The following is a 56,570-nucleotide window of genomic DNA, read 5'->3' on the forward strand; positions in this document are numbered from 1 at the left end:
GATCGGAAAACTGATCGACCTCGTCGAGCCTCAAGAGGCCCGCAACTTCTTCACATCATGCGGATACGATCCAACATGAAAGGGAAACGCTCTAGCGTCTTGCGAAGGCGGTCTGCAGCAGATCGATCTGGGCGATGACCTGGTTGTTGGCCGGTTCCGGCTGAACGTGGCCGCGCATCAGGCTTTCATCGAGTTTGCGAATGCGGGTTTCAAGCCGTGTGGCATGGTCTGCCAGATCGCGGAAACCCGGCGGCAGTTCCCGCCAGGCCGAAAGGCCCTCTTCGTCTCCGCCGCCGCCCAGACGCAGCTTGTTGCGCTCCTGGATCACCTGCTCACGGCTCATCTCGCCGGAATTCAGCGATCGCTGCAGCAGCAGCCACGATGCCAGTTGCATCAGGCGCGTGGTGAGCCGGATCGATTCCGCCGAGTAAAGTGCGGCCGCTCTTGCACTGAGCAATTTCGAGGCAGCCCGGCCGGGACCGTCCAGATAGGCGGCTGTCTCCTCGACAAGCGTCATGCCTTCGGCATAAAGGGCATCGAACTGCGGTGAGTTGGCGGCCCGTCCCGCAAAACTGATCGGATGTGCCCCGGTACTGGTCATTTGCATACTCTTGCTACGCCGATTGCCGCGATACGCTTGGTGCGGCAAGTCTTCAACAACGTTGACAACAAATATACCTGTAACGCATTTCCGCAACCCGTTTCTTAACGAAGGGTTAATACCCACTGCCGAATGCCGGGTTGTGCAAAAAAAAGAGCCGCAAAGAGCGGCCCGTAAGTCAAAGGGTGATGATCGGAATAAAGACAGAGATCCCGACTCCGCCAAGCGGATGACCTATAACAACTTGGAAAGGTTAATATCGCGTTAAAGGCCGGCTGCAGCGGAGCGGACTATTTCTTCTTGAAGAAACTTTCGGCCTTTTCGCGCTCGCTGCCCTTCCTGCCGATGGCAGCCTCGAGGCGTTCGATCTCGCGACGCAGCTCCTCGACGAAACCGTTCAGCGCCTCGACCGAATGTTCTTCCAGATCGGCGCCAATGATGTACTGGTTCCTTGCCGGTTTCTTGTCGTCGTTGTCGTCATCAAGCGGCATGATCTTCGCTCCTTTCTTCTTCGTCGTAAACGGAGGTTTCGCGGTTCGGGTTCTTCAGCGCAACCCCTTCGGTGGTGGAAACCGGCGTTGCCGCATCCGGCATGGCCGTGAAGGCCTCGCGGTCGGTGACGGGCACGGCGGCGCGAATGCGGGAACGGACGATGGCATAGGCAAGGATCAGGACATGCGCTGTGGCGGTGACGATGAACAGCGCATAGGGGCCGAAGTTCGACATCACGGGGCCGCCGACAGTCGGGCCGATGATGGTGCCGATGCCGAACAGGAACAGAAGGCCGCTTGCAATCTTGACGTAATCTTCCGGTCGGGCAAAGTCGTTCGCATGCGAGGCCGTGATCGGGTAAAGCACGTTGGCCGTGGCGCCGTAGGTGGCGATCAGGACGATCAACGTGGTGCTGCCGGGCTTGAAGATCACGACGGTGATCGCCGCCGCTGCCGCGATTGCCGCAAGGCCCGCGATCACATAGCGCCGGTCCATCCGGTCGGAAAGCCGGCCGACGGGCACCTGGGCAAGCGCGCCGGCCAGAATGGCGCCGGTTACCAGAAAGGCGACCTGATTGTCGGGAAGCCCGGCGCGGGCGGCAAAGACGGCCACCAGCGTGCCGAAGGCGCCATTGGCAATGCCGGTCAGCAGCACTCCGAAAAAGGCAACGGGCGAGTTGCGGTAAAGCAGTTTGAGGTCGATGCGGACGGCCTGGAGCGGGCGCGGGGAGGCCGCATTCGACACCGTCGTCGGCAGCATGGCGATGCAGTAGACGATGCCGGCAACCATGAACAGGATCGGCGTATTGGGATTGCCGAAGCCGACGGCCAGCTGTCCGCCGACGACGCCGAAAAGCGTGATGCCGGTGTAGAAGGTGAAGACCGTGCCGCGGCTTGAATTGTCGACGCGCTCATTGAGCCAACTCTCGATGATCATCTGGGTGCCCGCCATCGCAAAGCCGGTTGCCGCACGCAGCGCGATCCAGCCGAACTGGTTGACGAATACACCGGTGATCAGCGCCACCATGCAGATGAGGGCGATAAAGCCGGAAAAGGCGCGCACATGCCCGATCCGCATGATCAGCTTCGGCGCCAGCAGACAGCCAAGCACGAAGCCCGATGCCCATGACGTGCCGATAAAGCCGAGCGCTGTATCGCTGTAACCTTCCGCCGTACCGCGCAATGGCAGGAGAAGACTGTGGAGACCATTACCGAAAAAAAGAAAAAGTGTGCCGAGAAGCAGCGCAAAAACAGGAAAAAGATTACGTTTCATCAAGTCGCCCGGATAAATGAAAGACATAAAAAAGGTGAAGGTTCAACGCGGCAACGTCTGCACTTGTTCCCGGATATTACCACCACCCATCCGGAATGCACTGAGGAATTCGGTCCGATGCGGGTGACGCACCGGTTTTCGCGCGCTATGACAAGGGGCGATTGACAACAAACCGCTCGAGGTCGGGCGGGCAGGGACATCCATGGCCAAGCTGATATCGTTGCTTCTCATCGCCGCCATGGCGGTTCAGATCATCAAACCGCTGGGGCTTCCGGGGCTGAAGAAGCGGATGGACTTCTGGAAAATCGCGCCCTTTGCGCTTGCGATGATGGTGCTCGTGCTGATGATCCGCCCGTCCTGAGATTGAAAGAAAAAGGCGGCCACGCGGGCCGCCTCAGACTGTTGATCGCAACTCCAACGATTGGTGTCATCCTCGTGCTCGACACGAGGATCCATCTAGTCCTCGACACGTGGCGCACGTTGTCGGCTTGATGCCCTGATTTATAAACAAAATTCAATCGTTTTCGTGCCGCAACCGCAACTGGATCCTCGTGTCGAGCACGAGGATGACGCCTGAGGCGCGTGGCAGACGCCTTGGCCCGAACAGCCGGTATGTCCTCATGCCAGTCACAAGGTTTACGCGACGTGTGGTCGGTTTTCGAAAACGGGCGGCTCTAAGGCCGCCCTTGTATCCGATCTCTGTAAAGCCGTTACTTCTTCAGAATATCGACGCCCGGAAGGACCTTGCCTTCCATCCATTCCAGAAATGCGCCACCGGCGGTGGAGACATAGCTGAATTTGTCCTTCACGCCGGCATGGTTGAGTGCCGAGACCGTATCGCCGCCGCCGGCGACCGAGGTGAGCTTGCCGGCCTTGGTCTGTTCGGCGGCGAATTTTGCGGCCGAGACCGTGGCGGCATCGAAAGGCTCGATTTCGAACGCGCCGAGCGGGCCGTTCCAGACCAGCGTTTCGGCCTTGCCGATCCATTCATTGACGGCTTTGACCGATTCCGGTCCGACATCGAGCATCATCGCATCGGCCGGAATGGCGTCAATCGCGACCGTCTCGTTTGCAGCATTGGCCTTGAACTCACGGGCAACAACGCCGTCGACCGGCAGAACAATGGCGCAACCGGTCTTTTCGGCCTTTGCCATGATGGTGCGCGCCGTGTCGGCCAGATCATGCTCGCAGAGCGACTTGCCGACATCGATGCCCTTGGCGGCAACGAAGGTGTTGGCCATGCCGCCGCCGATCACCAGCGCATCGACCTTGTCGATCAGGTTTTCCAGCAGGTCGATCTTGGTCGAGACCTTGGCCCCGCCGACGATGGCGACAACCGGGCGCTTGGGATCGCCGAGGCCCTTTTCCAGGGCTTCAAGTTCGGCCTGCATGGTGCGGCCGGCATAGGCGGGCATGTGGTGGCCGAGGCCCTCGGTCGAGGCGTGGGCGCGGTGAGCGGCGGAAAATGCGTCATTGACGTAGATGTCGCCGTTCCTGGCCAGTTCAGCCACGAAATCGGGATCGTTCTTTTCCTCGCCCTTGTGGAACCGGGTGTTTTCCAGCAGCAGGATATCGCCGTCCTGCATGGCGGCGATGGCGGCTTCCGCGTCCGGGCCGACGCAGTTGTCCGCGAATTTCACAGCGTGATCCAGCACGCTTTCGACAGCCGGAACGATCAGCTTCAGCGACATATCGGCAACGACCTGGCCCTTCGGACGGCCGAAATGGGCCATCAGAATGACCTTTGCGCCCTTGTTCGAAAGTTCGAGGATGGTGGGGGCAACCCGTTCGATGCGGGTCGTGTCGGTGACCTTGCCTTCGCTGACAGGCACGTTCAGGTCGACTCGGACCAGAACGCGCTTGCCGGTCAGGTCGGAAAGGTCGTCGAGTGTTTTGAAGGCAGGCATGGATGTCTTCCTCTTTCGGTTGGAAGTGCCGGGAGGCCGGCGCTTCTGGATTGGCTTGCCGGCAGCGGGCTTTTCGAGGCTCCGGCGTGCCGGTCTTGTTATCGGGTGCGGAGCGCACCGCCAAAAACATCTTGGGCGCAACGATTTCTATTCAAAAACAGGGCAAGCGGCAATGACAGAGGTCAGAAAAGCACGTCGGCGTGAATGGTCTTTACGAGGATTGCCGCTCTAGCGCCTGAACTTGAGAAAAAGCCGGGCAAAGCGTGCCCGAATTGCACGGAAAACAAGCGGTGTATTGTCGTCTTCCGGTTCGCGCCAGACACCGATGGACATGACATTATGCGCCTCATCGGCCTCGCGCACGATCAGCGAGAGCGGCCCCAGATGCAACCTGTCGGCGATATGTGGCTTGCCGCCCAGACGTTCCTTGATGAAATCGGCAATCCGCGTTTCCTCCGATCCGGCAGGAATGGCGACGGTCGGTTCGATGGCGCGCAATTCGCCAAGCGGCCGGTCCGGCATCAGGACTTCCGTGCCCAGCAGCGATTCCTCACCGCTGCCGTCGATCGTATCGGGATCTGCGAAAAGCCGGTCCAGCAGATAGGACATGCCCGGCACCACGAAGAGGTAGAGATAGTCTCCTGCCTTCAGATCGCCGGCATAGAAATAGCGCATCGATAATCCGTCGCGAACCACGAGCGAGGGGATGGCCCAGCGCGGAATGAGTGCGCCTTCGAGGACCGGAGCACCTTCGGCAAGGCGATAAACCAGAAGCTCGTGCTTGGCGTTGCCGGGCAGGTCGACCTCCACCGTTTCCAGCGCGCCGCTTGCCCTGGGCCGCACCAGATCCAGAAACCGGGCGACCGGCGCCAGCATCCAGCCCTGCAGGATAAGCGACACCAGCACCATGACGAAGACGATGTTGAAGAACAGTCCGGCATTTTCCAGCCCGTAGATTGCCGGCAGAATGGCCAGCAGGATCGAGGCGGCACCACGCAGGCCGATCCAGGCGATGAAATTCGTTTCGCGCGGACGGTAATCGAAAAGGAACAGGCAAAGCCAGACGGCGACAGGCCGGGCAACGAACACCAGAAACAGCGCCAGCGCCAATGCCGGCAGAAAGATTTCGGGAAATCTGTGCGGTGTGGCCAGAAGGCCGAGCAGCAGGAACATGATGATCTGGGCAAGCCAGGTCATGCCTTCCTGAAACCGCCTGATGGCCCCTGAAAAGCGTACTCGTCTGTTGCCCGCGATCAGGCCGGCGATGTAGACGGCCATGAACCCGCTTCCGCCCGCAGCCCCCGTCGCCGAAAACACCAGAAGGGCAACCGTGAGCACGAGGATCGGCGCAAGCCCCCGGTTCAGCCCGAAGGAGTTTGCGATCAGGATCGTCAACATGCCGCCACCAATACCGAACAGCAGCCCGAACCCGATTTCGCGCAGGAAATGGAGGACCATGTCCAGCGTTTCCTCCGCCCCCGACCCCTGAACGGAGAGCATGGAGACCAGCGTCATGGTGAGGAAGATCGCCATCGGATCATTGATGCCGGATTCGACTTCAAGCGTCGAACTGACCTTGTCGACGACGTGAATGCCGCCGATCCGCATCAGGAAGAACACGGCGGCCGCATCCGTGGAGGCGACGATTGCGCCGAGCAGAAAACCTTCAAGCAGGGAGAAGTCGAGAATGACCGCTGCGGCCACGGCGACAAGCGCTGCGGTGATGAGAACACCCGCGGTGGCAAGAAGCACAGCCGGCGCCGCGATGCGTCTGAATGTCTTGAACGCAGTGCCGAAACCGCTGTCGAACAGGATGACCGCAAGCGCCAGAGAGCCGACATAAAAGGTCAGTGCATCATTGCTGAATTCGATGCCGAAGCCATCGGTGCCGGCCAGCAGGCCGACGCCAAGAAACAGCAACAGCAAGGGGGCCCCGAAACGAAACGCCAGAGCGCTCGAAAGCGCGGCGAGCAGGACGAGTGCGGAGAAAATCATCACCGCGAGGTAAAAAGTCGTCAATCGTCTTCCCTTCCATCCGGCGGTATTGGTCCCACCGGCCCCGCACCCGTCCAAATCTTTTGATTTTCTGGGCTAGGTAGTGCGTGGGCGCAGCCATTTAAAGTCTCCACTATTGGAAGGCTGTGTGTCTGTACATGCATGGCTGCATGAGAATGTTTTTGTTTTGTTCACTTTTCTCTGGAAGCCTGACGACAAGGCAGATAGGGTAATTGCATGGAAAAGACGATTCGTATTCTCGGTATTGATCCGGGCCTCAGACGCACCGGCTGGGGCGTGATCGAGACGCTCGGCAATTCTCTGAAGTTCATCGCCTCAGGCACGGTTACCACGGATGGCCAGATGGATCTTGCCTCGCGTCTCAGGCAGCTGCATGACGGGCTTACGGAGGTCGTGCATGGCTACACGCCGGATGAATCGGCCGTCGAGCAGACCTTCGTGAACAAGGATGCGGTGGCCACGCTGAAGCTTGGTCAGGCGCGCGGCATCGCGCTTCTGGTGCCCTCGCTTGCCGGTCTTCATGTTGCCGAATATGCGCCGAATGCGGTGAAAAAGGCGGTCATCGGTGTCGGCCACGGCGACAAGGAACAGATCCACATGATGCTGAAGGTGCTGATGCCGAAGGTTCAGTTCAAGGGCAGCGACGCGGCCGACGCGCTGGCGATCGCCATCTGCCATGCGCATAATCGTGGCGCAAACCGGATGATGAAGGCGGCTCTGGCCGGATAAGGAACACTCTGCATGATCGGCAAGTTGAAGGGCGTGATTGACGAGATCGGCGACGACCATGTGCTCGTCGATGTCCATGGCGTCTGCTATGTGGCGTTCTGTTCGACGCGCACGCTTTCGCGCATTGGCTCGCCCGGCGAGGCGGTGACACTGGTGATCGAAACCTTCGTGCGCGAGGACCAACTGAAGCTTTACGGTTTCATCAGTGCGGAGGAACGCGGCTGGTTCAACCTGCTGCAAAGCGTGCAGGGGGTCGGGGCCCGTGTGGCGCTTGCTATCCTGTCAACGCTGTCGGCAGGCGAGATTGCCAACGCGGTGGCGCTTGGCGACAAGGCGGCGGTTTCGCGCGCGCCGGGCGTCGGGCCGAAGGTCGCCACCCGGATCGTCACGGAGCTGAAGAACAAGGTTCCTGCCGGGCTTTCGATGGGCGACAGCGAAGGCGTCGCCTTCCGTCAGGAGGTCGGCGAGGGGGCGGCGCCTGCCGCAGTCAGCGACGCGATTTCGGCATTGTCCAATCTCGGCTATTCACGCGATCAGGCCGCCGGCGCGGTCTCTGCCGCGCTGAAAAACGCGGGCGAGGGCGCCGACAGCGCCGTCCTTATCCGTCTGGGCCTGAAAGAATTGGCGACTTGATACCTGTTCTCTATGCTGGTGCGGGACAAGCTGGAAAATTTGGCAGTATGACGAATTATGAATGATGACAATCGCCTGATATCGCCCGAGTCCCGTGCCGAGGACATCGATGCTGCCATGCGGCCGCAGACGCTGGATGATTTTACCGGCCAGGCGGAGGCGCGGGCCAATCTGAAAATCTTCATCGAGGCAGCCAAACGGCGCGGTGAGGCGCTGGACCATGTTCTGTTCGTCGGCCCGCCAGGGCTGGGCAAGACCACGCTGGCGCAGATCATGGCCAAGGAACTCGGCGTCAATTTCCGCGCCACATCCGGCCCGGTGATCGCCAAGGCCGGTGATCTGGCCGCACTCTTGACCAATCTGGAAGAGCGCGATGTTCTGTTTATCGACGAAATCCACCGGCTGAACCCGGCCGTGGAGGAAATCCTCTATCCGGCGATGGAGGATTTTCAGCTCGACCTGATCATCGGCGAGGGGCCGGCGGCGCGATCGGTCAAGATCGATCTGTCTAAGTTCACGCTCGTGGCTGCCACCACCCGGCTCGGCCTGTTGACGACCCCGCTGAGGGACCGGTTCGGCATTCCCGTGCGGCTGAATTTTTACACGGTGGAGGAGCTGGAATCGATCATTCGCCGCGGCGCGCGGCTGATGGGCCTTGGCATGAGCGATGACGGTGCGCGCGAGATTGCCCGGCGCGCCCGCGGCACGCCGCGGATCGCCGGCAGGCTGCTGCGCCGTGTGCGCGATTTCGCCGAGGTTGCGGATGCAAACGAGGTATCTCGGGCCATCGCCGATGAAGCGTTGACGCGGCTTGAGGTCGACCATATGGGCTTCGACCAGCTCGACCGGCGCTACCTGACCATGATCTGCCAGCATTTCGGCGGCGGCCCGGTCGGCATCGAAACCATCGCGGCAGGGCTTTCGGAGCCGCGCGATGCGATCGAGGATATTATAGAACCCTATATGATCCAGCAGGGTTTCATTCAGCGCACCCCGCGCGGCCGGGTGATGACGGCGACCGCCTGGAAACATCTCGGCCTCAACCCGCCGAAGGAAATCGACCAGTTCCGGCTGTTCGACGAGGGCGAGTGAACCTTTCGTCCCGGCGCTGCGGCGTTTTTAAGCTTTAACGCGGGCGTGCGGTCGTCAGCGCCTGAAACCGTCCGGGCGTCATGCCGTAGGTCTTTCTGAAATGCCGGGTCATGTGGCTCTGGTCCGCAAAGCCGGCGGAAAGCGCGGCCTCCGCCAGCGTCTCGCCGCTGGCAATCAACGCCTTTGCCCGTTGCAGCCGCCGTTGCACCAGAAAACGGTGCGGACTGGTGCCGAAAGCCGCGCGGAACTGGCGCGAAAGCGAAAACCGGTCGAGGCCGCAAAGGGCTTCGAGCGTTTCCGAGCCGATATTGGTCTCAACACTTTCGGCAAGATAGTCCCGGCAGCGCAGAAGCGCCTTTCGCGCAAGCGGCCCGCCTGTGCCTTGCGCACCGGCATCGCCAAGGCGCAGCAGGTGACCGGCGATTTCCGCCGTGAGGTCGTCACACTTCAATTCGCCCATTTCGGTATCGAGTTCGCCAAGCGCTTCCGTCAGGCTTGAACACAGGCCGGGATCATCCACCACAGGCGCCTGCACGAAAGGCAGGCTGCGAAACCGCGACATGTTTTCAAGCGCGGCGCTGATCCTGTCCGGGCTGATATAAAGCATCCGGTAGACGAGCCCGTCCTCTCCGCCGGCGCCGCCGTCATGCAGTTCGTCCGGCGACAGGATGATCAACCGGCCGGGCGTCGAAAACCGCGCCGCGCCGCGATACGAAAATGTCTGGACCCCGGCGATCGTCAGTCCGAGCGCATAGGTGTCGTGGCGGTGTGGTGAGAAAACATTGCCGGAAAACCGGGCCTCGATCCGCTCGATCCCGTCTTCGGCCGGTGCGGTGACAATCGCGTCGCGTCTGCACGAACGTTCAAGATCGCCCTCCGCCTGCCGCGCTAGGGTGGCGGTCGATCCATCAAATCCCATTCCGGAGTTTGCATTCATGTTCGACACCAAATTCGTCATCATCGTGCGCGACGATCTTGCCGTCTGGCAAAAGCTCAACGTCACGGCCTTCCTGTCTTCCGGCATTGCCGCGTCTCAGGAGGGACTGATGGGAGAAGACTACAGGGATCGCGACGGCAATGTCTATTTTCCCCTCTGCGTGCAGCCGATCATCGTGCTTGGCGGTGATCAGGCAACGCTTTCAAAGGCGCTGAAGCGTTCGCTCGAGCGGGAAGTGCCGGCCGCACTTTACCTGGAAGAGATGTTCGCAACCGGCCATGATGCCGAAAACCGTGCTGTTTTCGCCAAATTCGCACCCGACGATGCCAAGGTTGTCGGCATTGCCTTTCGCGCGGACAAGAAGATCGCCGACAAGATTTCCAAAGGTGCGAAAATGCACCCCTGATGTTCTCAGACGTCGATCATCTCCACCTTCTTGTCGACAAAGCGCAGCGCGACCTCGCCTTTCAGCAATTGCAGCGCCGGTTCGCCGTAAAGCTTGCGGCGCCAGCCCTTCATCGCTTCCACATCGGCGTCTTCGCCTTCGGCGGCAATCCGGTCGAGATCGTCGGATGAGGCGATCACCCGGGCGGCGACCTGGTTCTGCTCGGCAACGATCTTGAGCAGAACCTTCAACAGTTCGGCGGCAGCGGCTGCGCCATCGGGCAGTTGTGGCTGGCGGGGAATACGCGGAAGGTCGGCTTTCGGGATCTGCAGCGCCGTCTCGACGGCCTCCAGCAGGCCGGCGGCGGCATGCGAGCGTTCCCACCCCTTCGGGATCATCCGCAGTTTTGCAAGCGCTTCCGGCTCCGTCGGGTGCTGCTGGGCAATTTCGTAGACCGCGTCGTCCTTCAGCACGCGGCGGCGGGGCACGTTGCGTTCCCGGGCGGTGTGTTCGCGCCAGGTAGCGACGGCCTGCATCACGGCGAAATCGAGCGGTTTCTTGACCCTCAGCTTCAGCCGCGTCCAGGCCTGTTCGGGCGGCAGGTCATAGGTGGCCGGCGTCTCCAGGATCGCCATTTCCTCGTCGACCCAGTCGGTGCGGCCCTCGCGCGAAAGTTCGTCTCTCAGTTTCAGGTAGACGTCGCGGAGATGGGTTACGTCAGCCAGCGCATAGGAAAGCTGCTTGTCGTTGAGCGGGCGGGCGCGCCAGTCGGTAAAGCGCGAGGACTTGTCGATATGGGCGCCGGTCAGCCGCGAGACCAGCTGGTCGTAGGAAATCGAATCGCCGAAGCCGCAGACCATCGCGGCCACCTGCGTGTCGAACAGCGGCGCGGGCAAAAGCCCGCCCATGTGGTAGACGATTTCCAGATCCTGGCGGGCGGCGTGAAACACCTTGACCACGGACGGGTCGGCCATCAGGTCGAAAAACGGCTTCAGGTCGATGCCTTTTGCCAGCGGATCCACGAGCACTTCAACATCGGGACTTGCCATCTGGATCAGGCAGAGTTCCGGCCAGAACGTGCTTTCGCGAATGAATTCCGTATCGACGGTGACAAATTCGGATTTGGCGAGCTTGGCGCAGGCCTCTTCAAGAGCGGAAGTGGTTTCGATCATAAGGTCATATCGGTCGTTTGGTTTCGACATCTTTCCTTGGCCTTTGGGGCGGTGATGTCAAGGCGCGGAAGAAAAACCGGCAGGGAAAAGCCTGTTCGGAGGGATCGCAATGGCGGTAAAGCTTGCTGTTGATCGCCTGATGTGGTTTAGCAGCCTGCAAACGGGCTTTGCCTTGACAAAGAGGGCCTGCCATGCGCTTTTCCGCCGGAATTCACCGCGAAGTCCGGCGCGGATATCCGCCTGCCTGCCTTCCAAACCCTTTTACGGATAAGAATATGCATCGCTACCGCAGCCATTCCTGTGCCGCCCTCAACAAGTCCGACGTTGGCCAGACTGTCCGCCTTTCCGGCTGGGTCCACCGCGTACGCGACCACGGCGGCCTGCTCTTCATCGACCTGCGCGACCATTACGGCATGACCCAGGTTGTTGCCGACCCGGACTCCAATGCCTTCTCCACTGCGGAAAAGGTTCGCGGCGAATGGGTGATTCGCGTCGACGGCAAGGTGCGTGCGCGCACCGATGAGACGGTGAACCCGAACATGGCAACCGGCGAGATCGAACTCTACGCCGAGGAGATCGAGGTTCTGTCTGCAGCCAAGGAACTGCCGCTGCCGGTGTTCGGCGAACCGGAATATCCCGAAGACCTGCGTCTGAAATACCGCTTCCTCGATCTGCGCCGCGAAACGCTGCACGCCAATATCGTCAAGCGCACGCAGATCATTGCCGAAATGCGCAAGCAGATGGCCGACGCCGGCTTTACCGAATATTCGACCCCGATCCTGACGGCCTCCTCGCCGGAAGGCGCGCGCGACTTTCTGGTGCCGAGCCGCATCCATCAGGGCAAGTTCTACGCCCTGCCGCAGGCGCCGCAGCAGTACAAGCAATTGCTGATGGCCTCCGGTTTCGACCGCTATTTCCAGATCGCCCCGTGCTTCCGCGACGAGGACCCGCGCGCCGACCGCCTGCCGGGCGAATTCTACCAGCTCGACCTGGAAATGAGCTTTGTCGAACAGAACGACATTCTCTCGACCATGGAGCCAGTGCTGCGCGACGTCTTCAAGGCGTTTGCGGACGGCAAGCCGGTGACCGAGGAATTCCCGCGCATTCCTTACGATGTGGCGATGCGCAAATATGGCTCCGACAAGCCGGATCTGAGAAACCCGATCGAGATGGAGGCCGTGACCGAGCATTTCGACGGCTCGGGTTTCAAGGTGTTTGCCGGCATGATCGCCAAGGACCCCAAGGTCGAAGTCTGGGCCATTCCGGCCAAGACCGGCGGTTCGCGCGCCTTCTGCGACCGGATGAATTCCTGGGCGCAGGGTCAGGGCCAACCCGGCCTCGGTTACATCTTCTGGCGCAAGGAAGGCGAGGACCTCACCGGCGCCGGTCCGCTGGCCAAGAATATCGGCCCCGAGCGCACCGACGCGATCCGTCAGCAGCTTGGGCTTGACGAGGGCGACGCCTGCTTCTTCGTTGCCGGCCGCCCGGACCAGTTCGCCCGCTTTGCCGGCGAAGCCCGCACCCGTGTGGGCGATGAACTCGGCCTGACCGACAAGGACCGTTACGCGCTGTGCTGGATTGTCGATTTCCCGTTCTACGAATGGAACGAGGATGAAAAGAAGATCGACTTTGCCCATAACCCCTTCTCCATGCCGCAGGGCGGTATGGATGCACTGAAGGCGGCCGATGGCGATGAAGGCCTGCTGGCGCTGAAAGCCTATCAGTACGACATGGTCTGCAACGGCTTTGAAATCGCTTCCGGCGGTATCCGTAACCATATACCGGAAACCATGGTGGAAGCCTTCGGCCATGTCGGCCTTGGCGCGGAAGTGGTCGAGGAACGCTTCGGCGGCCTTTACCGCGCCTTCCAGTACGGCGTTCCGCCCCATGGCGGCATGGCGGCCGGTATCGACCGTATCGTGATGCTGCTCGTCGGTGCGAAGAACCTGCGCGAGGTCACGCTGTTCCCGATGAACCAGCAGGCCCAGGACCTGCTGATGTCGGCGCCTGCCGAAGCCGGCGCGGCGCAGCTGCGCGAGCTTGGCCTGCGCATCCTGCCGCAGAAGAAAGACTGAGGCATTTGTTCCGTTCATTGAAAAGCCCCGGCGAACAGGATCGCCGGGGCTTTTTTTGTCAATGAAAGTGGAGGGGCGAACCGCGCCGGGAAGGGCGCTTATTCGTTCGCCGTGACCTGCAGGTTCAAAAGCTGCGGGATCGACTGCGGGGCAGCCGCACCGGCCATGATAACCGCGAGAACCGGCATCTGCATTTGCGGTTTGATGCTGATCTTGAAGGTCTGTGGGTCGGCGAAATAGGTGCCGACGGCCGTTGTCACCATGTCTGCAAGGCCGGGAACGTTCATCGCATTCAGGCTCGTGCCTAGGTCGACTTCGATCTTGTCTGCCATCTCTTCGGCAATCATGCCTTCCTGTTCGGCCGCATATTGCAGCACCCGCGTGGTGATGGAATCGTCTGCAAAGCTGATCGCGAATTCGGAGATGCCGATCTTCTGGCCAATCTCGAGAAGCTGCGCCTGATAGGGATTTACGGCTTCTTCCTCGCCTTCGCTTGCTTTCATCGCATCCGTATCGGGCATTTCGGCGGAAAGCTGCCGCAGGGTCTCGACGGTATCGAGCGTCAGGCCGGTCATGGTGAAATTGATGGCCAGCGTGCCGACATCCTCGACTGCAATATCATAGGTCAGAATATCCAGATCGCCGGACTGGGAATCCCATACGCCGCTGAAGGTTGCGCTGGAATGCGTTTCCATCAGATCAAGCGCTGTCAGGGCATCGCGCACATCGTCTTCCATGTCGTCGATGCTCGAAAGGTCGAGCGTGACGCCGGAGACATCGCCACGGAAGCTTGCCGTGCCGTTGTCTTCGTCGAAGCGCTGCGTGCCGGTTGCGTTGTCGATGGCCAGTACCTGATGGCCCTCGGTTGTCACCGTGATGTCGCCGACCTCGGTGTTGCCGGCATAGCTCCAGCCGGCGAAAGCGCTCGCATCCGGCGTTGCCGGCACTGCGATATCGCTCTGGACCAGCGAGCCGACATTGATTTCCAGATCCTCACCGGTAAAGACCATGTCTGCGGCGGAAACCCGGTCGATCGAATAGCTGCCGTCCTCGTTTTCCGTCACCCCTTCGAAGTCGAGCGTCATCGGTTCGGCCTGCTTCAGTCCGCCGAGTGCGTCATCGGCTTCGGGCGCGATGCTGTAGACCACGCCGGTGACCGTGAGATCGCCGTTGTCGCCCTCCTCGACATCGTCATAGGTGAAGGTGACGTCGCCCTGCGCCTTTGACGCGGCGTTGAGCTTTGCAAGCATATCCTGCGCATCGAGGGCGAAGGCGGGCGCGGACGTTGCTGCCAGAAAGCTGCCGGCGAGAAGAAGGTGGCGGAAAGGCGCTTTGCGCATAAGGGGCTCCCGGTATCTGTTCCGATTCTGGTTCAAGTTATTCGGCATATAAGACAGAATTGCAATCTTGCCACCATGACGTTGGTGTCAACCTTGTGTCCGATGCGCGTCACTCGTGCCATTTTGAGCACGAGACCCCCGTGTTTTCAGGGGATTGGCCGCCCATGCGGCTTGCGGGAGAAGGTTGCATACTCTAACAAAGCGCCATGGGAAACGAAATCATTCCGCCGGATGACGGCGACAACCACATCGATGCCGTGGACCTGCGCAAGGCGCTGGAAGAACGTTACCTCGCCTATGCGTTGTCGACGATCATGCACCGCGCATTGCCGGATGTGCGCGACGGGCTGAAACCCGTTCATCGCCGTATCATTCACGGCATGAGCGAGATCGGCGTTCGCCCGGGGTCCGCTTACAAGAAATGCGCCCGTATCGTCGGCGATGTCATGGGTAAGTTCCACCCCCATGGCGACGCCTCAATCTATGATGCGCTGGTGCGCCTGTCGCAGAGCTTTGCCCAGCGCTATCCGATGGTCGATGGCCAGGGCAATTTCGGCAATATCGACGGTGATAGCGCTGCGGCTATGCGCTACACCGAGGCGCGCATGACCGATGTGGCGGCGCTGATGCTGGAAGGCATCGGCGAGGATGCCGTCGACTTTCGTCCGACCTATAATGAGGAGGACGAAGAGCCGGTGGTCATGCCCGGCGCATTTCCCAACCTGCTCGCAAACGGTTCGACCGGGATTGCCGTTGGTATGGCGACCGCCATTCCCCCGCACAATGCCCACGAGCTGTGCGAGGCTGCGATCCATCTGATCAAGCATCCCGACGCCACCGTCGAGGACCTGTTGACGCTGCCCGGCGCCGACGGGCCGAAGGCGAACATGATCCAGGGGCCGGATTTCCCCACCGGCGGCATCATTGTCGAGGATTTCGACTCCATGGTCGAAACCTACAGGACCGGGCGCGGCGGCTTTCGGGTGCGCGCCCGCTGGGAAAAGGAAGACCTCGGGCGCGGCAATTACCAGATCGTCGTCACCGAAATTCCCTATGGCGTGCAGAAGTCGCGGCTAATCGAGAAGATCGCCGAACTGCTGATCGCCCGCCGTCTGCCGCTTCTGGAAGATATCCAGGATGAATCGGCCGAAGATATCCGCGTCGTGCTGGTGCCGAAATCGCGCGCCGTTGACCCGGCGCTGCTGATGGAATCGCTGTTCAAGCTCACCGATCTGGAGAGCCGTTTTTCGATGAACATGAACGTGCTCTCCCAAGGCAAGGTGCCGAAGGTGATGGGCCTTGTCGATGTTCTCACCGAGTGGCTCGGCCATCGCCGTGAGGTGCTGCAGCGCCGCTCGCGCCATCGTCTGGCGGCGATCGACCGGCGGCTGGAAATCCTCGGCGGTCTTCTGGTTGCCTATCTCAACCTCGACGAGGTGATCAGGATCATCCGCGAGGAAGACGAGCCCAAACAGGTGATGATCGCGCGTTTCGAGATCACCGATGTGCAGGCGGAAGCCATCCTCAACATGCGGCTGCGCGCCTTGCGCAAGCTCGAGGAAATCGAGATCCGCAAGGAGTTCGACGCGCTGACGGCGGAAAAGGCCGGTATCGAAGCGCTGCTCGCATCCGAAGACAAGCAATGGCAGACGGTCGGCTGGGAAATCGGCGAGGTCAAGAAGACCTTCGCCAAGGCGACCGAACTCGGCCGCCGCCGTTCTACCTTCGATCATGCGCCCGATACCGATATCGAAGCCATCCAGCAGGCGATGATCGAAAAGGAACCGGTCACGATCGTGATCTCGGAAAAAGGCTGGGTGCGGGCGCTGAAGGGCCATGTCGAAACCTCCGGCCTGTCGTTCAAGGATGGCGACAGCCTCAAGCTTTCATTCCCGGCGCAGACCACCGACAAGCTGCTGATCGTCACCACCGGCGGCAAGGCCTATACGCTTGGTGCGGACAAGCTGCCGGGCGGACGCGGCCATGGCGAGCCCTTGCGCATCATGGTGGATATCGAGGCCGAACAGGATGTCGTCACCGCGTTTGTGCACGAGCCGGGCCGCAAGCTCCTGATCGCATCGACCGCCGGCAATGGCTTTGTCGTCGATGAGGACGCGATGGTCGCCAACACCCGCAAGGGCAAGCAGGTGATGAATGTGTCGATGCCGGTGGAGGTGAAGCTGTTGACGCCTGCTGCCGGCGATCATGTCGCCGTCATCGGTGAAAACCGCAAGCTTCTGGTCTTCCCGCTGTCGCAGGTCGCCGAGATGACGCGCGGCAAGGGCGTGCGCCTGCAACGCTACAAGGACGGCGGCCTGTCGGATGCCAAGTGCTTTGCGCTGGAAGACGGCCTCACCTGGACCGATAGCGCCGGTCGCACCCATACCCGCAACGTCGATGAACTGATGGAATGGCGCGGCGACCGCGCCATGGCCGGCAGGATCGCACCGAAGGGGTTTCCGAGGAACGGTACGTTCCGGGGGTAGGGGAAAGCTTGCATTTCGGCCGGCCATCCATTGAACCGCAAGGCCGGTCATGGCTATGTTGCGGGCGGGTGTTACAGTTCAAGACAGGTGAGCCCGCCGCATTCGGGCAGGCGGTTCGACCGCAGCTTTCTGGTTTCACTCGATGACATTTTAATCGGACTCCAGCGGAGGCAGGAATGAGTGATATCAGCGACAGCGAAAAAGAAGTGGCGGCCCAGGAAGAGCGGCTGGTGTTCAAGACCTTCAGCGAGAGTGACGCCTGGGATCTCGGCCAGCGGCTGGTTGGCCGGGCGCTGGCGCATGAAGCGCCGGTCGTCATCAATATCCGCACGCCGAACCGCACGCTGTTTCATGCCGCCCTGCCGGGCTCTGCGCCGGATAACGACATGTGGGCGCGACGCAAATCCAACGTCGTTTTTCATTTTCATCACGCATCTTATGCAATCGAGCTTGCGCACAAGCGCAAGGGCCGCACGATCGGTCCCGAAATCGGCCTCGATATCAAGGATTTCGCCGATCATGGCGGCAGTTTTCCTGTCCGCATCAAGGATACCGGCGTGTTCGCCGCCATCACCGTTTCCGGTCTTGCCAGCGCTGATGATCACGGTCTGATCGTGGCGGTTCTCGAAGCCTATCTCGCTTAGTGATCCGGTCGCGAGACATTTCGCCACCCGGAGGAGCAACGGTATTTTCTTCGGCTGAGGATTGTGCTACAGCCACGCCACGGTCAGCAGTTCACCGAGGCGTCGCTGTTCCCTTTGGGATGCTAAACCTGCTTATCTGAAGACGACACCTGACCAGATCACCGTGCCGCCTCGCAAGTCAGCGACCAGCGATGAGACAATGAGCGGCATGTTCGGGATCCAGTCATGTCGAAACAGAAAATCCCTCTTCGTGCGGATGATTTGTCCGCTTTCACCCGTGCGCTTTCGCATCAGCTCGGCGATAGCGAGGGCGCGCCCTCTCACCTTTCGCTGATGAACATGCTTGCCCGCTCCGGCGGTTTCCGCAATGTTCAGCATCTGCGCGCCGCCTATGCGGCCGAGAAGCGTCTCGCCCGGCAGGCGCAGCCGGTGGTTGCGGATTTCCGGCTGGTGGAGCGCACGCTCCATCAGTTCGATCATTGCGGAAAACTGAAACAATGGCCGTCCCGCCGGACGGTGCAGAGCCTTGGTCTCTGGGCTTTCTGGGCGCTGATGCCGGCCTCCTCGGATATGTCCGAACCGTCGATGAACGCGCTGTTGAACGCCTATCACCTGTTTGGCGATGCCCCGCAATTGCGGCGAAGCATGGTGGAACACGGGCTGGTGACACGCAAAAGGGATTGCTCGCTCTACCGGCGCGTGGAACAAAGGCCAACGGTGGAAGCCGAAATCCTCATCGCCCGCCTGAAAGCACGGCGGACAGCCGGCTGACGGTTCAAGCCAAGGAAAACCTTGCCTCAGGCTGACGGGGCGGGCGTTGTCCTCTGTCCCGCCGGGCAGGGCTTTTGCATCAGGATCAGAGGATGCGGCAGGCCGTTGTCATCGGTTTCCCGGCGGCGGACCCCGCAAAAGCCGTGGCGGCGGTAAAACGCGACGGCGCGATGATTGGCGGCATAGACTTCGAGCGCGAGTTTCCCCTTCAGGGCGAAAGCGTGATCGAGCAGCATGCTGCCAATTCCCGCGCCCTGGCTTTCCGGCGCCACGAAAAGGCCGCCGATGAACTGATCCATCAGCCCGATGAAGCCGATGGGGCCGTTGTCGTCGACCGCCACCCAGGTTTCCGTCTGCGGCAGATATTTCTCGGCGATTTCCTGGCGTTGCCGGGCAAGCAGGTCTTCTGGCAGGAAGGGATGGGAAAGGCGCGAGGCGGCATACCAGATTTCGGTCAGCCGCCGGTTGTCATCCGCCTCGAAGGGACGGATGACAATGTGGTGCTCGTTTTTCACGGTGCTCGACATTCCGGGTACGCAATACATGGCACCCATGAAAAACAGACAGCGGTAAAGAAACCGCTAAGCCTGGGTGCCGCCGACGGTGACCTGATCCAGCCTGAGATGCGGCTGACCGACGCCGACCGGCACCCATTGGCCGGCCTTGCCGCAATTACCTATGCCGTTGTCGAGCGCAAGATCATTGCCGACCATCGAAACCCGCTTCATGGCATCCGGGCCGTTGCCGATCAGCGTTGCACCCTTGATCGGCGCGCCGATCTTTCCGTTTTCGATCATGTAGGCTTCGGTGCAGGAGAACACGAACTGGCCGGAGGTGATATCCACCTGACCGCCACCGAAGGTGACGGCGTAGATGCCCTTCTTGACCGAACCGATGATCTCTTCCTTGGTCTTGTCGCCGTTGAGCATATAGGTGTTGGTCATGCGCGGCATCGGCAGGTCCGAATAGGACTGACGCCGCCCGTTGCCGGTGGGCGCAACGCCCATCAGCCGGGCGTTGAGGCGGTCCTGCATATAACCGGTCAAACGTCCGTTCTCGATCAGGACATTATAGTTCGATGGCGTGCCCTCGTCATCGATGGAGATCGAACCGCGCCGGTTTTCAATCGTACCGTCGTCGACAATGGTGACGCCGGGGGCGGCGACCATTTCGCCGACCAGACCGGAAAAGGCCGAAAGCCCCTTGCGGTTGAAATCGCCTTCCAGTCCGTGGCCGACGGCTTCGTGGATCATCACGCCCGGCCAGCCATTGCCGAGCACCACATCCATGGTGCCGGCCGGCGCTTCGATGGCTTCCAGATTGACGAAGGCCTTGCGCAAGGCTTCGTCGGCACCTGTCTGCCAGTCCTGCCGCGCGAAAAGATCGCTGAAACTCTGCCGTCCGCCAATGCCGAAGGAGCCGGTTTCCAGCCGGTCGCCATCGCCGACGACGACCGAGATGTTCAGCCGCGTCATCGGGCGCACATCGCCGACCCGGTAGCCGTCGCCACGCAGGATATCCACCACCTGATGGCTGGCGGCAAGCGAGGCGGAAACCTGGCGCACACGCGGATCGCGCGCCCGCAGATAGGCGTCGATTTCGCCGAGAAGCTTGACCTTTTCCTCGAAACTCGGCGCGCCGATGGGGTTTTCGTCGGAATAAAGCCTTGTATTGGTGCCGCGGGGCGGCTCGGCATGGATGCCGGTGTGACCGTGGGTCACGGCCTTGGTCGTGGAAGCGGCGCGCTTGAGCGCGGCAAGCGACAGTTCCCCGGCATGGGCAAAGCCGCTGGCTTCGCCCGCCACCGCGCGCAGGCCGAAGCCGTGGCCGGTGTTGAACGCGCCGCTCTTCAGCCTGCCGTCATCGAAGCTCAGCGATTCGCTCTGGCTGTATTCGACATAAAGCTCGCCGTCATCGGCGTCGTGAAGCGTATCGGAAACGATGTCGCGGATCGTGGTTTCATCTGCGTCGAAATGGCTGATCAGGTCGCGGTCCGTCATTCTGGCTGTCGTCCTTCTTCTTGTCCTGAGGCCTATATAGGAAGTGTCAGGGGCAATATCAGGGCAGGGCGTCGAAGCCTTCGCCAAAGCCGGAGAGGTCCACCGGAATGCCGATCGTGTCCTGATCGATGGAAAAATTCAGCGTGAATACGGCCTCTTTGCCGGCGCGCAGGATGTTCATGAGGTCGTCGTCGATATCGACCTCGACATAGCAGCCATCGAGATAGCAGCGTGAAAACGAGGCTTTTCCGATATTCACGCCATCGACGAAAAGCCCCATGCCTTCGGGCAGGAATACCCCGAGAGGGGACAGGATGCGCAGCAGCGTCGCCTGGCGGTCTGCCGTCTTCAGCACCGCGATCGAAAGGCCGATTTCCGGGCGGTCGTCGGCGATCACGTTTTGCATCAGGGCGCATTGTTCCAGCGTGGCGCCCGGCGGCTGGTCGCAGATCATCGACCATGCACCGTGGTTTTCGCGCACCATCGTCGGGTCCTGTTCGCTGCCCATCTGCGGTCCGTCACCGGCTTGCGGCGCGGTGTTCTCCTGGGCATTGGCCGGGATGACGGCAAGCGCTGTCAACGCGGCTGCAAGCACCAGTCTTGCCGCAGCGGGCTTTACGCTCGACAGCACGTTTTGAGGAAAAGAGGGCATGGGCGGGAATCCTGCATGAACTGAAACGTGATTTTTCCGAAGTGGTTGTGCAGGTTTCAAAAGCAATTTTCAACGCCCGACAGGCGCTGTCGGCAAAACCCGGTGGGAAACAGCGGAATATATTAGGTTTGCATGAGACAATTTGACGCTTCAAATCGCCAAATGCTATGGCATAATTGTGACTGAGGGAGAAAACAGGCACACCAACTGTAAAGCGCGGCGCAAACAGGGAGTGCGTCTACGTGAACAGGTGTTATCATGACCACAGTGCGCTTCAGGTCTTATAGGCGTATAGCGCAGTTGAAAAAGGTCCGGTTTGACCACGGTCAAACGATGGAGGGAGAATTCAACGTGATGAACAAGACCAGAGCATGCCTGACAGCTTTTCTCTGTCTTGCGGGCTTTGGCAGCGCCTTTGCCGCGCAGCCTCAGCCATGGGAAACGGGCATGCAGCCGGCGGCCTCGCCGATCATGCATCAGATACGCTGGTTCGAGCAGTATACGCTCTGGTTTATCGTGCCGATCGTGCTTCTTGTCCTGGCGCTGCTGATCACCGTGATGGTGCGCTTCCGGGCGTCGAAAAATCCCGAGGCCTCGCGCACCAGCCACAATACCGTCATCGAAGTCGTGTGGACCGTTGCGCCGGTGCTGATCCTGCTTTTCCTGGCGGTGCCGTCGTTCAATCTGCTGACGGCCCAGCTGACCATGCCGGAAGACCCGAAGCTGACAGTCAAGGCGACGGCGACGCAGTGGCTGTGGACCTATGACTACCCGGAAATCGAGGATGGCGCGATTTCCTATTCCTCCTACATGCTGACGGACGATCAGCGCGCCGAATACGGCAAGGAAGACAAGGCCGTCTATCCGCGCCTTCTGGCCGTCGACAACGAAATGGTGGTGCCGGTGGGGGAAACGGTGCGCCTGCTCGTGACCGCCGCGCCCACGGACGTGATCCATTCCTTCGCCATGCCGTCTTTCGGCATCAAGGTCGATGCCGTTCCCGGACGTCTGAACGAGACCTGGTTCAAGGCTGATGCGGAAGGCATCTACTACGGCCAGTGTTCCGAACTCTGCGGCAAGGATCATGCCTTCATGCCGATTGCGATCCGCGCCGTTTCGGCCGAACAATTCGCCACCTGGCAGGCATCGGCTGCAAGTGATGTGGAAGCCGCCAATCAGGCGCTGATGGCCAGCATCGACAATGCGAAGCAGGACGCCGATCTGCTGGCAGACAAAGACTAAAAGGGGGAGGGAGACGATCATGGCCGAAGCAGGCATTCACACCGCTCACGACGACGACCATAAGCCCGGCTTTTTCGCCCGCTGGTTTCTGTCGACCAATCACAAGGATATCGGCACGCTCTACCTGATCTTCGCCATCTGTGCGGGCATCATCGGTGGCGCGCTCTCCGTTGCCATGCGCATGGAGCTGCAGGAGCCCGGTATCCAGATATTCAACGGGCTGGCCTCCATGGTCTATGGCGATGCGGGGGCGGCCGCCGTTGACCAGGGCAAGCACCTCTATAACGTGTTCACCACGGCGCACGGGCTGATCATGATCTTCTTCATGGTGATGCCGGCGCTGATCGGCGGTTTTGCCAACTGGATGATCCCGATCATGATCGGCGCGCCGGACATGGCGTTTCCGCGTCTCAACAATATTTCCTTCTGGCTGATCGTTCCGGCCTTCCTGCTGCTGCTGCTGTCCATGTTCGTGGAAGGACCGGCAGGTTCCAATGGTGTTGGCGGCGGCTGGACCATGTATCCGCCGTTTTCAACATCGGGAATGCCCGGGCCTGCGGTGGATCTGGCGATCTTTGCGCTGCATGTGGCGGGCATTTCCTCCATTCTCGGTGCGATCAACTTCATCACCACCATCCTGAACATGCGCGCGCCGGGCATGACGCTGCACAAGATGCCGCTGTTTGCATGGTCGGTGCTGGTCACCGCCTTCCTGCTGCTGTTGTCACTGCCGGTTCTGGCGGGCGGCATTACCATGCTGCTGACGGACCGTAATTTCGGCACCACCTTCTTTGCGCCCGATGGCGGCGGCGACCCGATCCTCTACCAGCATCTGTTCTGGTTCTTCGGTCATCCGGAAGTCTACATCCTGATCCTGCCGGCCTTCGGCATCATCAGCCACATCATCTCGACCTTCTCGAAAAAGCCGGTCTTCGGCTATCTCGGCATGGCCTATGCCATGGTCGCGATCGGCGCCGTCGGCTTCATCGTCTGGGCCCATCACATGTATACGGTCGGCCTGTCGCTCGACACGCAGCGCTATTTCGTGTTCGCCACCATGGTGATCGCGGTGCCGACCGGCGTGAAGATCTTCTCGTGGATTGCCACCATGTGGGGCGGGTCGATCACCTTCAAGGCGCCGATGGTCTGGGCCATCGGCTTCATCTTCCTGTTCACCGTCGGCGGTGTGACCGGGGTGCAGCTTGCCAATGCCGGTCTCGACCGGTCGCTGCACGATACCTATTACGTGGTGGCGCATTTCCATTACGTGCTGTCGCTCGGTGCGGTCTTTGCGATCTTCGCCGGCTGGTATTACTGGTTCCCGAAGATCACCGGCTACATGTATAACGAACGCGTCGCGGTCATCCATTTCTGGGTCATGTTCGTCGGTGTGAACCTGGTGTTCTTCCCGCAGCATTTTCTCGGTCTTTCGGGCATGCCGCGCCGTTACATCGATTATCCGGATGCCTTTGCCGGCTGGAACGCGGTTTCGTCATACGGCTCCTATATTTCCGCCATCGGGGTTCTGATCTTCCTCTACGGCGTGTATGAGGCGTTTGCGAAGAAGCGGATTGCCGGCGACAACCCCTGGGGCCCGGGCGCGACCACGCTCGAATGGCAGCTTTCCTCGCCGCCGCCCTATCACCAGTGGTCGGAACTGCCGCGTGTGCGCTGATCTGGACAACTGGACAAAAACATGAGATCGCGCGCCCGACGCATGAGCGAGGCGCGCGCGGGCTTTTTTAAATAAGTGAGACAGAGCAGATCATGACAGTATTGGACAGCGAGACCGGTCTGGCGCATACCGATATCGGACTTTCGGAGGCGACGGCGCGCGATTATTTCGCACTGCTGAAACCGCGTGTGATGTCGCTGGTGGTGTTTACCGCCTTTGCCGGGCTCTTCCTGGCCCCCGGTTCGATCAATCCGGTCATGGGTGCCATCGCCATCCTGTGCATCGCCACAGGTGCGGGTGCGTCCGGTGCGCTCAACATGTGGTATGATTCCGATATCGATGCCGTGATGTCGCGCACCGTCAAACGGCCGATCCCGAGCGGACGGGTGACCCGTCAGGAAGCGCTTGCCTTCGGCATCACGCTTTCCTGCTTTTCGGTTGCGACGCTTGGTCTTGCGATCAACTGGTTTGCCGCCGGCCTGCTGGCGTTCACGATCCTCTACTATGCCGTGTTCTACACGATGTGGCTGAAGCGTTCGACGCCGCAGAATATCGTGATCGGCGGGGCCGCCGGTGCGTTTCCGCCGATGATCGGCTGGGCGGCGATGACTGGCAGCATTTCGCTCGACAGCATCATCCTGTTTTCGATCACCTTTCTGTGGACCCCGGCGCATTTCTGGGCGCTGGCGCTCTACAAGATGGGCGATTATGACGATGTCGGCATCCCGATGATGCCGAATGTTGCCGGCGAGAAATCGACCAAGAACCAGATGGTGGTCTATGCGGCGCTGACGGCATTTGCCGGCGTTGCGCCCGCGCTGACCGGCCTTGCCAGCCCCTTCTATGCCGTGTTCGCCGGGGCGATGGGAGCCTATTTCGTGTTTGCCTCGCTGAAGGTGCGGGCGATGCCGGAAGGTGACGAACGGATGCTGCCGGCGAGAAAGATGTTCGGGTTCTCGATCATCTATCTGTTCGCGATCTTCGCGGCGCTGATTGCCGATCGCGCCGTTTTCATGATGTTGGGTTGAGGTGTTCATGATCGAGACAGTCAAGCTGAGCGACAAGCAGAGAAAAGCCCGGCGCGGCCGCAATATCGCGCTTGGCGTGCTGCTGTTCGGTCTTGTCACGCTGTTCTATATCATTACCATGGTCAAGTTCGCAGCGGTCTGAGGAGGCGTGCACGATGACAGGGGAGGGGAAACAGCGACCACGCAATAACGGCGCCATCTTGTTGATGTGCCTTGTTTTCGTGGTCGGCATGACCGGCATGAGCTTTGCCGCCGTGCCGCTCTACCGCATCTTCTGTCAGGTGACCGGCTATAACGGGACAGCACAACAGGTCGACCAATATTCAAGCGTCGTTCTCGACAAACGCATCAAGGTCACCTTCGATGCCAATGTCGCGCCGGGGCTCGACTGGGAGTTCAAGCCGGTTCAGCCTTCCGTTTCGCCGAAGATCGGTGAAACCGTGCAGGTCATGTTCAAGGCGCACAACAGTTCGCGCGAACCGGTCAACGGTCAGGCGATCTTCAATGTGACACCGCTGCAGGCCGGCGCCTATTTCAACAAGGTCGAATGTTTCTGCTTCACCGAAACCACGCTGCAGCCGGGTGAAACGCTGGAAATGCCGGTGGTGTTTTTCGTCGATCCGGCAATCGTGGAGGCGGAGGAAACCAAGGATATCAGGGTGTTGACCCTGTCTTATACATTTTTCGAGCATGAAAAGCCCGCTTCCGACCAGGCGGCGGCGCTGAAAACCGATACGGCCGGCAGAAAGAGCTGAGCCGCTGTCCGGTTTGCGGTCGGTTTTGCGGCCGATTTGCGGATTGTCATCCGCAGGGATTGATTCAGGCAGCAAATTCGGCCCTTATGCTGCAAAGGGAGAGGAAACGGGGACCATCCATGGCGGAGACGCAACACAAAAATCACGACTACCATATTATCGACCCGAGCCCGTGGCCGCTGGTCGCCTCCATCGGCGTGTTCCTGATGGCTTTCGGCGGTGTCGGCTACATGCGCTATCTCAGCGGCGGCTCGTTCAAGATTCTGGGGCTGGAACTGGCGCAGCCCTGGCTGTTGCTCATCGGTCTGGTCGTCGTTGTCTACGTGCTTCACGGCTGGTGGTCGGATACGATCAAGGAGGGGCAGGAGGGCCATCACACGCCGGTGGTCTCGCTGCATCTGCGCTACGGCATGATCATGTTCATCGCCTCGGAGGTGATGTTCTTCGTTGCATGGTTCTGGGCGTTCTTCGATGCCAGCCTGTTCACCGGAGAGGCGATCCAGGCGGCCCGTGTCGAAGCCACAGGGGGAACATGGCCGCCGGAGGGGATCGCGGTTGTCGATCCCTGGCATTTCCCGCTTTACAATACCGTGATCCTGCTGCTTTCCGGCACCACGCTGACCTGGGCCCACCACGCGCTGCTGCATGGCGACCGCAAGGGGCTGATCCAGGGGCTGACGCTGACGGTCGTTCTGGGGCTGCTGTTCACCGGCGTTCAGGCCTACGAATATTACGAGGCGCCGTTCGCCTTCAAGAACTCGATCTATGGCGCAACCTTCTTCATGGCCACCGGCTTTCACGGTTTCCACGTGATCGTCGGCACGATTTTCCTGATTGTCTGCCTTGTGCGTGCGGCGCGCGGTGCGTTCACGCCGGAGCAGCATTTCGGTCTCGAGGCGGCGGCCTGGTACTGGCATTTCGTCGATGTCGTCTGGCTGTTCCTGTTCTTCACGATTTACATCTGGGGCGGCTGGGGCGCGCCGCTTGCCGAAACAGGTCACTGATTTTTTCAAACCCGGCCGCCGTCTGAAAAGCGGCGGCCGTTTTTCATGAGGTGCCGCTATCACTGTTCAGGAAGAAAAGACCGCTTCGGGCGGTCGCTATTTCGTGGTTGTGGATGGCCATGAGGCCGAGATGACCTATTCGCGGGCATCCGAAAAGTTGGTGATTATCGACCACACAGGCGTGCCGGATGCACTGCGCGGCCAGGGTTACGGCAAGGTTCTTGGCGAACATGCGGTGGCCGCGGCCCGCGAGGGCGGCTGGAAGATCGTGCCCTTGTGCCCGTTCTTCAAGGCGCTCAGCATCCGTCATGAAGAATGGCAGGATGTCATCCAGTAAGAGGCGCCGGGCCGGTTTGCGGCGGTGGCGAGCAATGCCATGTCTGAAGACGAACACAATCACGAGCCTGTCAATCTGATCCTCTCCGGCCTTGCCGGGCACTGCCCGCATTGCGGCAAGGGGAAACTGTTCGATGGTTTTCTGACGCTGAAGCCTGCGTGTGAAAACTGCGGTCTCAGCTACGCCTTTGCCGATTCCGGCGATGGTCCCGCCGTTTTCGTGATGATGGCCGTCGGTTTTGTGTTGATCGCGCTGGTGCTGTGGACCGAGATTTCCTATGCGCCGCCGCTCTGGGTGCATGCTCTCATCTGGGTGCCGGTTGCCATTGCCCTGTCGCTCGGGGCGCTTCGGGCCTTCAAGGGTGTTCTGATCGGCCTGCAATATCGCCACAGCGCCGCCGAAGGCGTGATCGACCGCTCCGATGATGCCTGAACGACTGTCGCCACTTCGCGCCATTGGTCTGGTGTTGGCGCTGGCAGCCTTTGTCTGCCTGATCCTGCTCGGCAACTGGCAGGTTCGCCGCCTGCACTGGAAACAGGACCTTCTGGCCACCGTTTCAGCCCGTCTTCAGGCGCCACCGGTTCCGCTTGCCGAAATCGAGGCGCTTGCGGCCGAAGGCGGCAATATCGAGTACCGCCCGGTAACCGTGAGCGGCCGGTTCGAGCATGACGGCGAGCGCCATTTCTTTGCGACCTTCGAAGGCCAGTCCGGCTATTACGTCTATACACCGCTGAGGCTTGCAGACGGGCGCGCCGTATTCGTCAATCGCGGCTTCGTGCCCTTTGACATGAAGGCGGTGGAAACGCGGGGGGAAGGCCAGGTTGAAGGCACGGTGACGATAACCGGACTTGCCCGGGCGCGCCTTTCTGAAAAGCCGTCCTTTCTGGTGCCTGAAAACGATGTGCCGCAAAATATCTTCTACTGGAAGGACCTCGACAGCATGACGGCCTCCGCCGGGCTCGATGCGCAGAAGGTTCTGCCCTTTTTCATCGATGCCGATGATGCGCCCAATCCCGGCGGTCTTCCGGCCGGGGGCGTCACCCGCATTTCGTTTCCCAACAATCACCTGCAATACGCCATCACCTGGTACGGGCTGGCGGCGGTGCTTGCCATCGGTGTTGCGGTTCTCGTTTTCAAAGGGCGCAGGCGTGATGATTGATCTTCTTTCGCCCGGTCTCGATATCGTTTTCTGCGGAACCGCCAAGGGCACGATTTCCGCCCGCACGGGGTCTTTCTATGCCAATCCCTCGAACCGTTTCTATCGCATCCTGCACGAGATCGGTTTGACGCCGGTGCAGATCGCGCCCGCCGATTTTCGCAAACTTGCCGACTACGGCATCGGGCTGACCGACCTGAACCAGCGCGAAAGCGGTATGGACCGCGCGCTGACACCTATGCATTTCGACCTGTCCGGCTTTCGTGAAAAGATGTTGTCTTGCCGCCACGAAACTCGTGGCGTTCACCAGCCTGAATGCAGGGCGGATTTTCTTTTCCGACAAACGCGTTGTCTGCGGTCTGCAGCCGGTCGGCATCGGCGATATTCCCGTTGTGGTGCTGCCATCCACATCCGGCGCAAACGGACATTGGACAAAGGACTGTCATCATTGGTATCAGTTGCCCGGATTGATTTGATGCGCCGAAGCCCCATTTGGGGGCAAACGCCGCAAGGCGACGCAATGACGAACATACGAAAGAGCCGGACATGACCAAAGGGCCACTCACCATTCGCCTGTGCGGGCCGCGCGGCTTTTGCGCGGGCGTCGACCGGGCCATTCAGATCGTGGTGCTGGCGCTGAAGCGTTATGGCGCGCCCGTTTATGTGCGCCACGAAATCGTTCACAATCGCTATGTGGTCGAGGGGCTGGAGGCTTTGGGCGCGGTCTTTGTCGAGGAGCTTGACGAAATCCCGGCCGAACACCGCGAGCAGCCGGTGGTGTTTTCGGCCCACGGTGTGCCGAAATCGGTGCCTGCCGATGCCGAAAAGCGCAATCTCTTCTATCTCGATGCTACATGCCCGCTGGTTTCCAAGGTGCACAAGCAGGCCATGCGTCATCAGCGGCTCGGCCGTCATGTGGTGCTGATCGGCCATGCCGGCCATCCTGAAGTGATCGGTACGATGGGGCAATTGCCGGAGGGCGCGGTCTCGCTGATCGAGACAGTGGAGGAAGCCGAAAACTACGTCCCCGCTGATCCGGACAATCTCGGCTACGTCACCCAGACCACGCTTTCGGTCGAGGACACGGCGGCGGTTATTGCCAAGCTGCAGGAGCGTTTTCCCAAGTTGATGGCGCCGGCGGCCGATTCGATCTGCTATGCCACCACCAACCGGCAGGAGGCGGTGTCTGCCGCCGCCCCCGGCTGCGATCTGTTCATCATCGTCGGCGCGCCCAATTCATCGAATTCGCGGCGTCTGGTCGAGGTTGCACGCCGCGCCGGGGCCAGCGATGCCATTCTGGTGCAGCGCGCCACCGAGCTTGATTTCGAAGCCATCGGCAATATCGGCACGCTTGGCATTTCGGCCGGTGCCTCGGCCCCGGAAGTGGTGGTCAACGAGATCATCGAAGCCTTCCGCGCGCGCTTTGACGCACGGCTTGAACTGGCCGAAACCGCCATCGAAAACGAGCATTTCCTCGTCAATCGCGAACTGCGCGATATGGAACTGACGGTCGAGGATATGGCCTTTGTGAACGGGCGGTAGACCTGCGGTTTGCCGTTGTCGGGTTAGCCTGTCGAAAGAGCGAACAATGCTGGCGCGTGCCGGAAAGAATATTGGGGCTCGCGGTTCTTCATCGGCATGCGTTTGCTTGACAGCGGCGCGGGCATCGTGAAAACCAGCAGCAGATTTTCCATCGAGGAATTGCATTGGCCGTCTATACCGATATCAACGAGGTTGACCTGAAGGACTTTCTTCAGGCCTACGACACCGGTGAGTTGCTGTCCTTCAAAGGCATCGCCGAAGGCGTCGAGAACTCGAATTTTCTCCTGCACACGGACCGGTTTCCGCTGATCCTCACGCTATATGAAAAGCGCGTCGATGAGAACGATCTGCCGTTTTACCTCGGTTTGATGCAGCATCTGGCCGAGCGCGGCATTTCCTGCCCGCTGCCGTTGCCGCGTTCCGACGGCGCGCTTTACGGCCAGCTTTGCGGCCGGCCGGCGGCGTTGATTTCGTTTCTCGAGGGCATGTGGCTGAGAAAATCGGAAGCACGCCACTGCCGCGAACTTGGCGTGGCGCTCGCCCGCATGCACATCGCCGGGCAGGATTTTCCGCTTCGCCGCGAAAATGCGCTGTCGCTGAAAGGCTGGGTCGATCTCTGGGACAAATCGGCAGCCCGCGCCGATGAGGTCCAGTCGGGGCTTGAGAGCGAAATTTCCGAGGAACTGGCGCTGCTGGAAGACCGCTGGCCCGTGGACCTGCCGGAAGGCGTCATCCATGCCGACCTGTTTCCGGACAATGTGTTTTTCATCGGCGATACGCTTTCCGGCGTGATCGACTTTTACTTCGCCTGCAATGATTTCCTCGCCTATGATCTGGCGGTCTGCCTGAATGCCTGGTGTTTCGAAAAGGACCGTTCGTTCAACGTCACAAAGGCGAAAGCGCTGATCGAGGGCTATCAGAGCGTGCGCCCGCTGAGCGCGGCCGAGATCGAGGCATTGCCGCTTCTGGCGCGCGGTTCGGCGCTGCGGTTCTTCCTGACCCGGCTTTACGACTGGCTGACGACGCCGGAAGGCGCGCTGGTGGTCAAGAAGGACCCGCTTGAATATCTGCGCTATCTCCGTTTCCACCGCTCGGTCAAAAGCGCCGGCGAATACGGGCTGTCGTGAGCATGAAGAAGGTCGAGATCTTTACCGACGGGGCCTGTTCGGGCAATCCCGGCCCCGGCGGCTGGGGTGCGGTGCTGCGCTATGGCGACAAGGAGCGCGATCTTTGCGGCGGCGAGGCGCAGACCACGAACAACCGTATGGAGCTGATGGCGGCGATTGAAGCGCTGAAGGCGCTGAAACAGCCTTGCGCGGTGTCGCTTTATACCGATAGCGTCTATCTGAAGGACGGTATCGGCAAATGGATCCATGGCTGGAAGAAGAATGGCTGGAAGACGGCCGCCAAGAAACCGGTCAAGAATGCCGAGCTCTGGCAGGCGCTTGAAGCCGAGCGTAATCGTCATGATGTCACGCTCTACTGGGTCAAGGGCCATGCCGGTCATGAAGAGAACGAACGCGCCGACGAACTGGCGCGTCAGGGGATGGAACCGTATAAAAAACAGCGGTGAGGGATGATGCCCGACCGTTTTCCCGGAGGATTGTGATGATTTTGCATTGTGTTTTCATACGTTTTCAACAGGAAGTCACGGTTGCTGAAAAACAGGCCATCTACACCGATATCGCCGCGTTGAAGGATGTTGTGGACGGGATCGTCGATGTGAAGGCCGGGCCGAATGTTTCGCCGGAAGGGCTGGACAGCGGTTATGTCGACGGCTTCACCGTGACCTTCGAGAATGCCGCAGCGCGTGACGCCTATCTCGATCATCCCGACCACAAGGCCGTGTCGGAAAAGATCGTGGCTGCCGCAGCGGGCGGCATGTCGGGTATTTTCGTCTTCGATATGAAGGTCTGAAGATTTACACTATCAGGCGGACAAGCAGCCGGCCGAACGGCAGCAGCGCGATCCGCCATCCAAGCCGCAGCAGGCGGAAGCCGAAATAGGCTGCTCCTGCAAGCCAGAGGACCAACGACATGGTCCAGCTTGCCGCAGACAGAAAAAGGCCGGTGAGTGTCACGGCGCCGGTTCCCAGAAGATAGAGCACCGCACGGAAGCGTTTTCCGATACGCGCCGACAGCTTGCCGAGTTTGGTGAGGTCGGCGGGTGTATCGGCGACTTTCAGCATGTCGGTGCCCGCGCGCAGGCCCTGTCTGGTCATCACCTTGCCGACACCGGTGGCGGCATCCTGCATGTGCATCAGCGGCTTGGTATTGAGCGAGGCGGCCAGTGCCCGGCTGGCTGCCGGTACGTTGCCACGCTTGAGCAGGGGGAGGGCCGTTCGCAGCGCCGGCGCGTTGACGGCCTGGCGTGAAAGGCGGGTGAATGCGCGCCTGAGCGGCCGTGTCAGCGCCCCGGTCTTGCCCGCAACCTTCAGCGCGCTTGCGCCGACCTTCGCCGGTGTTGTCGAGCCTGCCGTCAGAACCACCGTGCCGGTTATGGCAAGGCCCGCCACCGACAGGCCGAGGATGAAGGCGTCGTAGTCTTCGCCTGAAAGATAAGCGCCGCCCTCGACAATGATATCCCGAACATCGCCAATGGTGGTCAGATCGGTGGCGATCGTGCCGACAAGACCGGCGGTGCTGTCGGGACGGCCTGTAAGCGCCCCTTCAAACAACTCCGAAACCTGTTTGCCGAGGCTGTTTTCGATCGAAACCGCGATTTCGGTCCGCTCGCGCAACACGCCGTCAATGCGCACGCCACGACTGTCGGCAAGGATCATGATGCTCTCGGCAAGTTCGGGATCGTCAGCCGTCAGGGCCTGTCTGATCGCGGCCTCATATGTTTCCGGGGAAAGGCGGTCGAGCCGATAGTCCGTGATCGTGACCGGGTCGTTGTACGCGGCAAGCAGCCTTGCCGCGCCGAAACCGTTCGGCACGATAAAAGGCGCCGTCACAACCAGTGCCGCGACAAGGATTGCCGTGCTGATGGTGCGCACCGATTTCCAGGATACCAGCGTCATTGCAGCCATACCGTTTGCTGCACCTTAAATCAGTTCACGCCGGAAATGAACTGGCCGGCAGAAACTGCCGGCCAGAGGGTATGCGTTATTATGATGCCGGCGCCGGCGGCAATATCATCCGGCGCGCTGAAAGGATCAAAGCTGGCCGAGAATGGTGGCCGCTGCGGAGACCGTGGCCTCGCCGGAATTATCCTCGACATTGAGTTCTTCCACCACGCCGTCCTTGACCAGCATGGAGTAGCGCTTGGACCGGGTGCCCAGTCCGCCACCTGAAAGATCGAGTTCCATGCCCAGCGCCTTTGCAAAGGCGCCGTCCGGGTCCGAAAGGAAACGGATCTTGCCTTCGCCGCCCGTTGCCTTCGCCCAGCCTCCCATCACGAACGGATCGTTGACCGCAATGACGGCGATTTCGTCGACGCCGCGCGAAAGGATGGCATCGCGGTTTTCCAGATAGGTCGGCAGGTGGTTGATCGAGCAGGTGGGCGTGAAAGCGCCCGGAACGGCAAACAGCACGACCCGCTTCGACTTGAAGAATTCATCGCTTGCGACTTTCTCCGGCCCGTTTTCCGTCAGTTCCATGAAGGTGGCGGACGGCAGGGTATCTCCTTTGGCAATCGGCATTTTGAAATCCTCTTCCTTTTGTTGAAAAGACCTCATGACGACTTAGGGACGCTAGGGCGTGATGACAAGCGGTGTTTCCATGGCGCGGCCATCGGATTTGACCAGAAGCAACCAGTCGCCGTCCATCGGATCGGCATCTTCGGGCAAGGCCGAAAGCGGGATGTCGACGACAAAACCGCCGTCTTCAAAAGGACGCGCCTCAGCTTCGACAATGAAGCCGTTGCTGTTGGCAAGGGTGATTTCGTTTTCGCCCGACCCGTCGGGAAGCGTGAGCAAAATCCGCATGCCGCTGTCGGTCAGCATGGCATCATCGGCATGAAAGCCTTCCGAGGGCTGTTCGGGAAGTCGCGTGCGGGCAACGGCCAGAATGGCCTTGTCGACCGGGGTTTCGGCAAAGGCATCGGCGTCTGCCGGGATTTCGAAGGTCGTCTGGAAGGGGATGCAGATATCCTTGCAAAGACCGATGAAGGCGTTGACGCTCAATGACGGGAGCGCGCCGGGATCAGTCTTCAGGATCAGCGGGAAGGTCACCGGCGCATCATAGCCCATATCGGTCATGCCGGCGACGCTGAGCCGTTTCGGCACGGGATATTCGATGGTTTCAAGATGCGCGTTTCCGGTGCCCGAAACGGTGATCTGCGGCGGAATTCCGCTTTCGCCCGGCTCGCGCCAATAGGTGATGAACCCGTCTTCGGGCTCCACCTGAAGGGCGGCCTGGATCGTGCCATCGTCGGCGGGTGGGCTGACGATAAGGCGCATGCGACCGCCGGCGTCTTCCGCCCAGGGCGTGGCAGCGGCATAGGCCTGTCCGGCCGTGGCGACGGCAGCCAGAAGGGCGGCGATGGTAAAATGATGCAACAAGCGTTTCATGGCGCGTTATCTAGCGCAGGCTTGCGCCCGCCGCCATGCGTGGCGCGCGCTTTTCGGACAATTTCATTTGAACATTGCGTGACCTTGCCCCATGTTCAGAACATGCCTAGGATAAATTTTGAAAGCGGCGAAAACACCTTGCTGGAGGCCGACTTGTTTGAAAACCTGATGACAGAACGTGAGCGCGGCCCGTTTGACGGCCAGTTCCTGATCGCCATGCCGCAACTGGCGGAGAGCGATTTCGAACGCAGCGTGATCTACATCTGCGCCCAGTCCGAAGAGGGCGCGATGGGTTTTGTCATCAATCGCGCCCAGTCGGTCACCTTTCCCGAAGTGCTGGAACAGCTTGATCTTGTCGGCGATGTGCATCCGGAACTCAATGCACCGGGGATCGGGGATTTTCCGGTTCTGTGCGGCGGCCCGGTGGAACCCGGCCGCGGTTTCGTTCTGCATTCGGATGACTATGCCGGCGACGGCAGCATTCCCATTACCGACGATCTGTTCATGACCGGCACGCTTGACGTGCTGCGTTCGGTGGCCGCCGGCAAGGGGCCTGGCAAGGCCATGCTCGTGCTTGGCTATGCCGGCTGGGCGCCCGGGCAGCTGGAAAGCGAAATCGCCAACAATGACTGGCTGACCTGCCCCGCAATCGAAGACCTGCTGTTCGACCGTGACCTCGACAGCAAGTATGAGCGCGCGCTGTTCTCCATGGGCGTGCGCCCGTCGTCGCTGTCGACCAATGTCGGGCATGCCTGAAACAATTTCTTGGGCCTATCCGTTAACCGGAAGCTGACGGCCGCCCGGTGGGGGCGGCTGCAGGTGTGAGGCTTACATGAAATTATTCGAGTGCGATCATTGCGGACAGGCAGTCTATTTTGACAATGAGGTCTGTGTCGCCTGTGGCCATCGTCTGGGTTTCGACCCCGCCACGGTCGCGATGTATGCGCTGAAAACGGAGGATGCGCAGACGTGGCACAAGGCGGACGATCCGGCGGTGCGATTTCGCTTCTGCACCAATGCCCAATTCAATGTCTGCAACTGGCTTCTGCCGGAAGGCAGCGATGAGGCGTTCTGCCCGTCCTGCCGGCACAACAACCTGATTCCCGATACCGCAACCGAGATTGGCCGCAACCGGTTCGCCCGGATTGTCGCGGCGGAGCGCCACCTGTTCTACTCCCTGTTGCGCTGGGGCGTTGATACGCCGACGCGCGCCGAAGACCCTGAAAACGGTCTGGTCTTCGACTTTCTGGAGGACACCATCGATCAGAACGGCAATCTCCAGCCTGCCATGACCGGCCACGACAATGGCGTGATCTCGCTGCGTGTCGCCGAGGCCGACGATGTCACCCGCGAGATTGCCCGCAAACAGATGAACGAGCCCTATCGCACGCTGCTTGGTCATTTCCGCCATGAGGTCGGCCATTATATCTGGGACCGGCTGGTTTACCGCGGTGACCGGCTTTCTGAATACCGGGAAATTTTCGGCGATGAACGGGAGGATTATCAGGCCGCGCTGCAACGCCATTACGAAAACGGACCGCCGCAGGGCTGGCAGGACAATTTCGTCAGCGCCTATGCCTCAACCCATCCCTGGGAGGACTTTGCCGAAAGCTTCGCGCATGCGCTTCACATCGTCGATACGCTGGAAACGGCACGGGCTTTCGGGCTGGTGGTGGACGATGCCAATCTCGCGCCGCTCGGTGATCCCTATAAATGTGCAAGCGGCAAACGGCTGGCGGATTCGTGGGTTCCGCTGACCATCGCGATGAATGCCATTCACAAGTCGATGGGGCAGCAGGATTTCTATCCCTTCGTGCTCACGCCGGAAATCATCCGCAAGCTCGATTTCGTTTTCACCCTGTTGATCGTACAGCAGGACGACGGGCACGCCTGACGGCGTATCCCGCACCCAAGGGCGATATCAGGCCTCTGCGGCCGCGACTTCCTTCAGCAGGCGCAGTGCGACGGGCGCTGCCACGGATGTGCCGTAGAGCGGCCCGCTGGCATAGGTGCAGCCGGCATCGGCAATGGCCTTCGCGTCGACCTCGCTGCCGACGTCGGTGACGCCGACGGCCGTGCCCAGTCGCGAAGCCAGGTTGGTGAACGCCTCGATCAGGTCGGTCTGGGTCTCCTGATTCTGCTTGAAGACCGCATTGTCGATGTAGGCTGCATCGAAACGGAAGCCCTTGAGCAGCGTCAGTGATCCCTGGCCGTTGCCGAAATCCGACAGCGTCACGCCGGTTCCGATGGTGCGCAGATACTGAAGCGCGAGCTTGGCCTGTTCCGGAGCCTTCTGGATCACTTCTTCGGGGATCGAGAAGACGACCTGACGCGGCGCGTTTTCGGACTGCCGGACGAGGCTTTCCAGCTCGATCAGCGTACTGGTCCTGAGCATTTCCGTACAATTGAGCTCGATCGAAACGAAGGGACGGGCCTTCGGCAGAGCCTGCTGCCATGCGGCAAGGTCTTCCAGCGCCTGCCAGACGGTGTAGAGCACCAGTTCCGACGAACGCTCTGCCTCGCGGCTGATCTCGAAGATTTCGCCGGTTGAAATTTCGCCGCGCTGGGGATGTCTCCAGTTGAGCACGCATTTGAAGCCGGCCACCTTGTGACTGTCGGCGCGCATGACCGGCCGGTAGAACACCGACATTTCCTTGCGGTCTATGGCTCTGGCGAGATCGGCTTCCATGCGTTTGCGCTCATCATCGAGCATGCGCAGAGCCGGCCGGTAGGTTTCGACGGTGTTGCCGCCCATGCGCTTGGCGCGCTGCATGGCGAGCCGGGCATCCTCCAGGAACGTCTCCGCCGATTCCTGACCGTCGTGCCACGGCGCAATGCCGATCGATGCCGTCAGTGCAATCTCCCGGTTTTCGAATGTAATCGGCACATCGATTGCGGCAACCAGTTCATCGGCGAATTCGGCAACGGCATCGGGATTGGTCTGTGACTGCAGGATGATGGCGAAGCTGTTGCCGGAAAGCCGTGTCAGCGTGTCCTGCGGCTTCAACAGTCTCTGTATGCGACGTGTCAATGCAATCAGGATGTTATCGCCGGCGGCAAAACCAAGCGTTTCGTTGATATCGTGGAACCGGTCGATATCGGCGACGATCAGCGTCGGTTGCATTGCCGGCACGGTTGCCGACATCGTCACCAGGCATTGCAGCCGGTCGATGAGAATGGTGTGGTTGGGAAGCCCCGTCAGGTTGTCGACAACGGCATCCTGCAACAGGCGCTGGGTGCTGACCTTGTGGTCGGTCTGGTCCGTCAGCGTGCCGACGCAGCGGATCACTTCGCCATCGGTGCTGAGCACGGGGCGGGCGCGGATCAGCATCCAGTGGTAATGACCGTCATTGGCGCGAATGCGAAATTCGAGCTTCAGCCGGCCGCGTCGCCATTCGAGAAACAGGTCGAGTGTCGACCGGAACCGGTCGCGGTCGCCGGGATGCAGGTATTGCAGCCAGGTGCGGGCCGGACCGTTGAGCGCGCCGGGGGAAAGACCCAGTTTCGGTGCGAAATCCGGTTCGGTGACAATCCGGTCACGCCCCACATCCCAGTCCCAGACCGTCGCTTCCGTTCCCAGCAAAGCCAGCGCCTGACGCTCCAGATCGGAGAACAGGCCGGGTTGATAGGCCCCGCCGGCGAAGGAATGCTGGATGACGGTAAAGCCGAGCAGCAGCACGATCAGGACGAGACCGCCGGCAAGCGCGGGCTCGACAATGTCGTTGTCGATGCGGCCGGTGACTGTCATCCAGGCTGCAAACAGCCAGGCGACAATCAGCGCCCAGGCCGGCATCAGCAGGATGGCCCGGTCATAGCGGCGCAGGCTCAGATAGATCATCAACACGATGCCGGCGACCACGGTTGCCGCAAACGAGATCCGGGCAATGCCGGCCGCTGCCGGCGGATCAAACAGCGCCAGCGCAAAAAGCGCCATCAGCAGCACACCCCAGGCGGCTGCCGCATAGCCAAGCTGGGCATGCCAGCGGGCCAGATTGAGATAGGTGAACAGGAACACCACAAGGCTGAAGGCGACGGCGACATCGGCGCTTGCCCGCCATATCCGCAGGTCGCCGGGCGACAGCGGGATCAACTGGTTGAGGAAATTGAAATCGATCGCGACAAACAGAAGAACCGACCATGCCAGCATAGCCGTTGCCGGCAGGACTGTCGTTCCCTTCACCACAAACAGGATGCTCAGGAAAACCGCCAGAAGCCCGGCAATGCCGAGCACCACGCCGTGATACAGCGTGAAGGCGTTTTCCGTGTCCTTGTAGGCGTCCGGCTGCCAGAGATAGAGCTGCGGCAGCTCCGCCGTGTTCAGCTCCGCCACGAAGGTGATGACCGCGCCGGGATTGAGCGTGATTGAAAACACATCGGCATCGTCGCTTGCGACACGGTTGAGCGCAAAGCCTTCCGAGGGCGTGATTGCCGCAATCCGCGAAGACCCAAGATCGGGCCAGAACAGCCCGGAGGCGGGCAGGCGGAAATGCGGTGCAACGATCAGACGTTCGAGCTGCTCATCGGAAATATTGGCCAGCGAAAACACCGCCCAGTCGCCGGGGTGATCCGCATCGCTCGAGCGCACCTCGATCCGGCGTCTGATGCCGTTGGCATCGGGAACCGTGGAAATCTGAAGGACATTGCCTGCGTTGGGATAGAGATCGATCTGATTGGTGAGGTCGATGGCGATATCGCCGCGTGACACCTCCACCGGCTCGACCGCGAATGTCTGGGCTGGCGCAGACAGAAACACCAGTATCAGCGCGAGGGTGGCAAGGACGTATCGGTAAAACCGGGAAAGGTTCAGGGGCACTCGCATCTCAGCTCTTCAATTCCGTTTGGCGCGATGGTCATCTTTGAGCAGGGCATAAAGATGGTGATCCTGCCATTGGCCGTTGATGCGAAGGTATTTTTGCAAATGCCCCTCCTTGGTGAAGCCTGCTTTTTGCAGCAGCGAAGCACTGCGCCTGTTTGAGGGGATACAGGCGGCCTCGATGCGGTGCAAGCTCAACTCCTGAAAGATATATGGAATTACGATCTGAAGCGCTGCAAACATGTGGCCCTTGCCGGCATAGGGCTCGCCCATCCAGTAGCCCAGCGTGCACATTTGTGCGACGCCCCGACGGATCAGCCCGATGGTTATGCCGCCGACAAGCGTGTCGGTTTCCTTCAGGAAGATGAACAGCTGAATGCTGGTGCCCTCGTCGAAATCCTGGTTCAGGCGATCGATGCGCCGGCGAAAGGCGCGCGCGCGCATGTCGTCGACGTTCCACAGCGGCTCCCATGGCTGCAGGAAGGCGCGGCTTTGTATCCGCAATTGCCGCCATGCCTGATAGTCGGAGGCGCGGGGCAGGCGCAGCAGGTGCGTCTCGGACTGTATGGCGAAACCGCGTCGCCTGAGCGCCTTAGGCGCAGCAAAAAGGGCGAACAACCGACTGTCTCCACTCATCAGGACCGCCGTTGCCGGGCATAAGGGCGAATTGGCGTCGTTCGTTCGCCATCACACTTTCAAAGGCCCGCCGGGGCGGTTTCCTTCTCCTGAAGGGCGAGGCTTTGGACGATTTCGTCAAGCGGCGCGAGCTGCTCGATGGGGCCGACGGCCGACAGCGTCGGCGTGGCATCGTAGAACGCGCGACCGGCAAGATCCGTCAGTCTCCTGGGCGTGATGTTCTCGATCCGCATCATCATTTCCTCGTTGGGGATCGGACGTCCCCAGAGCATGACCTGGCGGGCGATCTGTCCGGCGCGGGCGGCCGCACTTTCCTGCCCCATCAGCAGTTGCGCGCGGATCTGGGCGCGCGCGCGCTCGATTTCCGTCGGATCGACCTTTTCGGCCGCTTCGCGCAACTCGTTGATGATCACCGGAACCAGTTCTGGCAACTGGTCGCCACCGGTTGCCGCGTGCACGGCGAAAACGCCCGAATCGGAAAAGCCCCAGTGGAAGGCGTAGACCGAATAGCAGAGGCCGCGGATTTCCCGGACTTCCTGAAACAGCCTGGACGACATGCCGCCGCCGAGCACATTGGCCAGGATCTGCGAGCAGTAGAAATCCTGGGCGTGATAGGCCGGTCCCTCGAAGCCGAGAATCACCTGCGCATCGGAAAGGCTGCGCATTTCGCGGGCCTCGCCGCCGGTATAGTTTGCCGCTTCCACCAGCGGCGGTGTTGCGGGCTTTTGCGGCAGGGCCGCGAACCGGTCTTCCACAAGGCGGGCGAAGGCGTCATGGTCGACAGCGCCGGTTGCCACGATATAGATTCGGTCGGTCGTGTAGTTGCGGGCAAGATAGCGGCGGATATCGTCCGGCGTGAAGGCCATCACCGTTTCCGACGTGCCCAGGATCGGCCGGCCGATCATCTGGTCGCGGTAGGCCGCACCGGCAAAATTGTCGAACACCACGTCGTCGGGGATATCGTTGGCTGCGCCGATTTCCTGCAGAATGACGTTTTTCTCGCGCGCCAGTTCTTCCTCGTCAAAGGCCGAACTGGTCAGAATGTCGGCGAGGATATCCACGGCAAGCGGCAAGTGGTCCTTCAGAACCCGCGCATAATAGGAGGTCGTCTCCGTCGAGGTCGCGGCGTTGACCTCGCCGCCGACATTCTCGATTTCCTCGGCGATCTGACGCGCAGTCCGGCGCTTGGTGCCCTTGAAGGCCATGTGTTCCAGAAGATGGGCGATGCCGTGCTCGTTCTGGAGTTCGTTGCGGGATCCCGACTTGATCCAGGTTCCGATCGCCACGCTCTGGATATGAGGCATGTTCTGGGTGACGACGGTCAGCCCGGAGGGAAGCCGGGTGTACTCTACTGTCATGCGATCCTGTTTCCTATCATTGGCGTCCAGTGCTCAATCCGTTGCGAACGAATGCTTCCACCGCGTCGAGTTCGGGGGGAAGGACACTGAAATGCTCCTCCTTGTCCATCAGGCCAGCAAGCCATGCCGGGAGCGCCGGGTCAATACCACAAGCCGATTTTACGGCGGCGGGAAACTTGGCGGGGTGCGCCGTTGCGAGCACCACCATCGGGTTTTCAGACTGATGCGCCCGCGCAACCGACATTGCGACAGCCGTGTGCGGATCAATCACGACGCCGGTTTCTTTGAGCGTGCGGGCGATCTCGGCTGCGGCATCCTGCTGATCGGTGCGCCCGGCGGAAAATACGGAGCGGATATGCTGGAGCGTTTCTTCTTCGATGTCGAAGGCGCCTGACTGTTTCAGCCCGGCCATGGCCCGGCGGATATAACCGGCGTCGCGCGCGCTTGCCTCAAACAGCAGGCGTTCGAAGTTGGACGAGATCTGGATGTCCATCGACGGCGAGGTCGTTGCCTCAACGCCGCGCATTTCATAGCGGCCGCTTTCAAGCGCACGTGCCAGAATGTCGTTTTCGTTGGTGGCAATCACCAGCCGGCCGATGGGCAGCCCGATCTTTCGCGCGACATAGCCGGCGAAGATATCGCCGAAATTGCCGGTCGGAACGGTGAAATCGACCGCGCGGTCGGGCGCTCCGAGCGAGACGGCGGCGGTGAAATAATAGACCACCTGCGCCATGATGCGCGCCCAGTTGATCGAGTTGACGCCGGAAAGCTTCACCTCGTCGCGAAAACCGCCATCGGCGAACATCGCCTTGACCAAGTTCTGGCAGTCGTCGAAATGCCCTTCGACGGCAATCGCGTGGACATTCGGCGCGCCGAGCGTGGTCATCTGCCGCTGCTGGACCGGCGAGACCTTGCCGTGCGGAAACAGGATGAAGATGTCGGTGCGCGTGCTTGCCGAAAAGGCATCGATTGCCGCCCCGCCGGTATCGCCCGATGTTGCGCCGACGATCGTCGCGCGTGTGCCGCGGGCTTCCAGCGCATAATCCATCAGCCGCGCCAGAAGCTGCATGGCGACATCCTTGAACGCCAGCGTCGAGCCATGGAACAGTTCGAGCGTGAAGCGGTTTGCCCCGCTCTGGACAATCGGCGTTACTGCCTCGTGCCGGAAGGTGGCGTAGGCCTCGTCGATCATCGAGCGCAGGCGGTCATCGGGAATTTCGCCGCCGACAAACGGCTTGAGGATGATAAAGGCGATTTCCTGATAGGACTTGCCGCGCAGCGCGCGAATATCTTCTGTGGACATCTGCGGCCATTCGCGCGGCAGGTAAAGACCGCCGTCAGATGCCAGTCCGGCGAGAAGCGCGTCGGAAAAACCGAGGGTCGGAGCATCGCCCCGCGTCGAAATATAGTCCACGCAAAGCCCCTTTATGCTTGCCAGGTGTCGTAAAATGTCTAGCTTGTGGCACGCTCAGGCCTTACCGGTTGTCTCGGGAAGGCTTCGGGCGTGGCGCGTGGCTGCGGGTCATGCCAGACAATCGAATTCTTGCGTTTGCGCTGATATAGAACAAAGCCGGAGGGCTTGAAAAGCCCTTGAGAGAGGAAAGGAATACTCGCCGTGTCATTTCGCACAACCCGCCGTCTGGCTGCTGCTTTGGCCCTTGTCGGGCTCGCGGCCTGTTCAACAACCGAACCTGAGCCGGAACCCGCGCCGGCCCAGCCGATCACGCCGGGCATCAATCTGACCGCGCTTTCGCGTATCTGCCCGAAGGCCATGCTGGATGACGACCAGACCTTCAAGCGTATCTATTCGCCTTCGAGTTCCGATGATGCGGACGATCTGGCCTATCAGGTTTCCCTGTCGGAATATACACGCACCTGCTCTGTGGCGCCGAGCGGTGATCAGCTGTTGCTGCAGGTCGCCGTTGCCGGCCGCCTGATCGGCGGTCCGAAGGCAAGCCCCGGGACCTACAAGGTGCCGGTACATGTCGAGCTGGTTGACGGCTCCGTCGCGCTTTACGATCAGGTCATCACGCAGGAAGTCGAGCTGCCCGCCGAGGGGCTTTCGACGCAGTTCCTGTTCAAGGCCGACAATATTCCGGTGCCCCCCACGGCAGGCGAGAATACCCGCGTGAGGGTCGGCGTTAACTGAGCCTGGAGGATGCGGGCGCCGTTAAACGGCGTCCCGGTTTGTTGATAAACCTGCCCCTCACTCCGGGTCATCCTCGGGCTCGACCCGAGGATCCAGGGCCACACGATGTACGCTTTCTTGAAACCCTTTCTTGTCAAAGGGCTGAGTGGAATGGATGCTCGGATCACGTCCGAGCATGACACCTGTGGGGACGGCTGACGGAGGCAACAACCCGTACGTCTTCGGGTTTGTCAGCAGTCTGGGGCGCCGTTAAACGGCGTCCGACCATTCCAGAAGCGCGGTTGCCACTGCCGGCAGGTCTTCCATCCGGTGGATCACGGTTTCCGCACCGGCCTCGGTCAGCTGATCGGCATGGCTTGGCGTGGTATGCGATGCGCCCGTAAAGCCGATAACACGCATGCCGGCTGCCGTTGCGCCGGTGATGCCGTGAACGGAATCCTCGATCACCAGCGTATTTTTCGGTTTCGCCCCCATTTTTTCAGCGCCGTGCAGGAATATGTCCGGCTTCGGCTTGACCCGGTCGGGCCCAAGGCTTTCGGCGGAAAAGATGTTGGGCTCGAAAATGTCGAGCAGGCCGACCTTGGTCAGCATCATCCTGATCCGTTCTTCGCTCGAATTGGAGCATATGCAGCGCGGTTCGGAAAGCTGGGCCACGGCCTCTCTTACGCCGGGGATCGGTTGCAGTTCGCGTTTCAGACGTTCATCGAGAATCGTTTTGGACTCGTCGATCAGCGTTGCCTGCAGCGGAATTGCCGCTTCTTTTTCGACCGCCAGCAGGATGTCGCGCCAGGTCATGCCGGCAAACCGTTCGCCGATTTCGCCGGCCGTGATCGGATAGCCGGCCTCGGTCAGGAGTTTCGATTCCACCTGCGCGGCGAGAATTTCCGAATCGACCAAAACGCCGTCGCAGTCGAATATGATGAGGTCAAAGCGGCTCATTGATAAATCCTGTTGGTCATTGATGTCCCGGGGTGTGGGACGATAGCACGTCGCACATAGTATTGATCGGCGGTCAGATCAATTTCATGAATGCTCGCGGCCGTCCTGCCGGGCCAGAAAACCCTCGACCAGCGTTTGCAGCGTGGCGCTGAAAAGCGGAATGCCGCCCGTGCGCCAGCCAAGCGCATTGAGCCGGCTGGTCGCCATCACATTGATGCGGTCATGATCGGCGCGTGCGGGGAGCGGGTGAGGCGAGGCGAGCGCCGCCTTCAGCGGCGCAAGGATCGTGTGGTTGTCGACCACGATATCGGAGACGTGGAGCGCTTTTCCCGAAACCTTGGGGATCGGCGCGCCGAGAACGGCCAGAACCGCGTCCGCAAGATCGCGTCCGTGCAGTTCGCTGCCTGCTCTTGGTTCGATCGTTCGGCCCGCGAGATAGTTTTCGAAAAGTGCTTCCCACTTGTTGGGAAACAGGTCGCCGTAAATGCCGGTGGCGCGCAGGCTCACCGGCACGAAGCCGGGTCTGGCAAGGGCTGCAAGCGCCTTTTCGGTTTCGAACTTGATGGTGCCGTAAAGGCTTGCCGGATTGGGCACAAGGGTCTCCGGCAACGGTGTTGCATCAGGGTAGCCGTCAAACACGGCACGGCTCGACAGAAAAACGCAATGCCGCACCCCGGCCGCCCGGGCAGCCTCGAACAGGGCAATGCTGCCATTGACATTCAGCTTCACGAAACCGGCCGGATCGTCTCCCTCGCCGCCGCGATAGCGTCCCGGCACATGGGAGAAAGCAGCGTGGACGAATGCGTCGATATCTTCAAACAGCTCGTCGGAGACGCGCTCGGCCGAAAGGTCGAGCGGCCTGTAGCCGACGGCGGGTGAAAACAGCCCGTCTGGCGGCGCGGAACGGCCGGCGACGGAGACCTGATGGCCTGCCGCGAGACAACCTTCCACGATATAGCGACCGGCCAGACCGGTGCCGCCACTGACGAGAATGTGCTTCATGCCGGTTTTTTCGGGTTTTCGAGCGTTGCGATATCCGGAATCTTGTCGCCGTCGAAATAGGCCCACCAGAGATCGATCAGCGGTTTCAATTGTTCGGCGCGCGGGTGGTCGTCCTCCCACGGCTTTTCATACTGGTAGTGCAGCACGCCGATATCGGACCAGTTCCAGAGGTCCGGCAGGTTGAACCAGACATATTGCAGCATGTTCATGAACACCGGCAGGCCATGCCAGTCAGGAAAGAATTCCTGAAGGAAGGTCTGGTCGGTCCGCCGCCAGAAGGCATCCGGCGCATCGAGCGCTTCCAGCATGGCCTCATAGGTCGTCATGTCCGGTCGGGCAACAAACACGCCGGAATTCAGCCGGTGAAAATCCGCAACGCTTTCATAGACATTGGGTGCTGCGGAAAATTCCGGGTAGAAGAACAGCTTGTCGATATTCTTCAGCACGATCGCATCGGCATCGATGAACACGGTGGCGTGGTATTCGGTCAGCTGCCAGAGCCTGATCTTGCAGAAATTGTCGAGCGGCGTGTGGAAGTCCGGCTTGCGGCCCTTGGTGAAGGGGGCATTGCCGTGAACTTCGCGGCGCGCATGGCGGGCATTGAAGGCTTCCGATAACGGCAGATGGTCGACGCCGATCAGCCGGCAGCCGATATCCTCGAGCTGTTTCAGGCTTTCTTCGGGCGTGCCGCCGGTATGCAGCACGACAACATCGGCCGGCGTGCCGGTCAGAAAGATTGACCGCGCCAGCGCCAGCGCGCCCATGGCGTAATCGGCGTTGGTCACCAGTGTGACGAAGGCAAAGGGGGCCTTGGCGTCCGCGCTGCGGCGGACGCCTTCGTGTGCAGGATCAGTCATCGGATCACGAAACCGATTTCAGCGACTTGCCTTCCGGATCGCGATTGATCGTTGTGGCAATATCCTTGGTCCATGCCGAAACGGCCGGAACGCGCTTGCGGTCGACGCGGTAGGCATATTTCTTGGCGATGTCGACGATCTCTTCCAGAAGACCTTCCTTCAGCGTCGTCGGGTTGAGGCCGAGCGAGAGGAACTTGTCGTTATTGACGATCAGTTCGTTTTCCGGCGCTTCCTTGCGCGGGTTGGGCAGCCAGGCGATTTCGGTGCCGCTCATTTCGGAGATCATCTTCGCCAGATCGCGCACCCGGTGGGTCTCGGTCATCTGGTTGAAGATTTCAACGCGGCTGTTGCGCTCCGGCGGATTGTTGAGCGCCAGCTCGATACAGCGCACCGAATCCTGAATATGGATGAAGGCGCGGGTCTGGCCGCCGACGCCGTGGACGGTCAGCGGATAGCCGATTGCCGCCTGAATCAGGAAGCGGTTCAGCACCGTGCCGTAATCGCCGTCATAGTCGAAGCGGTTGATCAGCTGTTCGTGGCGCTTGGTCTGTTCGGTATGGGTGCCCCAGACAATGCCCTGATGCAGGTCGGTGATCCGAAGCCCGTCATTCTTGGCGTAGAAGGCGAACAGCAGCTGATCCAGGCACTTGGTCATGTGGTAGATCGAGCCCGGATTGGCGGGGTAGAGGATTTCCTGGGAAACCTTTTCGCCCGTCGTGGCCTCGATATCGACCGGCAGATAACCTTCCGGGATGGCCGCGCCGACGGTCGAATAGCCGTAAACGCCCATGGTGCCGAGATGGATGACATGGGCATCGAGATCGATCTCGACGAGCGCATTCAACAGGTTGTGCGTCGCATTCACATTGTTGTCGACCGTGTAGTTCTTGTGGCGGTCGGACTTCATCGAGTAGGGGGCTGCGCGCTGCTCGGCGAAATGGATGATGGCGTCCGGCTTTTCATCCTCCAGCCATTTCTTCAGGATTTCATAATCCTTGGCGAGGTCGATGAGATGAAAATGAATCCGGCGGCCGGTTTCGGCATGCCAGATACGGGTGCGCTCCTGAATGGAGTCCATCGGCGTGAGCGACTGAACGCCGAGTTCGGTGTCGATCCAGCGCCGCGACAGATTGTCGATGATATGGATTTCGTGTCCGGCATCAGACAGATGCAGCGACGTAGGCCATCCGATAAACCCGTCTCCGCCCATAACCGCAATTTTCATGGAGCCACTCCGATCTGTTTTCTCATGCAGTGAATTTCGATGTTAACCGACTCCAGTATGACATAAATGCAATGTTTTTTTTACGCAATCGATACTGATGCCGCAGGCCGGACCCTTTCCGTTGCCGGTTTTACGGTTGCGAAGCCGCTCCGCTCTGGATTAGGAGAGAGCCGAAAACGCTTCAATGAGGTCCGGCATGACGGAAAAAAGCGGTGAAAATACATCGGATCTGAGCGGCTGGCTCGAACCCGGAAAACATCATCTGCGCCAGCGGGTCTATTATGAGGACACCGATTTTTCAGGTGTCGTCTATCACGCCCGCTATCTTCATTTTTTCGAACGCGGCCGCACCGATTACCTGCGCTGCCTCGGTGTCGAGCAGCGCACGCTTTATACGATCGATGAGGAAGGGCTGGCATTTGCGGTTCATCACATGGACCTCAAATTCATCCGTCCGGCCCGCATGGACGATATTCTTGAGATCACCACGACGACGGCGAGGGTGACCGGTGCGCGCATGGTGCTTGAGCAGTCGATCTCGGCCAATGGCGTGCTGTTGACGACGGCGACCGTCACGGTGGTGGTGATCAACAAGCACGGTCGCGCCCGACGGATGCCGGATGAACTTGCCCGTACATTGCTTGGCGGGCAGGGCGAATAAGCCAAAAGCTTGACAATCGCGGGCTTGCTAAAACATGAGTATTATGTGAAGGAATTTCGCCGCCGCTTTGCGGGGTCGTGATTTTGACTAGCTGCCATAGGTTTCAGGGTCTCCGGGACCGCCGGTAACCGGGTGTTAACCATGATCATGTTTCATGCGAGAAGCGGGATTTCGGGCCGGTTTGCCCAGCTTTCACCACGTTTTTGTACGAGATGGAGCTGATATGTGCACTTCTGCAAATCCCATCGTAAACCGAAACTGACTCGCAGGCGGCTCTAACTGTACCCGCCCGGTAAGCCGGGCCCCTATATTCAAGGACTTACGTCACATGGAACAGCTTGGGTTGGAAGCAGCACACGCCGATGTCGGCTTGCTGGCGCTCTTCATGCAGGCCGGATTGATCGTCAAACTGGTGATGATCGGCCTGATTGCCGCTTCAGTCTGGACGTGGGCGATCGTGATCGAGAAGATCATTGCCTACAACAAGGAACGCCGCGCCTATAACCAGTTCGAGGATGCCTTCTGGTCGGGCACGTCGCTGGAAAAACTCTATTCGAATCTTTCCGAGCGTAAGACCTCCGGCATGTCCGCGGTTTTCGTGGCCGCCATGCGCGAGTGGAAAAAATCCTTCGAACGCGGCGCCCGTGCGCCGGTCGGCCTGCAGATGCGCGTTGAAAAGGCGATGGATGTGGCCATCCAGCGCGAATCGGACAAGCTTGAGGCCCGTCTCGGCTTTCTGGCCAGTACCGGTTCTGCCGCCCCCTTCGTCGGTCTGTTCGGCACGGTGGTCGGTATCATGACCTCGTTCCAGGCAATTGCCGGTTCGAAATCGACCAATCTCGCCGTTGTCGCTCCCGGTATCGCCGAAGCGCTGCTGGCCACTGCCATCGGTCTGGTCGCGGCTATTCCCGCCGTTATCGCCTATAACAAGCTCTCTGCCGATTCCGGCAAGCTGATTGGCCGCATGGAAGGCTTTGCCGACGAATTTGCCGCGATCCTGTCGCGCCAGATCGATGAGAAACTCCAGTCGCGCCCGGCTGCGGAATAAAGCCTGGAAGGGGATAGCGATATGGGAATGACCGCAGGAACAAGTGCGACAGGCGGAAGCCGCCGCGGACGCAGGCGCGGCCGCCGCGGTCCTGTCAGCGAAATCAACGTGACGCCGCTCGTCGACGTCATGCTGGTGCTTTTGATCATCTTCATGGTTGCCGCACCGATGATGACCGTCGGCGTGCCGATCGATCTGCCGGAGACGCAGGCGCAGGCGCTTAACTCCGATACCCAGCCGATCACGATTTCAGTCAATCCGGAAGGCCAGATCTTCCTGCAGGAGACCGAGATCGGGATCGATGAAGTCGTGCCGAAGCTCGAGGCGATTGCCACCACCGGCTACAGCGAGCGTATCTATGTGCGCGGCGATGCCAGTGCCGGTTACGGCACGGTGATGCAGGTCATGGCGCGGATTTCCGCGGCCGGTTTCAAGAATATCGGACTGGTGACCCTGCAGGAACAGGATAGCTGATCTTTCGCCATGACGCGCAGCCTTGCCATCTCTTTTGTTCTCCACTGTCTGGTCATTGGCTGGGCAGTGTTTCTGCTCGGCACGCCGCCATCGATGGAAGTGGCGGATGTCGATGCATTGCCGGTGACGCTGATCCCGGTGGAGGATGTCACGCAGGTGCAGCAAGGCGATGAAAATGCCGATCTTGCCGACATCGCCGCGCCGATCCCGACGCGGCGGCAGGATCAGGTGGCCGATGCGCAGAATGTCGGTGAAAACGACATCGACCTGAATACCGCGCCGGAGGCGGCGCCTGCCGATGTCGAGCAGGACCAGGCCGCACTTCCAACGCCGTCGGCGGCTGAAACACCGGAGCCGGCGCCGCAGGAAGACGTGGCCGAAACGCCGCCGCCCACGCCGGCCGAGCGCCCGGAACCCGCGCCGGAGCCAGCACCGGCGCCGGAACCAACGCCTGCGCCCGAGCCGACGCCATCACCTGAACCCGCACCTGCGCCTCAGCCCGAGGCCGCAGTGGTCCCCGAACCGGCCCCGGCGCCGACACCGGAACCCGCTGAGACCGCTGCACCCGAGCCCGAGCCGGAACCTGAAGCGCCTGCCGAGCCCGAAGAGCCGGAACTGGCCTTCCCCGACCAGGCGCCGCTTCCGACGCGACGTCCGCCCGAACCGGCACAGCAAACCCGCACGGCGCAGGCACAGCGCACCGACAGCCAGACCACGGCCTCGACCACGACGGAAGAAGATGACTTCAATGTCGATGACATTGCCGCGCTCCTGAACCGGACCGAGGCAACCGGCGGCGGCGCACAGCGCAGCGAAACACCGGCGGCGCTGGGGACGGAACGCAACACCAGCAATGCACAGCTTTCCCAGAGCGAGCTGGATGCGCTGCGCGGTCAGATCCAGCGCAACTGGTCGATCCTGGCCGGTCTTGACGGCGCGGAAGGGGTGCGCATACGCATACACATGAAGCTCGATCCGTCCGGTGCGATTGTCGGAGCACCCGAGGTGACGGCAACGGGGGGAAGTGAAAGCGCACGGCGGATTCTCGCCGGCGGCGCCCGCCGTGCGGTGCTGAAATCCTCGCCCTTCGTCCAACTTCCGCCAGAAAAATATGACGCCTGGAGCGAAGTTATCGTGAACTTTGATCCAAGCCAGATGCTTTAACTTTTAACCGGAGGACTGCGGACCGGTATCGCCATCCGCATCAGACCGACGCAATCAACGCTGAAAGGCCTGTCCTGCCATGCTTAAACGCTGTCTCGTATTTCTTTCCGTCGCCTGGGCCGGTTTCGGCCTTCTGTTCGTCGCACCAGCCAATGCGCTGGTCGAAATCGACATTTCGCGCGGCAATGTCCAGCCGCTGCCGATAGCGATTACCGATTTCATATCGGATGACGGGCTGGGAACGGATATTTCCGGCGTGATCGCCGACGATCTCGAGCGCTCGGGTCTGTTCAAGGCGGTTGACCGCTCGGCCTTCATCCAGCAGATCAACGATCCGGATCAGACACCGCGTTTCGAGGACTGGCGGCTGATCAATGCCGAGGCTCTGGTCGTCGGCCGGGTTACCCGTGAGCCGGACGGCCGCCTGCGTTCGGAGTTCAGGCTTTGGGATACCTATGCCGGCCAGCAGATCATCGGTCAGCAGTTTTTCACCCAGCCCGACAACTGGCGTCGCGTTGCCCACATCATTGCCGATTCCATCTATCAGGCGCTGACGGGCGAGCAGGGCTATTTCGACAGCCGCATCGTCTATGTTTCCGAAAGCGGCCCGAAGACCGACCGCAAGCGCCAGCTCGCGATCATGGATCAGGACGGCCACAATGTCCGCATGCTGACGGATGGTCAGTATATGGTGCTCACGCCGCGGTTCTCGCCGAACCGGCAGGAAGTCACCTACATGTCCTATGAAAACGACCAGCCGCGCGTCTACCTGCTGCAGCTGGAGACGGGACAGCGCGAGGTCGTCGGCAATTTCCCGGGAATGACCTTTGCGCCACGGTTTTCGCCGAACGGCCAGCGCATCATCATGAGCCTGCAGCAGGACGGCAATGCCAATATCTACACCATGGATCTCAGGACCCGCGCCACGACGCGGCTGACCAGCACGTCCGCCATCGACACATCGCCGTCCTATGCGCCCGACGGCAACCAGATTGTGTTTGAAAGCGACCGCGGCGGCCGTCAGCAGCTCTACGTCATGAACGCCGATGGCTCGAACCAGCACCGTATCTCGTTTGGCGACGGCAGCTATTCGACGCCGGTATGGTCTCCGCGCGGCGACCTGATCGCGTTCACCAAACAGTCCGGGGGCAAGTTCTCCATTGGCGTGATGAAGCCGGACGGCAGCGGCGAGCGCATTCTGACCACCGGCTTCCACAATGAAGGTCCGACATGGGCGCCGAATGGCCGCGTCCTGATGTTCTTCCGTCAGAATGCCGGCGAGGGCGGTCCACACCTTTATTCCATCGACCTGACGGGCTACAATGAACAGCGGATTTCAACGCCCGACTATGCTTCGGACCCGGCCTGGTCGCCGCTTCTGGAGTAGTGGCGAAGGCGGTTTTCGGCTGCACATTTACTGTTTGTTAACGATCTTCGTTGAGGGGTGGTTAACGGCGATTTGCTAGGCATGTGTCGACATTGACCGGTCTGTCGCAGACGTTGCGCAACCGATCGGCAGACCATCGGTTATCATGGCGTACCTGAACCGATTTTCCGGTGTCGGACACGAAATTGGAACGCTTGAAGGAGAGCGGTAATGAGCCGAGCTATGCTTGGATTTGAAGGCCTTTCGAGGAAGAAAGCGATGAGACCTGCCGTTGTTGCGCTCTGTGCGGTGATGGCGCTCGGCCTTGCCGGCTGCGCTTCCAAACAGGAAAACCTGCCCGGTAGCGGCGGTCAGGGTGTGGCGGGCGCCAATGCCGGTGTTGCCTCTCCCGGCACCACGCAGGATTTTGACCTCAATGTCGGCGATACGGTCTATTTCGAGACCGATTCGGCCGCGATCACCCCGATTGCCGCCCAGACGCTCGACAAACAGGCCCAGTGGCTGCAGCGCTATACCAGCTATTCGATCCGCATTGCCGGTCATGCCGACGAGCGCGGCACACGCGAATATAACCTTGCGCTTGGCGCACGGCGCGCCACGGCCACCAAGAATTACCTGGTTTCGCGCGGTATTCCGGCCAACCGGATTTCGACGATCTCCTACGGCAAGGAACGGCCTGTCGCTGTCTGCGACAACATTTCCTGCTGGTCGCAGAACCGTCGTACGGTCACCGTGCTGGGTGGCGCCGGAAGCTGATCCGGCCAATGGATATGAAGAAAAACCGGCTTTTGGCCGGTTTTTTTGTGTCTGCAGTGCAAGAAAGTGCTTTTTGATCTAAATATGGCCGGAAATATCGTGTCCGACGACACGCAAGTCCATTTTACCGGCTTTAGGAAGGGATCATGAGAAAAGCATTTTTATGTCTGTTGGCGGGGAGCGCCTTTTTGGGGATGCAGGCAAGTGCTGGGGCTGCCGGCTTTTCGGTGTTTCCGGCAAGAGGCAACACGCAACCCCAGACCGTTCAGGTCCAGGCGACCGATCCTGCCATGCGGATCATGCAGCTTGAAGAGCAGGTCAGGAACCTCAACGGCCAGGTTGAGGATCTGAGCTTCCAGATGTTGCAGATGGAGGAACGGATCCGCAAATTGCAGGAGGATATGGAATTCCGGCTGCAGGATCTGGAAAGTGGCATGGCAACGCCGTCCGCACCTTCATCATCCGAACCATCGCCGGACAACGGGACTGACAATGAGGCGGCTTCGATCGACAATCCGCCGCCCATGCCCGACAGCGCGATGAATGACGCGAGCATTCCCGGCGATGTTTCGCCGGACCTGCCCGAGGGAGCGGAAGGGGGCGGTGACGATGCCGCCTTCTACAACACGGCCTATAATCTCGTCCTGTCCGGCGATTATCCGCAGGCCGAAAATGCCTTTGGCGAGTTTGTGCTGAGCTACCCCGACAGCCCGCTCATTCCCGATGCGAGCTTCTGGCTTGGCGAATCGATGCTGGCCCAGCAGAAATACAACGAGGCCGCCAAGACCTTCCTCAACGCCTACAAGGCCTATGGCAATTCCGACAAGGCCCCTGAAATGCTGCTGAAACTCGGCCAGTCGCTTGCCGGTATGGATAACAAGGACGCCGCCTGCGCGACCTTTGCCGAGGTGCCGGTGCGTTACCCCGATGCGGCACAGGCCGTTCTGGACAAGGCCCGCTCGGAGCAGTCGGCCAACGGATGCTGATGGCGGCGTCGATCCCGGCTGCCGATACGCTGGCCCGCAGCGCACCGCTGCGCGCTGCACAGGACTTTGTTTTACAGCTGAAACCGCACTGCCATGTTCTCGTTGCCGTTTCCGGCGGCGGCGATTCGATCGGGCTGCTCTCAGCACTTTTGGCGGCAAAAACGATATCCGGCAGGAACGATATCCAGCTGACGGCTGCAACGGTCGATCACGGTCTGCGCCCCGAAGCGGCTGACGAGGCGCTCTGGGTCGGCGCTTTTTGTGCCGAACGCGGCATTGCCCATCACACCCTTGTCTGGGCCGATGACAAGCCACAGTCCGGGCTGATGGTCGCCGCCCGCCATGCGCGCTATCGCCTGCTTTCCTCTCTGGCCGGCCGCTGCGGCGCCGATGTCATCGCCGTTGCCCATACGATGGACGACCAGGCCGAAACCTTCGCCATGCGCGCCAGTCGCGGCGCTTCGACAGTCTTGACCGGCATGGCCGACAAAACCCTGATCGAGGGAAGGCACTGGATCGCGCGACCGTTTTTGAAGATCGGACGCAGCGCCATCCGCGATTTTCTTACACTGAACGGTCTGTCCTGGATCGATGATCCGAGCAATGACGACGCGCATTATGAACGGGTGCGGACGCGCCAGAGCATTCAGGAAACCGTCGAAACATTGGCAGCCGATGCGGAAAAGGCAGCGCAAGCGCGGGACAGATTGTCGCGCAGTGCAGCACACCTTTTTGCCGGTATCGCCACGATCCACGGCGCCACCGTGGCGCAGCTCGATATTGACGGTCTTCTCGGCGCCGGGGACGCGGCCCGTTATCTGCTCAATATTCTTGTTCCCGCGCTTGGCGGCCTTTCCTATGGCCCCGGTGGCGATGTGCTGGATCGCGTGACCGCGCTCTGCACAGCGCCGCACGGCGCCCGCATGACGGCCGGACGCTGCCTTTTCGAGAGGCACCGTGGGCATCTGTTCATTCTGCGTGAACGGCGCGGCCTGCCGGAAACGGAAATCGCGCCGGGCGGGAGCGCCGTCTGGGATGGGCGCTTTTGCTTTGAAAACCGGTCGCAGGCGGCACTGCGCATCCGGCCGGCAGGCCCGGATGGCGCGGGCGATGCAGACGCTTTTTCAGGGCTGCCGCCGCGGCTTGCCCATCTTGCCGCCGCCGTGTGCCCCGTGGCCATGGATACTGCGGGGAAGCAGGTACTTCCGACGGGTGTCTATCTCGCGCCGTTCGACCGGTTTTTGCCGGGATTCGACCTGACACTGGCAAATATGATGGCTGCGGCTTTCACGCATGCGGCCTATCGTGAACCGGCCGCAACCTATTTACGTTGAGAAAATGAATCTTGGAACCGGCTTGTCTTGGCAAGACAGGGTGCGGACCCTATGTTAGGCGTAATTCAGCGGCATTCTGACGTGCCGGACATATGATTTCGGGGAGTTTAATGAACCCAAACCTACGCAATATTGCGCTGTGGGCGATAATCGCGTTGTTGCTGGTCGCGCTGTTCAGCATGTTCCAGTCAACGCCGTCGCACAATGCGGGCAACGCGGTGGCCTACTCGCAGTTCGTGAATAATGTCGATTCCGGAAGGGTCAAGGATGTGACCATCACCGGAAACAACATCACCGGCACCTATTCCGATGGCGCCGGCACGACTTTCCACACCTATGCGCCGGTGATCGACGACTCCTTGCTCAACAAGCTTGAGGCCAACAATGTCGACGTCACCGCCAAGCCCGTCAATGATGGTTCCGGCGGTATTCTGAGCTATGTCGGCACGCTTCTGCCCATGCTGCTGATCCTCGGTGTCTGGCTGTTCTTCATGCGTCAGATGCAGGGCGGTTCGCGCGGCGCCATGGGCTTCGGCAAGTCCAAGGCCAAGCTTCTGACGGAAGCGCATGGCCGGGTGACGTTTGACGATGTCGCCGGTGTCGACGAAGCCAAGCAGGATCTCGAGGAGATCGTCGAATTCCTGCGTGATCCGCAGAAGTTCCAGCGCCTTGGCGGCCGCATTCCGCGCGGCGTGCTGCTGGTCGGCCCGCCCGGTACCGGTAAGACGCTTCTGGCGCGTTCCGTTGCCGGTGAGGCCAATGTGCCGTTCTTCACGATTTCGGGTTCCGACTTCGTGGAAATGTTCGTCGGTGTCGGTGCATCCCGTGTGCGCGACATGTTCGAACAGGCCAAGAAGAATGCGCCCTGCATCATCTTCATCGATGAAATCGATGCGGTTGGCCGTCATCGCGGCGCCGGCCTCGGCGGCGGCAATGACGAGCGCGAGCAGACGCTGAACCAGCTTCTGGTCGAGATGGACGGTTTCGAGGCCAATGAGGGCGTGATCCTGATTGCCGCAACCAACCGTCCCGACGTTCTCGACCCGGCATTGCTGCGTCCCGGCCGTTTCGACCGTCAGGTCGTGGTGCCGAACCCGGATATTGTCGGCCGCGAGCGCATTTTGAAGGTTCACGCCCGCAACACGCCGCTGGCGCCGAATGTCGACCTCAAGGTGGTTGCCCGCGGCACTCCCGGCTTTTCCGGCGCGGATCTGATGAACCTCGTCAACGAGGCCGCCCTGATGGCAGCAAGACGCAACAAGCGCCTTGTCACCATGGCCGAATTCGAGGACGCCAAGGACAAGATCATGATGGGCGCCGAGCGG

At 60.6% G+C, this 56,570-nt stretch carries 57 protein-coding genes (1 of these 57 running past the window's edge); 35 read left to right on the forward strand and 22 right to left on the reverse strand.

Features of this window, described 5'->3' with window-relative positions; all coding sequences use genetic code 11:
- Window positions 1–91 precede the first annotated feature (91 nt).
- The 3 genes from rcdA to ABID12_RS17095 form a co-directional block, all read right to left on the reverse strand.
- Complete coding sequence (rcdA, locus tag ABID12_RS17085; RefSeq protein ID WP_319519490.1) at window positions 92–601, reverse strand: protease adaptor protein RcdA; 510 nt, start codon at window positions 599–601, stop codon at window positions 92–94.
- Between the two features lie 290 nt (window positions 602–891).
- The gene (locus tag ABID12_RS17090) at window positions 892–1,092 is read right to left on the reverse strand and encodes a DUF1192 domain-containing protein (RefSeq protein WP_354435328.1); all 201 of its coding nucleotides are present in this window, start codon (window positions 1,090–1,092) and stop codon (window positions 892–894) included.
- Window positions 1,082–2,365, reverse strand: a complete 1,284-nt coding sequence (locus tag ABID12_RS17095; RefSeq protein ID WP_354435330.1) for an MFS transporter — start codon at window positions 2,363–2,365, stop codon at window positions 1,082–1,084. Before ABID12_RS17095 ends, ABID12_RS17090 begins: the two co-directional genes overlap by 11 nt.
- A gap of 202 nt (window positions 2,366–2,567) precedes the next feature.
- Here ABID12_RS17095 and ABID12_RS17100 point away from each other — a divergent pair, with 202 nt between their 5' ends.
- Window positions 2,568–2,726, forward strand: a complete 159-nt coding sequence (locus tag ABID12_RS17100) for a hypothetical protein (protein WP_354435332.1) — start codon at window positions 2,568–2,570, stop codon at window positions 2,724–2,726.
- A gap of 349 nt (window positions 2,727–3,075) precedes the next feature.
- Here ABID12_RS17100 and ABID12_RS17105 read toward each other — a convergent pair whose 3' ends face one another.
- Window positions 3,076–4,272, reverse strand: a complete 1,197-nt coding sequence (locus ABID12_RS17105; RefSeq protein WP_354435334.1) for a phosphoglycerate kinase — start codon at window positions 4,270–4,272, stop codon at window positions 3,076–3,078.
- A gap of 228 nt (window positions 4,273–4,500) precedes the next feature.
- On the reverse strand, window positions 4,501–6,291 hold the full coding sequence (locus ABID12_RS17110; protein WP_354435336.1) for a potassium/proton antiporter: 1,791 nt from the start codon (window positions 6,289–6,291) through the stop codon (window positions 4,501–4,503).
- 213 nt (window positions 6,292–6,504) lie between these two features.
- Here ABID12_RS17110 and ruvC point away from each other — a divergent pair, with 213 nt between their 5' ends.
- Genes ruvC through ruvB form a run of 3 tightly spaced genes read left to right on the forward strand, consistent with a single transcriptional unit; the run spans window position 6,505 to window position 8,742 of the window.
- A complete protein-coding gene (ruvC, locus tag ABID12_RS17115; RefSeq protein ID WP_354435337.1) occupies window positions 6,505–7,017 on the forward strand; it encodes a crossover junction endodeoxyribonuclease RuvC in 513 nt (170 codons plus the stop codon).
- A gap of 12 nt (window positions 7,018–7,029) precedes the next feature.
- Window positions 7,030–7,650: a Holliday junction branch migration protein RuvA gene (gene ruvA / locus ABID12_RS17120; protein WP_354435339.1), complete on the forward strand. Its 621-nt coding sequence runs from the start codon at window positions 7,030–7,032 to the stop codon at window positions 7,648–7,650.
- A gap of 57 nt (window positions 7,651–7,707) precedes the next feature.
- Entirely contained in the window at window positions 7,708–8,742 is a 1,035-nt protein-coding gene (ruvB, locus tag ABID12_RS17125) for a Holliday junction branch migration DNA helicase RuvB (protein ID WP_354435340.1), read from the forward strand.
- A 34-nt stretch (window positions 8,743–8,776) separates the two neighbouring features.
- Here the strand turns inward: ruvB and ABID12_RS17130 are convergent, their stop codons facing one another.
- Window positions 8,777–9,679 carry an AraC family transcriptional regulator gene (locus ABID12_RS17130; protein ID WP_354435342.1) on the reverse strand — a complete coding sequence of 301 codons (903 nt, stop codon included), beginning with the start codon at window positions 9,677–9,679 and terminating at the stop codon, window positions 8,777–8,779.
- On the opposite strand from ABID12_RS17130, the gene ABID12_RS17135 reads away from it, so the two are divergent.
- On the forward strand, window positions 9,678–10,085 hold the full coding sequence (locus tag ABID12_RS17135; protein WP_319519500.1) for a DUF2000 family protein: 408 nt from the start codon (window positions 9,678–9,680) through the stop codon (window positions 10,083–10,085). The genes ABID12_RS17130 and ABID12_RS17135 overlap by 2 nt on opposite strands.
- Window positions 10,086–10,090: 5 nt before the next feature.
- On the opposite strand, the gene rnd is transcribed toward ABID12_RS17135, so the two are convergent.
- The gene (gene rnd, locus ABID12_RS17140; protein ID WP_106301608.1) at window positions 10,091–11,236 is read right to left on the reverse strand and encodes a ribonuclease D; all 1,146 of its coding nucleotides are present in this window, start codon (window positions 11,234–11,236) and stop codon (window positions 10,091–10,093) included.
- A 275-nt stretch (window positions 11,237–11,511) separates the two neighbouring features.
- Between rnd and aspS the strand changes: the two genes are divergently transcribed.
- A complete protein-coding gene (gene aspS / locus ABID12_RS17145; RefSeq protein ID WP_106302168.1) occupies window positions 11,512–13,311 on the forward strand; it encodes an aspartate--tRNA ligase in 1,800 nt (599 codons plus the stop codon).
- 98 nt (window positions 13,312–13,409) lie between these two features.
- Here aspS and ABID12_RS17150 read toward each other — a convergent pair whose 3' ends face one another.
- Window positions 13,410–14,651 (reverse strand): aq_1923 C-terminal domain, encoded by a 1,242-nt coding sequence (locus ABID12_RS17150; protein WP_354435344.1) that lies wholly within the window; start codon window positions 14,649–14,651, stop codon window positions 13,410–13,412.
- A 206-nt stretch (window positions 14,652–14,857) separates the two neighbouring features.
- On the opposite strand from ABID12_RS17150, the gene parC reads away from it, so the two are divergent.
- The 3 genes from parC to ABID12_RS17165 all read left to right on the forward strand — a co-directional run bounded on the left by parC (window position 14,858) and on the right by ABID12_RS17165 (window position 18,552).
- Window positions 14,858–17,137, forward strand: coding sequence for a DNA topoisomerase IV subunit A (gene parC / locus ABID12_RS17155; RefSeq protein ID WP_106301602.1), 2,280 nt, complete (start codon window positions 14,858–14,860; stop codon window positions 17,135–17,137).
- Between the two features lie 176 nt (window positions 17,138–17,313).
- Window positions 17,314–17,781 (forward strand): heme-degrading domain-containing protein, encoded by a 468-nt coding sequence (locus ABID12_RS17160; protein ID WP_354435346.1) that lies wholly within the window; start codon window positions 17,314–17,316, stop codon window positions 17,779–17,781.
- Between the two features lie 225 nt (window positions 17,782–18,006).
- Entirely contained in the window at window positions 18,007–18,552 is a 546-nt protein-coding gene (locus ABID12_RS17165) for a DUF2087 domain-containing protein (protein WP_354435348.1), read from the forward strand.
- Window positions 18,553–18,578: 26 nt separating this feature from the next.
- Here the strand turns inward: ABID12_RS17165 and ABID12_RS17170 are convergent, their stop codons facing one another.
- The 3 genes from ABID12_RS17170 to ABID12_RS17180 form a co-directional block, all read right to left on the reverse strand.
- Complete coding sequence (locus ABID12_RS17170; RefSeq protein ID WP_354435350.1) at window positions 18,579–19,067, reverse strand: GNAT family N-acetyltransferase; 489 nt, start codon at window positions 19,065–19,067, stop codon at window positions 18,579–18,581.
- 66 nt (window positions 19,068–19,133) lie between these two features.
- On the reverse strand, window positions 19,134–20,552 hold the full coding sequence (tldD, locus tag ABID12_RS17175) for a metalloprotease TldD (RefSeq protein ID WP_354435352.1): 1,419 nt from the start codon (window positions 20,550–20,552) through the stop codon (window positions 19,134–19,136).
- A gap of 58 nt (window positions 20,553–20,610) precedes the next feature.
- Window positions 20,611–21,204, reverse strand: coding sequence for an invasion associated locus B family protein (locus ABID12_RS17180; protein ID WP_354435354.1), 594 nt, complete (start codon window positions 21,202–21,204; stop codon window positions 20,611–20,613).
- Window positions 21,205–21,555: 351 nt separating this feature from the next.
- Here ABID12_RS17180 and coxB point away from each other — a divergent pair, with 351 nt between their 5' ends.
- The 14 genes from coxB (at window position 21,556) to ABID12_RS17250 (ending at window position 31,860) form a co-directional block, all read left to right on the forward strand.
- The gene (gene coxB / locus ABID12_RS17185; RefSeq protein WP_354435356.1) at window positions 21,556–22,446 is read left to right on the forward strand and encodes a cytochrome c oxidase subunit II; all 891 of its coding nucleotides are present in this window, start codon (window positions 21,556–21,558) and stop codon (window positions 22,444–22,446) included.
- A 19-nt stretch (window positions 22,447–22,465) separates the two neighbouring features.
- Window positions 22,466–24,121, forward strand: coding sequence for a cytochrome c oxidase subunit I (gene ctaD, locus ABID12_RS17190; protein ID WP_106301587.1), 1,656 nt, complete (start codon window positions 22,466–22,468; stop codon window positions 24,119–24,121).
- A 92-nt stretch (window positions 24,122–24,213) separates the two neighbouring features.
- A complete protein-coding gene (locus ABID12_RS17195) occupies window positions 24,214–25,149 on the forward strand; it encodes a heme o synthase (RefSeq protein WP_106301584.1) in 936 nt (311 codons plus the stop codon).
- Window positions 25,150–25,159: 10 nt separating this feature from the next.
- Window positions 25,160–25,291, forward strand: a complete 132-nt coding sequence (locus ABID12_RS17200) for a cytochrome c oxidase system small membrane protein (RefSeq protein ID WP_494337878.1) — start codon at window positions 25,160–25,162, stop codon at window positions 25,289–25,291.
- 13 nt (window positions 25,292–25,304) lie between these two features.
- Complete coding sequence (locus ABID12_RS17205) at window positions 25,305–25,904, forward strand: cytochrome c oxidase assembly protein (protein ID WP_354435358.1); 600 nt, start codon at window positions 25,305–25,307, stop codon at window positions 25,902–25,904.
- Window positions 25,905–26,023: 119 nt separating this feature from the next.
- Window positions 26,024–26,908 (forward strand): cytochrome c oxidase subunit 3, encoded by an 885-nt coding sequence (locus ABID12_RS17210; RefSeq protein WP_354435360.1) that lies wholly within the window; start codon window positions 26,024–26,026, stop codon window positions 26,906–26,908.
- Between the two features lie 58 nt (window positions 26,909–26,966).
- On the forward strand, window positions 26,967–27,245 hold the full coding sequence (locus tag ABID12_RS17215) for a GNAT family N-acetyltransferase (RefSeq protein WP_354435443.1): 279 nt from the start codon (window positions 26,967–26,969) through the stop codon (window positions 27,243–27,245).
- Window positions 27,246–27,284: 39 nt separating this feature from the next.
- Window positions 27,285–27,677, forward strand: coding sequence for a DUF983 domain-containing protein (locus ABID12_RS17220; RefSeq protein ID WP_354435362.1), 393 nt, complete (start codon window positions 27,285–27,287; stop codon window positions 27,675–27,677).
- Entirely contained in the window at window positions 27,667–28,404 is a 738-nt protein-coding gene (locus ABID12_RS17225) for an SURF1 family protein (RefSeq protein WP_435528256.1), read from the forward strand. Before ABID12_RS17220 ends, ABID12_RS17225 begins: the two co-directional genes overlap by 11 nt.
- Window positions 28,397–28,951, forward strand: coding sequence for a mismatch-specific DNA-glycosylase (locus ABID12_RS17230; protein WP_354435364.1), 555 nt, complete (start codon window positions 28,397–28,399; stop codon window positions 28,949–28,951). The genes ABID12_RS17225 and ABID12_RS17230 overlap by 8 nt, the downstream gene beginning before the upstream one ends.
- Window positions 28,948–29,943, forward strand: a complete 996-nt coding sequence (gene ispH / locus ABID12_RS17235) for a 4-hydroxy-3-methylbut-2-enyl diphosphate reductase (protein ID WP_354435366.1) — start codon at window positions 28,948–28,950, stop codon at window positions 29,941–29,943. The genes ABID12_RS17230 and ispH overlap by 4 nt, the downstream gene beginning before the upstream one ends.
- Before the next feature lie 164 nt (window positions 29,944–30,107).
- Window positions 30,108–31,070 carry a homoserine kinase gene (locus ABID12_RS17240; protein ID WP_319519516.1) on the forward strand — a complete coding sequence of 321 codons (963 nt, stop codon included), beginning with the start codon at window positions 30,108–30,110 and terminating at the stop codon, window positions 31,068–31,070.
- Between the two features lie 2 nt (window positions 31,071–31,072).
- A complete protein-coding gene (gene rnhA, locus ABID12_RS17245; RefSeq protein WP_319519517.1) occupies window positions 31,073–31,516 on the forward strand; it encodes a ribonuclease HI in 444 nt (147 codons plus the stop codon).
- 35 nt (window positions 31,517–31,551) lie between these two features.
- Window positions 31,552–31,860, forward strand: coding sequence for a Dabb family protein (locus tag ABID12_RS17250; RefSeq protein ID WP_354435368.1), 309 nt, complete (start codon window positions 31,552–31,554; stop codon window positions 31,858–31,860).
- 4 nt (window positions 31,861–31,864) lie between these two features.
- On the opposite strand, the gene ABID12_RS17255 is transcribed toward ABID12_RS17250, so the two are convergent.
- The 3 genes from ABID12_RS17255 to ABID12_RS17265 all read right to left on the reverse strand — a co-directional run bounded on the left by ABID12_RS17255 (window position 31,865) and on the right by ABID12_RS17265 (window position 34,456).
- Window positions 31,865–32,974: a hypothetical protein gene (locus tag ABID12_RS17255; protein ID WP_354435370.1), complete on the reverse strand. Its 1,110-nt coding sequence runs from the start codon at window positions 32,972–32,974 to the stop codon at window positions 31,865–31,867.
- A 126-nt stretch (window positions 32,975–33,100) separates the two neighbouring features.
- Window positions 33,101–33,586 (reverse strand): peroxiredoxin, encoded by a 486-nt coding sequence (locus ABID12_RS17260; RefSeq protein ID WP_354435372.1) that lies wholly within the window; start codon window positions 33,584–33,586, stop codon window positions 33,101–33,103.
- A 51-nt stretch (window positions 33,587–33,637) separates the two neighbouring features.
- On the reverse strand, window positions 33,638–34,456 hold the full coding sequence (locus ABID12_RS17265) for a protein-disulfide reductase DsbD domain-containing protein (protein ID WP_354435374.1): 819 nt from the start codon (window positions 34,454–34,456) through the stop codon (window positions 33,638–33,640).
- Window positions 34,457–34,624: 168 nt separating this feature from the next.
- Between ABID12_RS17265 and ABID12_RS17270 the strand changes: the two genes are divergently transcribed.
- On the forward strand, window positions 34,625–35,212 hold the full coding sequence (locus ABID12_RS17270) for a YqgE/AlgH family protein (protein WP_227023524.1): 588 nt from the start codon (window positions 34,625–34,627) through the stop codon (window positions 35,210–35,212).
- A gap of 76 nt (window positions 35,213–35,288) precedes the next feature.
- The gene (locus ABID12_RS17275; protein ID WP_354435376.1) at window positions 35,289–36,350 is read left to right on the forward strand and encodes a zinc-binding metallopeptidase family protein; all 1,062 of its coding nucleotides are present in this window, start codon (window positions 35,289–35,291) and stop codon (window positions 36,348–36,350) included.
- A gap of 27 nt (window positions 36,351–36,377) precedes the next feature.
- Here the strand turns inward: ABID12_RS17275 and ABID12_RS17280 are convergent, their stop codons facing one another.
- From ABID12_RS17280 to thrC, 4 genes are read right to left on the reverse strand one after another with little or no spacing between them, the layout of a single operon-like run.
- Entirely contained in the window at window positions 36,378–39,275 is a 2,898-nt protein-coding gene (locus ABID12_RS17280) for an EAL domain-containing protein (RefSeq protein ID WP_354435378.1), read from the reverse strand.
- 9 nt (window positions 39,276–39,284) lie between these two features.
- Window positions 39,285–39,905 (reverse strand): GNAT family N-acetyltransferase, encoded by a 621-nt coding sequence (locus ABID12_RS17285; protein ID WP_354435380.1) that lies wholly within the window; start codon window positions 39,903–39,905, stop codon window positions 39,285–39,287.
- A gap of 59 nt (window positions 39,906–39,964) precedes the next feature.
- Complete coding sequence (locus ABID12_RS17290; RefSeq protein ID WP_354435382.1) at window positions 39,965–41,263, reverse strand: M16 family metallopeptidase; 1,299 nt, start codon at window positions 41,261–41,263, stop codon at window positions 39,965–39,967.
- A 16-nt stretch (window positions 41,264–41,279) separates the two neighbouring features.
- Window positions 41,280–42,677 carry a threonine synthase gene (gene thrC, locus ABID12_RS17295; protein WP_354435384.1) on the reverse strand — a complete coding sequence of 466 codons (1,398 nt, stop codon included), beginning with the start codon at window positions 42,675–42,677 and terminating at the stop codon, window positions 41,280–41,282.
- A gap of 201 nt (window positions 42,678–42,878) precedes the next feature.
- On the opposite strand from thrC, the gene ABID12_RS17300 reads away from it, so the two are divergent.
- A complete protein-coding gene (locus ABID12_RS17300) occupies window positions 42,879–43,412 on the forward strand; it encodes a hypothetical protein (RefSeq protein WP_106301526.1) in 534 nt (177 codons plus the stop codon).
- Between the two features lie 249 nt (window positions 43,413–43,661).
- On the opposite strand, the gene ABID12_RS17305 is transcribed toward ABID12_RS17300, so the two are convergent.
- The 4 genes from ABID12_RS17305 to ABID12_RS17320 form a co-directional block, all read right to left on the reverse strand.
- The gene (locus tag ABID12_RS17305) at window positions 43,662–44,351 is read right to left on the reverse strand and encodes an HAD family hydrolase (protein ID WP_354435386.1); all 690 of its coding nucleotides are present in this window, start codon (window positions 44,349–44,351) and stop codon (window positions 43,662–43,664) included.
- An 84-nt stretch (window positions 44,352–44,435) separates the two neighbouring features.
- The gene (locus ABID12_RS17310; protein ID WP_354435388.1) at window positions 44,436–45,353 is read right to left on the reverse strand and encodes an NAD-dependent epimerase/dehydratase family protein; all 918 of its coding nucleotides are present in this window, start codon (window positions 45,351–45,353) and stop codon (window positions 44,436–44,438) included.
- On the reverse strand, window positions 45,350–46,210 hold the full coding sequence (locus ABID12_RS17315) for a glycosyltransferase (protein WP_354435390.1): 861 nt from the start codon (window positions 46,208–46,210) through the stop codon (window positions 45,350–45,352). The genes ABID12_RS17310 and ABID12_RS17315 overlap by 4 nt, the downstream gene beginning before the upstream one ends.
- 4 nt (window positions 46,211–46,214) lie before the next feature.
- Entirely contained in the window at window positions 46,215–47,435 is a 1,221-nt protein-coding gene (locus ABID12_RS17320) for an NAD-dependent epimerase/dehydratase family protein (RefSeq protein ID WP_354435392.1), read from the reverse strand.
- Window positions 47,436–47,631: 196 nt separating this feature from the next.
- Here ABID12_RS17320 and ybgC point away from each other — a divergent pair, with 196 nt between their 5' ends.
- From ybgC to ftsH, 9 genes are all read left to right on the forward strand, one after another.
- Window positions 47,632–48,096 carry a tol-pal system-associated acyl-CoA thioesterase gene (ybgC, locus tag ABID12_RS17325; RefSeq protein WP_106302162.1) on the forward strand — a complete coding sequence of 155 codons (465 nt, stop codon included), beginning with the start codon at window positions 47,632–47,634 and terminating at the stop codon, window positions 48,094–48,096.
- A gap of 328 nt (window positions 48,097–48,424) precedes the next feature.
- Window positions 48,425–49,144, forward strand: a complete 720-nt coding sequence (gene tolQ / locus ABID12_RS17330) for a protein TolQ (RefSeq protein ID WP_106301512.1) — start codon at window positions 48,425–48,427, stop codon at window positions 49,142–49,144.
- Between the two features lie 21 nt (window positions 49,145–49,165).
- Window positions 49,166–49,618, forward strand: coding sequence for a protein TolR (gene tolR, locus ABID12_RS17335; RefSeq protein WP_106301510.1), 453 nt, complete (start codon window positions 49,166–49,168; stop codon window positions 49,616–49,618).
- A 9-nt stretch (window positions 49,619–49,627) separates the two neighbouring features.
- The gene (locus tag ABID12_RS17340; RefSeq protein WP_354435395.1) at window positions 49,628–50,782 is read left to right on the forward strand and encodes a hypothetical protein; all 1,155 of its coding nucleotides are present in this window, start codon (window positions 49,628–49,630) and stop codon (window positions 50,780–50,782) included.
- Window positions 50,783–50,861: 79 nt separating this feature from the next.
- Complete coding sequence (tolB, locus tag ABID12_RS17345) at window positions 50,862–52,169, forward strand: Tol-Pal system beta propeller repeat protein TolB (RefSeq protein WP_106301504.1); 1,308 nt, start codon at window positions 50,862–50,864, stop codon at window positions 52,167–52,169.
- A gap of 210 nt (window positions 52,170–52,379) precedes the next feature.
- On the forward strand, window positions 52,380–52,925 hold the full coding sequence (gene pal, locus ABID12_RS17350; protein WP_106301501.1) for a peptidoglycan-associated lipoprotein Pal: 546 nt from the start codon (window positions 52,380–52,382) through the stop codon (window positions 52,923–52,925).
- Window positions 52,926–53,119: 194 nt separating this feature from the next.
- Complete coding sequence (ybgF, locus tag ABID12_RS17355; RefSeq protein ID WP_354435398.1) at window positions 53,120–53,911, forward strand: tol-pal system protein YbgF; 792 nt, start codon at window positions 53,120–53,122, stop codon at window positions 53,909–53,911.
- Entirely contained in the window at window positions 53,911–55,245 is a 1,335-nt protein-coding gene (gene tilS, locus ABID12_RS17360) for a tRNA lysidine(34) synthetase TilS (RefSeq protein ID WP_354435399.1), read from the forward strand. Before ybgF ends, tilS begins: the two co-directional genes overlap by 1 nt.
- A 110-nt stretch (window positions 55,246–55,355) precedes the next feature.
- Window positions 55,356–56,570, forward strand: partial view of an ATP-dependent zinc metalloprotease FtsH gene (gene ftsH / locus ABID12_RS17365; protein WP_106301492.1) — the 5' portion only. 735 nt of this gene lie beyond the right edge of the window; 1,215 of the gene's 1,950 nt are visible here — the first part of the coding sequence; the start codon lies at window positions 55,356–55,358; its stop codon lies off the right edge, out of view.

The organism is Martelella mangrovi (assembly GCF_040545495.1).
Taxonomy (GTDB): Bacteria; Pseudomonadota; Alphaproteobacteria; order Rhizobiales; family Rhizobiaceae; genus Martelella; species Martelella mangrovi.

Coding starts and splice junctions, on each gene's coding strand:
- rcdA (WP_319519490.1), bottom strand. CDS start 601: ATGACCAGTACCGGGGCACATCCGATCAGTTTTGCGGGACGGGCCGCC.
- ABID12_RS17090 (WP_354435328.1), bottom strand. CDS start 1,092: ATGCCGCTTGATGACGACAACGACGACAAGAAACCGGCAAGGAACCAG.
- ABID12_RS17095 (WP_354435330.1), bottom strand. CDS start 2,365: ATGAAACGTAATCTTTTTCCTGTTTTTGCGCTGCTTCTCGGCACACTT.
- ABID12_RS17100 (WP_354435332.1), top strand. CDS start 2,568: ATGGCCAAGCTGATATCGTTGCTTCTCATCGCCGCCATGGCGGTTCAG.
- ABID12_RS17105 (WP_354435334.1), bottom strand. CDS start 4,272: ATGCCTGCCTTCAAAACACTCGACGACCTTTCCGACCTGACCGGCAAG.
- ruvC (WP_354435337.1), top strand. CDS start 6,505: ATGGAAAAGACGATTCGTATTCTCGGTATTGATCCGGGCCTCAGACGC.
- ruvA (WP_354435339.1), top strand. CDS start 7,030: ATGATCGGCAAGTTGAAGGGCGTGATTGACGAGATCGGCGACGACCAT.
- ruvB (WP_354435340.1), top strand. CDS start 7,708: ATGAATGATGACAATCGCCTGATATCGCCCGAGTCCCGTGCCGAGGAC.
- ABID12_RS17135 (WP_319519500.1), top strand. CDS start 9,678: ATGTTCGACACCAAATTCGTCATCATCGTGCGCGACGATCTTGCCGTC.
- ABID12_RS17130 (WP_354435342.1), bottom strand. CDS start 9,679: ATGAATGCAAACTCCGGAATGGGATTTGATGGATCGACCGCCACCCTA.
- rnd (WP_106301608.1), bottom strand. CDS start 11,236: ATGATCGAAACCACTTCCGCTCTTGAAGAGGCCTGCGCCAAGCTCGCC.
- aspS (WP_106302168.1), top strand. CDS start 11,512: ATGCATCGCTACCGCAGCCATTCCTGTGCCGCCCTCAACAAGTCCGAC.
- ABID12_RS17150 (WP_354435344.1), bottom strand. CDS start 14,651: ATGCGCAAAGCGCCTTTCCGCCACCTTCTTCTCGCCGGCAGCTTTCTG.
- parC (WP_106301602.1), top strand. CDS start 14,858: ATGGGAAACGAAATCATTCCGCCGGATGACGGCGACAACCACATCGAT.
- ABID12_RS17160 (WP_354435346.1), top strand. CDS start 17,314: ATGAGTGATATCAGCGACAGCGAAAAAGAAGTGGCGGCCCAGGAAGAG.
- ABID12_RS17165 (WP_354435348.1), top strand. CDS start 18,007: ATGTCGAAACAGAAAATCCCTCTTCGTGCGGATGATTTGTCCGCTTTC.
- tldD (WP_354435352.1), bottom strand. CDS start 20,552: ATGACGGACCGCGACCTGATCAGCCATTTCGACGCAGATGAAACCACG.
- ABID12_RS17180 (WP_354435354.1), bottom strand. CDS start 21,204: ATGCCCTCTTTTCCTCAAAACGTGCTGTCGAGCGTAAAGCCCGCTGCG.
- ctaD (WP_106301587.1), top strand. CDS start 22,466: ATGGCCGAAGCAGGCATTCACACCGCTCACGACGACGACCATAAGCCC.
- ABID12_RS17195 (WP_106301584.1), top strand. CDS start 24,214: ATGACAGTATTGGACAGCGAGACCGGTCTGGCGCATACCGATATCGGA.
- ABID12_RS17205 (WP_354435358.1), top strand. CDS start 25,305: ATGACAGGGGAGGGGAAACAGCGACCACGCAATAACGGCGCCATCTTG.
- ABID12_RS17210 (WP_354435360.1), top strand. CDS start 26,024: ATGGCGGAGACGCAACACAAAAATCACGACTACCATATTATCGACCCG.
- ABID12_RS17220 (WP_354435362.1), top strand. CDS start 27,285: ATGTCTGAAGACGAACACAATCACGAGCCTGTCAATCTGATCCTCTCC.
- ABID12_RS17225 (WP_435528256.1), top strand. CDS start 27,667: ATGATGCCTGAACGACTGTCGCCACTTCGCGCCATTGGTCTGGTGTTG.
- ABID12_RS17230 (WP_354435364.1), top strand. CDS start 28,397: ATGATTGATCTTCTTTCGCCCGGTCTCGATATCGTTTTCTGCGGAACC.
- ispH (WP_354435366.1), top strand. CDS start 28,948: ATGACCAAAGGGCCACTCACCATTCGCCTGTGCGGGCCGCGCGGCTTT.
- rnhA (WP_319519517.1), top strand. CDS start 31,073: ATGAAGAAGGTCGAGATCTTTACCGACGGGGCCTGTTCGGGCAATCCC.
- ABID12_RS17250 (WP_354435368.1), top strand. CDS start 31,552: ATGATTTTGCATTGTGTTTTCATACGTTTTCAACAGGAAGTCACGGTT.
- ABID12_RS17255 (WP_354435370.1), bottom strand. CDS start 32,974: ATGGCTGCAATGACGCTGGTATCCTGGAAATCGGTGCGCACCATCAGC.
- ABID12_RS17260 (WP_354435372.1), bottom strand. CDS start 33,586: ATGCCGATTGCCAAAGGAGATACCCTGCCGTCCGCCACCTTCATGGAA.
- ABID12_RS17265 (WP_354435374.1), bottom strand. CDS start 34,456: ATGAAACGCTTGTTGCATCATTTTACCATCGCCGCCCTTCTGGCTGCC.
- ABID12_RS17270 (WP_227023524.1), top strand. CDS start 34,625: ATGACAGAACGTGAGCGCGGCCCGTTTGACGGCCAGTTCCTGATCGCC.
- ABID12_RS17275 (WP_354435376.1), top strand. CDS start 35,289: ATGAAATTATTCGAGTGCGATCATTGCGGACAGGCAGTCTATTTTGAC.
- ABID12_RS17280 (WP_354435378.1), bottom strand. CDS start 39,275: ATGCGAGTGCCCCTGAACCTTTCCCGGTTTTACCGATACGTCCTTGCC.
- ABID12_RS17285 (WP_354435380.1), bottom strand. CDS start 39,905: ATGAGTGGAGACAGTCGGTTGTTCGCCCTTTTTGCTGCGCCTAAGGCG.
- ABID12_RS17290 (WP_354435382.1), bottom strand. CDS start 41,263: ATGACAGTAGAGTACACCCGGCTTCCCTCCGGGCTGACCGTCGTCACC.
- ABID12_RS17305 (WP_354435386.1), bottom strand. CDS start 44,351: ATGAGCCGCTTTGACCTCATCATATTCGACTGCGACGGCGTTTTGGTC.
- ABID12_RS17310 (WP_354435388.1), bottom strand. CDS start 45,353: ATGAAGCACATTCTCGTCAGTGGCGGCACCGGTCTGGCCGGTCGCTAT.
- ABID12_RS17315 (WP_354435390.1), bottom strand. CDS start 46,210: ATGACTGATCCTGCACACGAAGGCGTCCGCCGCAGCGCGGACGCCAAG.
- ABID12_RS17320 (WP_354435392.1), bottom strand. CDS start 47,435: ATGAAAATTGCGGTTATGGGCGGAGACGGGTTTATCGGATGGCCTACG.
- ybgC (WP_106302162.1), top strand. CDS start 47,632: ATGACGGAAAAAAGCGGTGAAAATACATCGGATCTGAGCGGCTGGCTC.
- tolQ (WP_106301512.1), top strand. CDS start 48,425: ATGGAACAGCTTGGGTTGGAAGCAGCACACGCCGATGTCGGCTTGCTG.
- tolR (WP_106301510.1), top strand. CDS start 49,166: ATGGGAATGACCGCAGGAACAAGTGCGACAGGCGGAAGCCGCCGCGGA.
- ABID12_RS17340 (WP_354435395.1), top strand. CDS start 49,628: ATGACGCGCAGCCTTGCCATCTCTTTTGTTCTCCACTGTCTGGTCATT.
- tolB (WP_106301504.1), top strand. CDS start 50,862: ATGCTTAAACGCTGTCTCGTATTTCTTTCCGTCGCCTGGGCCGGTTTC.
- pal (WP_106301501.1), top strand. CDS start 52,380: ATGAGCCGAGCTATGCTTGGATTTGAAGGCCTTTCGAGGAAGAAAGCG.
- ybgF (WP_354435398.1), top strand. CDS start 53,120: ATGCAGGCAAGTGCTGGGGCTGCCGGCTTTTCGGTGTTTCCGGCAAGA.
- tilS (WP_354435399.1), top strand. CDS start 53,911: ATGGCGGCGTCGATCCCGGCTGCCGATACGCTGGCCCGCAGCGCACCG.